General features: G+C 61.5%; 50 protein-coding genes and 1 tRNA gene (1 of these 51 only partly in view). 32 read left to right on the top strand and 19 right to left on the bottom strand.

Annotated features, from left to right (window positions below):
- Window positions 1–768, top strand: partial view of a 4-hydroxy-tetrahydrodipicolinate reductase gene (gene dapB / locus WLQ66_RS13695; RefSeq protein WP_340546894.1) — the 3' portion only. Its footprint begins 54 nt before the window's first position; 768 of the gene's 822 nt are visible here — the last part of the coding sequence; its start codon lies beyond the left edge, outside the window; the stop codon is at window positions 766–768.
- A gap of 60 nt (window positions 769–828) precedes the next feature.
- On the opposite strand, the gene WLQ66_RS13690 is transcribed toward dapB, so the two are convergent.
- A complete protein-coding gene (locus tag WLQ66_RS13690) occupies window positions 829–1,035 on the bottom strand; it encodes a DUF1674 domain-containing protein (RefSeq protein ID WP_340546893.1) in 207 nt (68 codons plus the stop codon).
- A gap of 91 nt (window positions 1,036–1,126) precedes the next feature.
- Here WLQ66_RS13690 and WLQ66_RS13685 point away from each other — a divergent pair, with 91 nt between their 5' ends.
- The 7 genes from WLQ66_RS13685 to WLQ66_RS13655 all read left to right on the top strand — a co-directional run bounded on the left by WLQ66_RS13685 (window position 1,127) and on the right by WLQ66_RS13655 (window position 10,027).
- Window positions 1,127–2,389, top strand: coding sequence for an RsmB/NOP family class I SAM-dependent RNA methyltransferase (locus WLQ66_RS13685; protein ID WP_340546892.1), 1,263 nt, complete (start codon window positions 1,127–1,129; stop codon window positions 2,387–2,389).
- A gap of 126 nt (window positions 2,390–2,515) precedes the next feature.
- Window positions 2,516–4,258 carry a heparinase II/III family protein gene (locus WLQ66_RS13680; RefSeq protein WP_340546891.1) on the top strand — a complete coding sequence of 581 codons (1,743 nt, stop codon included), beginning with the start codon at window positions 2,516–2,518 and terminating at the stop codon, window positions 4,256–4,258.
- 22 nt (window positions 4,259–4,280) lie between these two features.
- On the top strand, window positions 4,281–5,870 hold the full coding sequence (gene purH, locus WLQ66_RS13675; protein ID WP_340546890.1) for a bifunctional phosphoribosylaminoimidazolecarboxamide formyltransferase/IMP cyclohydrolase: 1,590 nt from the start codon (window positions 4,281–4,283) through the stop codon (window positions 5,868–5,870).
- A gap of 71 nt (window positions 5,871–5,941) precedes the next feature.
- Window positions 5,942–6,424 carry a signal peptidase II gene (gene lspA / locus WLQ66_RS13670; RefSeq protein WP_340546889.1) on the top strand — a complete coding sequence of 161 codons (483 nt, stop codon included), beginning with the start codon at window positions 5,942–5,944 and terminating at the stop codon, window positions 6,422–6,424.
- A 53-nt stretch (window positions 6,425–6,477) separates the two neighbouring features.
- Window positions 6,478–6,993, top strand: coding sequence for a DUF3035 domain-containing protein (locus tag WLQ66_RS13665; protein ID WP_340546888.1), 516 nt, complete (start codon window positions 6,478–6,480; stop codon window positions 6,991–6,993).
- Window positions 6,994–7,286: 293 nt separating this feature from the next.
- Window positions 7,287–8,711 (top strand): M16 family metallopeptidase, encoded by a 1,425-nt coding sequence (locus WLQ66_RS13660; protein ID WP_340546887.1) that lies wholly within the window; start codon window positions 7,287–7,289, stop codon window positions 8,709–8,711.
- Entirely contained in the window at window positions 8,708–10,027 is a 1,320-nt protein-coding gene (locus WLQ66_RS13655; protein ID WP_340546886.1) for a M16 family metallopeptidase, read from the top strand. Before WLQ66_RS13660 ends, WLQ66_RS13655 begins: the two co-directional genes overlap by 4 nt.
- 106 nt (window positions 10,028–10,133) lie before the next feature.
- Here WLQ66_RS13655 and WLQ66_RS13650 read toward each other — a convergent pair whose 3' ends face one another.
- Both WLQ66_RS13650 and deoC read right to left on the bottom strand, forming a co-directional pair.
- A complete protein-coding gene (locus WLQ66_RS13650) occupies window positions 10,134–12,470 on the bottom strand; it encodes an aldehyde dehydrogenase family protein (protein ID WP_340546885.1) in 2,337 nt (778 codons plus the stop codon).
- An 86-nt stretch (window positions 12,471–12,556) separates the two neighbouring features.
- Complete coding sequence (gene deoC, locus WLQ66_RS13645; RefSeq protein WP_340546884.1) at window positions 12,557–13,546, bottom strand: deoxyribose-phosphate aldolase; 990 nt, start codon at window positions 13,544–13,546, stop codon at window positions 12,557–12,559.
- 282 nt (window positions 13,547–13,828) lie between these two features.
- On the opposite strand from deoC, the gene WLQ66_RS13640 reads away from it, so the two are divergent.
- The 8 genes from WLQ66_RS13640 to WLQ66_RS13605 all read left to right on the top strand — a co-directional run bounded on the left by WLQ66_RS13640 (window position 13,829) and on the right by WLQ66_RS13605 (window position 22,787).
- A complete protein-coding gene (locus tag WLQ66_RS13640; protein ID WP_374015600.1) occupies window positions 13,829–14,782 on the top strand; it encodes a metal ABC transporter solute-binding protein, Zn/Mn family in 954 nt (317 codons plus the stop codon).
- Window positions 14,783–14,796: 14 nt separating this feature from the next.
- A complete protein-coding gene (locus tag WLQ66_RS13635; RefSeq protein ID WP_340546882.1) occupies window positions 14,797–15,645 on the top strand; it encodes a metal ABC transporter ATP-binding protein in 849 nt (282 codons plus the stop codon).
- Window positions 15,645–16,850 carry a metal ABC transporter permease gene (locus WLQ66_RS13630; protein WP_340546881.1) on the top strand — a complete coding sequence of 402 codons (1,206 nt, stop codon included), beginning with the start codon at window positions 15,645–15,647 and terminating at the stop codon, window positions 16,848–16,850. Before WLQ66_RS13635 ends, WLQ66_RS13630 begins: the two co-directional genes overlap by 1 nt.
- Complete coding sequence (locus WLQ66_RS13625; RefSeq protein ID WP_340546880.1) at window positions 16,847–17,776, top strand: metal ABC transporter permease; 930 nt, start codon at window positions 16,847–16,849, stop codon at window positions 17,774–17,776. Before WLQ66_RS13630 ends, WLQ66_RS13625 begins: the two co-directional genes overlap by 4 nt.
- Before the next feature lie 78 nt (window positions 17,777–17,854).
- A complete protein-coding gene (gene mutL, locus WLQ66_RS13620) occupies window positions 17,855–19,804 on the top strand; it encodes a DNA mismatch repair endonuclease MutL (protein WP_340546879.1) in 1,950 nt (649 codons plus the stop codon).
- Window positions 19,804–21,033, top strand: a complete 1,230-nt coding sequence (locus WLQ66_RS13615) for a DNA recombination protein RmuC (RefSeq protein ID WP_340546878.1) — start codon at window positions 19,804–19,806, stop codon at window positions 21,031–21,033. Before mutL ends, WLQ66_RS13615 begins: the two co-directional genes overlap by 1 nt.
- Window positions 21,033–22,334 carry an adenylate/guanylate cyclase domain-containing protein gene (locus WLQ66_RS13610; RefSeq protein ID WP_340546877.1) on the top strand — a complete coding sequence of 434 codons (1,302 nt, stop codon included), beginning with the start codon at window positions 21,033–21,035 and terminating at the stop codon, window positions 22,332–22,334. Before WLQ66_RS13615 ends, WLQ66_RS13610 begins: the two co-directional genes overlap by 1 nt.
- Before the next feature lie 129 nt (window positions 22,335–22,463).
- Window positions 22,464–22,787 (top strand): DUF3775 domain-containing protein, encoded by a 324-nt coding sequence (locus tag WLQ66_RS13605; protein ID WP_340546876.1) that lies wholly within the window; start codon window positions 22,464–22,466, stop codon window positions 22,785–22,787.
- A 159-nt stretch (window positions 22,788–22,946) separates the two neighbouring features.
- On the opposite strand, the gene WLQ66_RS13600 is transcribed toward WLQ66_RS13605, so the two are convergent.
- From WLQ66_RS13600 to WLQ66_RS13570, 7 genes are all read right to left on the bottom strand, one after another.
- Window positions 22,947–24,089: a saccharopine dehydrogenase family protein gene (locus WLQ66_RS13600; RefSeq protein WP_340546875.1), complete on the bottom strand. Its 1,143-nt coding sequence runs from the start codon at window positions 24,087–24,089 to the stop codon at window positions 22,947–22,949.
- A gap of 32 nt (window positions 24,090–24,121) precedes the next feature.
- Window positions 24,122–25,174, bottom strand: coding sequence for a saccharopine dehydrogenase (locus tag WLQ66_RS13595; RefSeq protein WP_340546874.1), 1,053 nt, complete (start codon window positions 25,172–25,174; stop codon window positions 24,122–24,124).
- Between the two features lie 10 nt (window positions 25,175–25,184).
- On the bottom strand, window positions 25,185–25,799 hold the full coding sequence (locus WLQ66_RS13590) for a glutathione S-transferase family protein (protein ID WP_340547246.1): 615 nt from the start codon (window positions 25,797–25,799) through the stop codon (window positions 25,185–25,187).
- A gap of 48 nt (window positions 25,800–25,847) precedes the next feature.
- Window positions 25,848–26,498: a histidine phosphatase family protein gene (locus WLQ66_RS13585; protein WP_340546873.1), complete on the bottom strand. Its 651-nt coding sequence runs from the start codon at window positions 26,496–26,498 to the stop codon at window positions 25,848–25,850.
- 313 nt (window positions 26,499–26,811) lie between these two features.
- The gene (locus tag WLQ66_RS13580; RefSeq protein ID WP_340546872.1) at window positions 26,812–27,039 is read right to left on the bottom strand and encodes a WGR domain-containing protein; all 228 of its coding nucleotides are present in this window, start codon (window positions 27,037–27,039) and stop codon (window positions 26,812–26,814) included.
- Window positions 27,040–27,140: 101 nt separating this feature from the next.
- Window positions 27,141–27,845: a response regulator transcription factor gene (locus tag WLQ66_RS13575; RefSeq protein WP_340546871.1), complete on the bottom strand. Its 705-nt coding sequence runs from the start codon at window positions 27,843–27,845 to the stop codon at window positions 27,141–27,143.
- Entirely contained in the window at window positions 27,842–29,743 is a 1,902-nt protein-coding gene (locus WLQ66_RS13570) for a hybrid sensor histidine kinase/response regulator (RefSeq protein ID WP_340546870.1), read from the bottom strand. The genes WLQ66_RS13575 and WLQ66_RS13570 overlap by 4 nt, the downstream gene beginning before the upstream one ends.
- Before the next feature lie 270 nt (window positions 29,744–30,013).
- Here WLQ66_RS13570 and WLQ66_RS13565 point away from each other — a divergent pair, with 270 nt between their 5' ends.
- From WLQ66_RS13565 to WLQ66_RS13555, 3 genes are all read left to right on the top strand, one after another.
- Window positions 30,014–31,957: an AMP-binding protein gene (locus WLQ66_RS13565; RefSeq protein ID WP_340547245.1), complete on the top strand. Its 1,944-nt coding sequence runs from the start codon at window positions 30,014–30,016 to the stop codon at window positions 31,955–31,957.
- A 97-nt stretch (window positions 31,958–32,054) separates the two neighbouring features.
- A complete protein-coding gene (locus WLQ66_RS13560) occupies window positions 32,055–32,864 on the top strand; it encodes an ABC transporter ATP-binding protein (RefSeq protein WP_340547244.1) in 810 nt (269 codons plus the stop codon).
- Between the two features lie 74 nt (window positions 32,865–32,938).
- A complete protein-coding gene (locus WLQ66_RS13555) occupies window positions 32,939–33,925 on the top strand; it encodes a branched-chain amino acid ABC transporter permease (RefSeq protein ID WP_340546869.1) in 987 nt (328 codons plus the stop codon).
- A 57-nt stretch (window positions 33,926–33,982) separates the two neighbouring features.
- Here the strand turns inward: WLQ66_RS13555 and WLQ66_RS13550 are convergent, their stop codons facing one another.
- Complete coding sequence (locus tag WLQ66_RS13550; RefSeq protein WP_340546868.1) at window positions 33,983–34,327, bottom strand: SHOCT domain-containing protein; 345 nt, start codon at window positions 34,325–34,327, stop codon at window positions 33,983–33,985.
- Window positions 34,328–34,429: 102 nt separating this feature from the next.
- Here WLQ66_RS13550 and WLQ66_RS13545 point away from each other — a divergent pair, with 102 nt between their 5' ends.
- From WLQ66_RS13545 to WLQ66_RS13520, 6 genes are all read left to right on the top strand, one after another.
- Window positions 34,430–34,687 (top strand): hypothetical protein, encoded by a 258-nt coding sequence (locus WLQ66_RS13545; RefSeq protein WP_340546867.1) that lies wholly within the window; start codon window positions 34,430–34,432, stop codon window positions 34,685–34,687.
- A 3-nt stretch (window positions 34,688–34,690) separates the two neighbouring features.
- Entirely contained in the window at window positions 34,691–35,767 is a 1,077-nt protein-coding gene (locus WLQ66_RS13540) for a branched-chain amino acid ABC transporter permease (protein ID WP_340546866.1), read from the top strand.
- A 90-nt stretch (window positions 35,768–35,857) separates the two neighbouring features.
- Window positions 35,858–37,141, top strand: coding sequence for an ABC transporter substrate-binding protein (locus tag WLQ66_RS13535; RefSeq protein WP_340546865.1), 1,284 nt, complete (start codon window positions 35,858–35,860; stop codon window positions 37,139–37,141).
- 157 nt (window positions 37,142–37,298) lie between these two features.
- Window positions 37,299–38,135, top strand: a complete 837-nt coding sequence (locus WLQ66_RS13530) for an ABC transporter ATP-binding protein (RefSeq protein ID WP_024098644.1) — start codon at window positions 37,299–37,301, stop codon at window positions 38,133–38,135.
- A 14-nt stretch (window positions 38,136–38,149) separates the two neighbouring features.
- Window positions 38,150–39,367 carry a phenylacetate--CoA ligase family protein gene (locus WLQ66_RS13525; RefSeq protein WP_340546864.1) on the top strand — a complete coding sequence of 406 codons (1,218 nt, stop codon included), beginning with the start codon at window positions 38,150–38,152 and terminating at the stop codon, window positions 39,365–39,367.
- 197 nt (window positions 39,368–39,564) lie between these two features.
- Window positions 39,565–41,325, top strand: a complete 1,761-nt coding sequence (locus WLQ66_RS13520; RefSeq protein ID WP_340546863.1) for an ABC transporter permease — start codon at window positions 39,565–39,567, stop codon at window positions 41,323–41,325.
- A gap of 31 nt (window positions 41,326–41,356) precedes the next feature.
- Here the strand turns inward: WLQ66_RS13520 and WLQ66_RS13515 are convergent, their stop codons facing one another.
- The gene (locus WLQ66_RS13515; RefSeq protein WP_340546862.1) at window positions 41,357–42,223 is read right to left on the bottom strand and encodes a CobW family GTP-binding protein; all 867 of its coding nucleotides are present in this window, start codon (window positions 42,221–42,223) and stop codon (window positions 41,357–41,359) included.
- A 296-nt stretch (window positions 42,224–42,519) separates the two neighbouring features.
- Here WLQ66_RS13515 and WLQ66_RS13510 point away from each other — a divergent pair, with 296 nt between their 5' ends.
- Window positions 42,520–43,062, top strand: coding sequence for a DUF2938 domain-containing protein (locus WLQ66_RS13510; protein WP_340546861.1), 543 nt, complete (start codon window positions 42,520–42,522; stop codon window positions 43,060–43,062).
- A gap of 106 nt (window positions 43,063–43,168) precedes the next feature.
- On the opposite strand, the gene WLQ66_RS13505 is transcribed toward WLQ66_RS13510, so the two are convergent.
- The 3 genes from WLQ66_RS13505 to WLQ66_RS13495 all read right to left on the bottom strand — a co-directional run bounded on the left by WLQ66_RS13505 (window position 43,169) and on the right by WLQ66_RS13495 (window position 44,702).
- A complete protein-coding gene (locus WLQ66_RS13505; RefSeq protein ID WP_340546860.1) occupies window positions 43,169–44,185 on the bottom strand; it encodes a Fe(3+) ABC transporter substrate-binding protein in 1,017 nt (338 codons plus the stop codon).
- 238 nt (window positions 44,186–44,423) lie between these two features.
- Window positions 44,424–44,549: a type B 50S ribosomal protein L36 gene (gene ykgO, locus WLQ66_RS13500; RefSeq protein WP_008562923.1), complete on the bottom strand. Its 126-nt coding sequence runs from the start codon at window positions 44,547–44,549 to the stop codon at window positions 44,424–44,426.
- A gap of 78 nt (window positions 44,550–44,627) precedes the next feature.
- Window positions 44,628–44,702, bottom strand: a tRNA-Val gene (locus WLQ66_RS13495).
- Window positions 44,703–44,862: 160 nt separating this feature from the next.
- Here WLQ66_RS13495 and WLQ66_RS13490 point away from each other — a divergent pair.
- Window positions 44,863–45,723: an N-formylglutamate amidohydrolase gene (locus tag WLQ66_RS13490; protein WP_340546859.1), complete on the top strand. Its 861-nt coding sequence runs from the start codon at window positions 44,863–44,865 to the stop codon at window positions 45,721–45,723.
- Window positions 45,724–45,737: 14 nt separating this feature from the next.
- On the opposite strand, the gene WLQ66_RS13485 is transcribed toward WLQ66_RS13490, so the two are convergent.
- A complete protein-coding gene (locus WLQ66_RS13485; RefSeq protein ID WP_374015599.1) occupies window positions 45,738–47,018 on the bottom strand; it encodes a DNA polymerase IV in 1,281 nt (426 codons plus the stop codon).
- A gap of 194 nt (window positions 47,019–47,212) precedes the next feature.
- Here WLQ66_RS13485 and WLQ66_RS13480 point away from each other — a divergent pair, with 194 nt between their 5' ends.
- Window positions 47,213–47,635 carry an NUDIX hydrolase gene (locus WLQ66_RS13480; RefSeq protein WP_340546857.1) on the top strand — a complete coding sequence of 141 codons (423 nt, stop codon included), beginning with the start codon at window positions 47,213–47,215 and terminating at the stop codon, window positions 47,633–47,635.
- 506 nt (window positions 47,636–48,141) lie between these two features.
- Here WLQ66_RS13480 and pyrF read toward each other — a convergent pair.
- On the bottom strand, window positions 48,142–48,873 hold the full coding sequence (pyrF, locus tag WLQ66_RS13475; RefSeq protein ID WP_340546856.1) for an orotidine-5'-phosphate decarboxylase: 732 nt from the start codon (window positions 48,871–48,873) through the stop codon (window positions 48,142–48,144).
- 323 nt (window positions 48,874–49,196) lie between these two features.
- On the opposite strand from pyrF, the gene clpB reads away from it, so the two are divergent.
- Window positions 49,197–51,815 (top strand): ATP-dependent chaperone ClpB, encoded by a 2,619-nt coding sequence (clpB, locus tag WLQ66_RS13470; protein ID WP_340546855.1) that lies wholly within the window; start codon window positions 49,197–49,199, stop codon window positions 51,813–51,815.
- A gap of 78 nt (window positions 51,816–51,893) precedes the next feature.
- On the opposite strand, the gene WLQ66_RS13465 is transcribed toward clpB, so the two are convergent.
- Window positions 51,894–52,451 (bottom strand): hypothetical protein, encoded by a 558-nt coding sequence (locus WLQ66_RS13465; protein WP_340546854.1) that lies wholly within the window; start codon window positions 52,449–52,451, stop codon window positions 51,894–51,896.
- 87 nt (window positions 52,452–52,538) lie between these two features.
- Window positions 52,539–53,045, bottom strand: coding sequence for a DUF302 domain-containing protein (locus tag WLQ66_RS13460; protein WP_374015414.1), 507 nt, complete (start codon window positions 53,043–53,045; stop codon window positions 52,539–52,541).
- 115 nt (window positions 53,046–53,160) lie between these two features.
- On the opposite strand from WLQ66_RS13460, the gene WLQ66_RS13455 reads away from it, so the two are divergent.
- From WLQ66_RS13455 to msrQ, 3 genes are all read left to right on the top strand, one after another.
- Window positions 53,161–54,654 carry an FMN-binding glutamate synthase family protein gene (locus WLQ66_RS13455; RefSeq protein WP_340546853.1) on the top strand — a complete coding sequence of 498 codons (1,494 nt, stop codon included), beginning with the start codon at window positions 53,161–53,163 and terminating at the stop codon, window positions 54,652–54,654.
- A gap of 70 nt (window positions 54,655–54,724) precedes the next feature.
- Window positions 54,725–55,645 carry a protein-methionine-sulfoxide reductase catalytic subunit MsrP gene (msrP, locus tag WLQ66_RS13450; protein WP_340546852.1) on the top strand — a complete coding sequence of 307 codons (921 nt, stop codon included), beginning with the start codon at window positions 54,725–54,727 and terminating at the stop codon, window positions 55,643–55,645.
- On the top strand, window positions 55,646–56,242 hold the full coding sequence (gene msrQ, locus WLQ66_RS13445) for a protein-methionine-sulfoxide reductase heme-binding subunit MsrQ (RefSeq protein ID WP_340546851.1): 597 nt from the start codon (window positions 55,646–55,648) through the stop codon (window positions 56,240–56,242).
- Window positions 56,243–56,493 lie beyond the last annotated feature (251 nt).

Below are 56,493 nucleotides of genomic sequence, written 5' to 3'. Positions count from 1 at the left end.
CGGATGGGCCAGATGCTGATCCGCACCATCATGGAGCACCCTGGCGCGCGTCTCGTTGGCGCGGTTGAGCGTGAGGGGCATGACTGGATCGGCCAGGACGTGGGCCTTGCCATGGGCGGGGCCGAGATCGGCGTCACGGTGACGGATGATGCGCTCGCAGCTTTTGCCAGGGCGCAGGCGGTGATTGATTTCACCAGCCCCGAGGCGACGATTGCCTTTGCCGAACTGGCGGCGCAGGCCCGAGCGGTCCATGTCATTGGCACCACAGGGATGAGCGATGCGCAGATTGCGCAGTTGGAACCGGCCTCGCGTCACTCGGTGCAGATGCGCGCCGGCAATATGAGCCTCGGCGTAAACCTGCTGGTACAGCTCACCAAGAAAGTCGCTGCCGCGCTCGACGAGGATTTCGATATCGAAGTGATCGAGGCCCACCATCACCATAAGGTCGACGCGCCATCGGGTACGGCCCTTATGCTGGGGGAGGCCGCCGCCGAGGGGCGCGGTGTGACGCTGGCGGATGTGACCGACAGCGGGCGCGACGGCATCACCGGCGCGCGCAAGCGCGGCGACATCGGCTTCAGCGCGATCCGGGGTGGCGATATCGTTGGCGAACACGACGTGTTGTTTGCCGGTCAGGGCGAGCGCATTGTTCTGCGCCATCTGGCAACCGATCGCGCGATCTTCGCCCGCGGCGCCATCAAAGCTGCGCTTTGGGGGCAGGACAAACAGCCGGGCCAATATGACATGCTCGACGTTCTGGGTCTCTGAGCTTCAGCGCCGTCAGGGCGGATAACCCTAGAAACAGGCCCGATCTCGGTCTGTCAGGCGTCAGAAATCGATGGCGATGCCCTTCTTTTCCCAGTCGCCGTAGCGCGCGGGATCGGGGCCGTCCCGACCGCCAAGTTCAACCGGGCGCTTGGCGGCTTCGGCCTCAGCAGCCTTGCGCCGCTCCGCAGCCTCGGCCAGCGCGCGCTGCGCGGCGGGGGGCAGCGGCTGGGCTGCTACTTGGGTCTTGGATTTATTAGCGTCACTCATGCCGGCTTCCCTTGTTGTCGTTCTATGATATACGCCCGCGTCCGGCGTCGACAACCCATCGCGCCGCTGCCCCTATTGTCAGGAGACCCGCATGTCCAATGCAAGCCAAGCCCGCCGCCGTGCCATTCACCTGCTGGATCAGGTGCTGGGAGAGGGCAGGCTGTTGTCGGAATGCTACGCAGCGGGTGCGCTGGATAAACTGCCGGCAGAGGAACGCGCGCGCAGCCAGCGCCTGGCAACAGATACGTTGCGCAATCTCGAGCGTGCCGACCGCATCCTGCAGAAACACTTGAAAAAATCGACACCACTCACCGTGCACAACGCGCTGCGCATCGGCACGGTTGAGTTATGCCAGGGCGGCGCGGCGCATGGGGTGGTGAATGATATGGTGGGGATCATTTCTGGCCATCGTCGCCACGGAAAACTGAAGGGGCTGGTCAACGCGGTCTTGCGCAAGGTGGCAGAGCAGGGGTCGGCTGAATGGGCCAAGCTGCGGGTGCCACGCCTGCCGAAATGGCTGCGCAGCCCGCTGTCGCAGGCCTGGGGTGCTCCCGCGATGCTTGCGATCGAGGCTGCGCATCTGGCGGGCGCGCCGCTGGATCTGACCGCCAAACCGGGCGCCGACCTGTCTGCGCTGGACGCCACGAGGCTGCCGACAGGATCCTATCGCATCCACGGGTCCGTGCAGGTTTCTGGTCTGCCAGGGTTCGAGGCAGGCGACTGGTGGGTTCAGGATGCCGCCGCAGCGTTGCCGGTGCAGCTGCTGGCCGCCCAGCCCGGCGAATCGGTGCTTGATCTCTGCGCGGCGCCGGGTGGCAAGACCATGCAGATAGCCGCGGCTGGCGCCACGGTGACCGCCGTCGACCAATCCGCAGGCCGCATGGCACGGCTTTCGGAAAATCTCGCCCGGACCGGGCTGACCGCTACGGTGGTTGTCGGCGATGCCTTGGAGCAGACCGGTGCATATGATGCGGTACTGCTGGATGCACCTTGTTCGGCCACCGGTACGATCCGCCGCCATCCAGATCTGCCCCATGCCAAGGACGGCAGCAGCTTTGGTGCGCTGATTGAGTTGCAGGCACAGATGCTTGCCCATGCCTGGAGCCTCGTGAAACCCGGTGGACGGTTGATCTATTGCACCTGTTCGCTCCTGCCGGATGAGGGCGAATGCCAGGTAGAGGATGCCTTGGAAATGTTTCCCGACATGTCGGTTGGCACTCGACTGCAACAGCTGGACGGGATCGCCGCTGACTGGATCACCGAAGAAGGCGGCTTGCGCCTGCGCCCGGATTACTGGCCCGAGTTGGGCGGCATGGATGGGTTTTACATGGCGGAGCTGCGCAAGGCCGACTGAGACCGGCAACCCCTTGCCGATACTGCCCTGAGGTATCTGCCGCATTATCGGTGACTTGCCCGGTAACCGCCGCTATGCTCGGCGCAAAACGCCCCGGAAAATTTCTCTGGCGTGAGGCAAGAGAGCATGTCCCGATACGATAGAATGGCGCGGCGCGGCACCCGCCTTTTGAACCGCTATTATGCAAGGCGCGCCCGTCGGCAGCCCGGTGCCACGGCCTTTGTGTCGCAGCCTGAGCCGCGCACCATTGGCAGTTTTGCCCGTGGGCGTCAGCTGGTGGCGGGCAATCTTCTGTTTGCAGGCTATCTCGTCGAATCGCCCACGACCGGTCTTTGGGATGTTGTGGCACCTGACCTCGCCTTTGATGCGGAACGCCACGGGTTTGCCTGGCTGGATGATCTGGCCGCTGTCGGTGATTTTCGCGCCCGCGAAAAAGCGCAGCTCTGGGTCTGGGGCTGGATCGAGGCTCACGGCAATGGCACCGGACCGGGCTGGTCGCCGGATCTGACCGGCCGCCGCGTGATCCGCTGGATCAATCATGCACTGTTTCTGCTAGCTGCGCGTGATGCAAAACAATCCGAGGCATTCTTTGGCGCTCTGTCCCGCCAGACGTGGTTCCTGTCGCGGCGCTGGCAGGGGGCCTCACCCGGATTGCCACGTTTTGAAGCGTTGACCGGGCTGATCTATGCCGGTCTGGCACTCAAGGGGCACGAAGATCAGGTCGATCCGGCCCTGAAAGCCCTCGCCGAGGAATGCGCCAGCCAGATCGACGATCAGGGCGGGCTGCCGACCCGTAACCCGGAGGAACTGCTGGAAGTCTTCACCCTGCTCACCTGGGCTGCCGCGGCGCTGCAGGATGTCGGACGCGGGGTTCCACCAGCACAGGTCGCAGCAATTGAACGGATTGCACCGACCCTGCGTACTTTGCGCCACGCCGATGGCGGACTGGCGCGCTTTCACGGCGGCGGGCGCGGGCTTGAGGGACGGCTCGATCATGCGCTGGCAGCGAGCCATGTCACCAAGCGCCATGCCGACGGGCTTGCAATGGGCTATGCCCGGCTCTCCGGGCGGCGCACCTCTGTCATCATTGACGCCTCTGTGCCGCCCAAGGGGCGCGCCTCATGGAACGGTCATGCCTCCACGCTGGCATTCGAACTGACCTCAGGCCGCCGCCCGCTGATCGTGAACTGCGGCTCTGGCGAAACCTTTGGCGTAGAATGGCGCCGTGCCGGGCGCGCCACGCCGTCGCATTCGACGCTGTGCATCGAGGGCCACTCAAGCGCCCGTCTCTCCGCTCCGGAACGGGGGAGTGGACATGAGCTGATGACAGAAGTCCCGGATAACGTGCCGCTCGATGTATCGGATCTGGAAGATGGCTATCGGTTCCAGGGTGGGCACAACGGATATGAGCGTCATTTCGGCCTGACCCACGCGCGCACATTGGAGCTCGCCATGGATGGCCGTGGCCTTGCGGGCGAGGACATGTTGCTGGCGCTGGACACGACGAACAAACGACGCTTTGACAAGGCGATGGATGCCCATTCCCTGAGCGGCATCGGCTTTGAGATCCGCCTGCATCTTCACCCCGACGTGGACGCAGCCCTTGACTTGGGGGGCGCAGCAGTATCCATGGCGCTCAAGAGCGGGGAGATCTGGGTGTTCCGTCATGATGGGACCTGCGAATTGAAGCTGGAGCCCAGCGTGTACCTGGAAAAGACCCGCTTGAAGCCGCGTGCGGCAAAACAGATCGTTCTCTCCGGGCGGGCAATGAATTATGCCACGCGCATCCGGTGGACGCTCAGTAAGGCGCAGGAGACTGCCGTTGCCGTGCGAGACCTGAACCGGGACGACCCCGCGTTAACCGACTGAGCCTGAAAAGGACCGCCCTGCCATGACCGACCTTCACCCCGTACGCCGTGCGCTGCTTTCCGTATCCGACAAGACCGGGTTGATCGACCTGGGTAAGGCCCTGGCGGCACGTGGCGTTGAGCTGCTCTCAACCGGCGGGACGGCCAAGGCGCTGCGCGAGGCAGGCCTGACCGTGAAAGACGTGTCCGAGATCACCGGTTTTCCTGAGATGATGGATGGTCGGGTGAAGACGCTGCACCCGATGGTGCATGGCGGTCTGCTGGCGCTGCGGGACAACGACACGCATGTGGCTGCGATGGAGGAACATGGCATCGGTGCCATCGACCTTCTGGTGGTGAACCTCTATCCATTTGAGGAAACCGTGGCCAAGGGCGGCGACTACGACAGCTGCATCGAGAACATCGACATCGGCGGTCCGGCAATGATCCGCGCCGCCTCCAAGAACCACCTGTTCGTGAATGTTGTGGTGGATGTCGAAGATTACGAGCCACTGCTGGCAGAGCTGGACAAAAACGACGGCAAGACCTCCTATGGCTTCCGTCAGTGGCTTGCACAGAACGCCTATGCTCGCACAGCCGCATATGATGCGGCGGTGTCGAACTGGATGGCAGGCGCGCTGAAGCTTGAGGCACCCCGCCGCCGCGCCGTTGCAGGGCAATTGGCCCAGACCCTGCGCTATGGTGAGAACCCTCATCAGCAGGCGGCGTTTTACCTGGATGGCTCCGCCCGCGCAGGTGTCGCCACCGCACAGCAGGTGCAGGGCAAGGAACTGTCCTACAACAACATCAATGACACCGATGCCGCCTTTGAGCTGGTCAGCGAGTTTGCCCCCGCTGATGGCCCCGCCGTGGCTATCATCAAACACGCCAACCCCTGTGGAGTGGCCCGTGGCGCAACACTGAAAGAGGCCTATCAGAAAGCCTTCGACTGTGACCGGACCTCGGCCTTTGGCGGTATTGTCGCGCTGAACCAGCCGCTGGACGGCGAAACCGCTCTAGAGATCGTCCAGATCTTCACCGAAGTCGTCATCGCCCCCGGTGCCTCGGAAGAGGCAAAGGCGATTTTCGCCGCCAAGAAAAACCTGCGTCTGCTGCTGACCGATGGTCTGCCCAACCCGCAGGATACAGGTCTGACCACCCGTCAGGTCTCCGGCGGTATGCTGGTGCAGGACAAGGACGTCGGCCACCGCGCCATGGACGACCTGAAGGTGGTCACTGAAAAGGCCCCGACTGAAGAACAGATGCAGGATCTGCTCTTTGCCTGGAAGGTAGCGAAACATGTGAAATCCAACGCCATCGTCTATGTCAAATCTGGCCAGACTGTTGGTGTTGGTGCAGGTCAGATGAGCCGTCTGGACAGTGCCACCATCGCAGGCGTCAAGGCGCAGCGCATGGCTGACGCGCTGGAATTGCCCGAAAGCCTCGCCAAAGGATCAGCGGTGGCGTCTGATGCGTTCTTCCCCTTTGCCGACGGCCTGCTGGAAGCGGCAGCGAATGGCGCGACCTGCGTTATCCAGCCCGGTGGTTCCATGCGAGATGACGAGGTGATCAAGGCCGCCAATGACGCCGGTCTGGCGATGGTCTTCACCGGCATGCGCCATTTCCGCCACTAGACACGGTTGACGCCGATCGGACCAGTTTGGTCCGGTCGGCCATCCGAAACCCCGTCAAGAGGAGCCGCGCTATGCGAGCCAAAGTGATGATCTGGGCAGCGGTATTGGCGTTGCTTGCGGATCAGATCAGTAAATATCTGGTGGTTCGGGTCATGGATGTCGCCAATCGCGGCGGCATTGACGTGCTGCCGCCGCTGCTGCGGTTCCGCTATGGTGAAAATACGGGCATCAACTTCGGCCTGTTCGGCGGTGGCACTGACACCACACGCTGGATCCTGATCGGGCTGTCTCTGGTGATCTGCCTGGTGCTAGTGATCTGGATCTCGCGCCTGCCTGCCAATGCCCGCGTCATGCAACTGTCCGCCGGGCTGGTCATCGGCGGCGCGCTGGGCAATGTCGTCGACCGGCTGCTCTATGGCTATGTGCTCGATTTCCTCAATATGTCCTGCTGCGGCATCGACAATCCCTTTGTCTTCAATGTGGCGGACATCTTTATCTTTGCGGGAGCGGCCGGCTTGATCCTATTTGACGGGCGGCAGAAAAACCCTGCGTGACCTCGCTGGGTAAATACGATAAAAGCGGCTCAAACAGGCAGGAGTAACGGGTCATGCGGATCCCTTTTGGTGTGATTGTTCTGATGGGCGCGCTGGCCGTATCTGCCTGCGGGCAAAAAGGGCTGCGTGATCTGCGCCCCTCCGGAACCGGCCCGGATGAATTTATGGTCCTGCCTGCCAAACCGCTGGAAGAACCGACCAGCTACAAGACGCTGCCGCAGCCGACGCCGGGCGCGGCCAACCTTACCGACCGCAACCCCAAGGGCGAAGCCGTCGCCGTGCTCGGCGGAAATGCCGCAGCGCTGGTTCCCAGTGATGGTGTCCCCGCCAGCGATGGCGCCTTGGTCACTGCCGCCAGCCGCTATGGCGTCGATCCCGACGTCCGTGCGGATCTCGCCGCGCGCGATGCAAAGAAGCGCAAGCGTGAAAACCGCACGGCACGGTTCAAGCTGTTCCCTGTTGACCGCTACCAGGACGCCTACAAACGCGAGGCGATTGCGCCGGATGTGGTCAGCGAACGATTCCGCCGTGCCGGATTCGAGACCCCGTCGGCCCCGCCGGCAGAGTAACGCCGAGTCTGCAGTTTTCGGGATTATGTGGCGATCACAAAAACGCCATTTCCCTTGCACATGCCCCCCTAGAGCGTAGTTTGATGCCAGCGATGTTGGTCCGTTTTATGGATCAATGCCAATGATATGTCGTCGGATCGGACCTGCTGCTTTGCACGCCCCCACACGGACAGGGTGGCGTATAGCATTGCCCATCGCGGGCAGGTGGCCCTGTCTGACCGGCTGCATTTGTCTATTTTGACGCTACCGGTCTACCCATTGCCGCTGGCGTACCGCAAAAAAGGAGATCACCAATGATCCCCCCTATGAAACCCGTGATCCGCCGGATCATCAGGGCCAGCGCGCTTGTTGCAGCCCTCGTGGCCATGGATTTGGCGACTCTGAGGTCCGGCAACTTTGTTCAGACAGCGCAGGCACAGGGCGCCGATGCGCCGAACGATGCAAGCGACATGGTCACAAGCTTTGTGCTGGACAATGGCATGCAGGTGGTCGTGATCGAAGATCATCGCGCGCCCGTTGTTCAGCATATGGTCTGGTACCGCGCCGGTTCCGCCGACGAACCTGTGGGCCAATCCGGCGTGGCGCATTTCCTCGAACACCTGCTGTTCAAGGCCACCGATACGATGGAGGCCGGAGAGCTGTCAGCCACGGTTGCGGCCAATGGCGGGCGGGACAATGCTTTCACCAGCTATGATTATACCGCCTATTTCCAGCGTGTCGCAGCGGATCGCCTGGGGCTGATGATGCAGATGGAAAGCGACCGCATGGTCAATATCCGCCTGACCGAACAGGATATCGAAACCGAACGCGAAGTCATTCTGGAGGAACGCAATCAGCGCACCGACAGCGAGCCGCGCGCGTTGTTTCGTGAGCAGTTGAATGCGGCGCAGTATCTCAACCATCGCTACGGGCAGCCGATCATTGGCTGGCGCCATGAGATGGAAGAGCTGGACATGGCAGATGCGCTGTCCTTTTACGGGACATACTACGCCCCCAATAATGCGATTCTGGTGGTCTCCGGTGATGTCGATCCCGCAGAGGTGCGTCGCCTTGCCGAGGAGAGCTATGGCAAGATCCCGGCCAACCCGGAGCTGCCCGAACGGCTCCGCAGCAAGGAGCCTCAGCAGACCGCTGCCCGGCGTATTATCTTCAAGGATCCGCGCGTGGCGCAGCCCTTTGTCCAGCGCTCCTATCTGGCGCCTGAACGTGACAGTGGTGCGCAGGAACGCGCAGCGGCGCTGTATCTTCTGGCCGAACTATTGGGCGGCGGCAGCACGTCGTATCTGACCAATGCGCTACAGTTCGACCAGCAGGTGGCAGTCTATACCGGGGTTTTCTATTCCGATGTCTCGCTGGACGACACCACCTTCGACTTTCTGATCGTGCCGGGCGCGGACATCAGCCTTGAGGATGCCGAGGCCGCGCTTGATGCGACCTTTGCCCGGTTCCTCGAAGAGGGCGTCGATGAGGCACAGCTGGAGCGGATCAAACTGCAACTGCGTGCCGCCGAAGTTTATGCCCGCGACAATGTCGACGGGATCGCAAACCGCTATGGTCGGGCGCTGGCCTCGGGACTGACGGTTGAGGATGTGCAGGCCTGGCCCCGCATCCTGCAATCCATCACGGCGGATGAAATCATCGCAGTTGCCCGCGAAGTGCTGCGACCGGAGGTCTCGGTGACCGGCTGGATGATGCGAGATGAAGAGGTAAGCCAATGAAGGCGATAAAGCTCATCACGGCGGCAATGGCCGTCTGTTTCCTCGCCCTGCCTGTCTGGGCAGAGGTGAAAATCAAGGAGGTCACCTCTCCCGGTGGCATCACCGCGTGGCTGGTCGAGGACCACAGCATCCCCTTTACCGCGCTGGAACTGCGGTTTCGCGGTGGCACATCGCTCGACAAACCGGGAAAGCGTGGCGCGACCTATCTGATGGCCGGCCTGTTGGAAGAGGGCGCCGGACCCTTGCCTGCCCAGGACTACGCCCGCGCGCTGGAAAGCCTGGCGGCGGGGTTCTCCTATGATGCAGACAAGGATACCGTGTCCATTTCGGCGCAATTCCTGAGCGAGAACCGCAATCGGGCGATTGATCTGCTGCGTCAGACCATCCACGAGCCGCGCTTTGATCAGGATGCACTGGACCGGGTGCGTGCGCAGGTCCTCGCCGGACTGCGTTCCGATGCGAAAGATCCCAATGACATTGCCGGGCGGGTGTTCTCGCAGATGGCTTTTGGCGATCATCCCTACGGCACCGAAGGAAACGGGACCATCGAGAGCGTGACCGCCCTCACCCGACAGGACATGTTTGATGCGCATGAAGCGGTCTTTGCCCGCGACCGGCTCTACGTCGGGGCGGTGGGGGATATCACCGAGGCGGAATTGGGAGCGCTTCTCGATACTTTGCTGGCGGATCTGCCAGCGGAAGGCGCGCCAATTCCAGGACCGGCAGATGTCACCATCGAAGGGGGCGTGACCGTTGTTGACTACGACACGCCACAATCGGTGGCGCTGTTCGGTCATATCGGCATCAAACGCGACGACCCGCGGTATTTTGCGGCCTATCTGCTGAACCAGATCCTCGGTGGGGGATCTTTTGACAGCCGCCTGATGTCGGAGGTGCGCGAGAAACGCGGCCTCACCTACGGTGTCTACAGCTACCTGGTTCCGCGTGATCTTGGTGCTGTCTACATGGGCTCCGTCGCCTCGGCCAATGGCAAGATCGCCGAGACGGTTGAGGTGATCCAGACCGAATGGGCGAAGCTGGCAGCCGAGGGTGTAACGGAGAAGGAACTGGCGGATGCAAAGACCTATCTGACCGGGGCCTACCCACTGCGCTTTGATGGCAATAGCCGGATCGCGTCCATTCTGGCGGGGATGCAGATGGATGACCTGCCCATTGATTACGTCGCCACCCGCAATGACAAGGTGAATGCAGTGACATTGGACGAGATCAACAAGGTGGCAGCGGAGATCCTGCTGCCGGATCAGCTGCATTTCATCGTGGTGGGTCGTCCTGAAGGTCTGCAATCCACCAACTGAGCTGGGCTGGCGGTATATCAAACGGAAAAAAGGGCGCTACCATTTCTGGTAGCGCCCTTTTTGCAGGATATGACGGGTGCAGCCCCTTTGGGCTGCACCCATCGGCTTATTCGCCGTAGGGGATCCAGATGTTCTTTACCTCGGTTGCGGCTTCGAGGAAGCGGCGGCTGTGGTCCGACGCCCAGTCCAGCGCCATGCCATTGTTGACCCATGTACGCTTGAGATTACCGGCGGAGGCAGCCTCGATCGCGGCGGAGAGGTCAGAGGAGGAGAAGCTCCAGACCGCATCTACATTGAGATGGGCGGCCAGCGGTTCGGCCAGTTCGGCGTGACGGCCGGTCAAGATATTGACGACGCCACCGGGCAGATCGGATGTGTCCAGCACCTGATAGAAGTCGGTCGCCGCCAGCGGGTAGGCCTCGGATGCGGCCAGGACCACGCGGTTGCCCATGGCAATGGCGGGTGCCAGCACCGAGATCAGGCCCAGCAAGGGGGCCTCATCCGCGCAGAGTGCGCCGATCACCCCAACAGGTTCCTTCATCGCCAGGGCCACACCGCGGATTGGCACACCATGGGCCTGCCCGTCGTATTTGTCGGCCCAGGCAGCGGCGGTGAACAGGCGCTGGATCGAGGTTTCGACCTCCTGCGCGCCTTGGGACTTGCCGGTCATCCGGTCGATCCGATCGGCAAATTCGCCAGCCCGCGCAGATAGGTTTTCGCCGATGTAGTAAAGGATCTGCGCGCGCAGATGGCCCGTCGTCTTGGCCCAGCCATTGGCCCCGGCTGCGGCTTCCACGGCGTTGCGAACGTCCTTGCGGTTGCCGAGGCCAACGTGGCCCAGCAGCGCGCCGGATTTGCCATGGATGGCTTTGGAATAGCCGCCATCCGGGCGCGCCTGCTTGCCACCGATATAGAGTTTTGCGGTGCGGTCCACGGCATCAACCGGTGCACCTTCACCGTCAAAACCCTTGATCTGGTCAAGAGCTTTGACCTTGCCCTTTGGCTTGGTGTAGGCGCCAAGCCCTTCCCAGCCGCCTTCACGGCCAAAGCCGCTTTCACGGGTGCCGCCAAATCCTGCGGCCGCATCAAAGAGATTGGTTGCATTGACCCAGACCACGCCGGCAACCAGTTTGGGGGCGATGTCCAGCGCGAGATTGACGTTTTCAGTCCAGAGCGTCGCCGCCAGACCGTAGCGGGTGTTATTCGCCAGTTCTACAGCCTCGGATGGGGTGCGGAAGGTGGTCGATACCAGAACCGGACCAAAGATCTCCTCCTGCATCAGCGTGTCGGAGGGCGCCAGACCTTCGATGAGGGTGGGCGGGTAGAAACACCCGCGCTCCGGCACATCGATCTGCGCCTGATACATGCGGCCGGCCGAATTGGCGGCAACCATCTCGCTGATGGTGGTCAGCTGCACCGGGTCGACAATGGCGCCGATGTCGATGCTCTTGTCCAGCGGATTGCCGATGCGCAACTTGTCCATCCGTGCGCGTAGTTTCCTGTGGAAACGGTCGGCGACGCCTTCCTGAACAAGAAGTCGCGAGCCGGCGCAGCAGACCTGTCCCTGATTGAACCAGATTGCATCAACGAGACCTTCAATGGCGGAGTCGATATCGGCGTCGTCAAAGACGATGTAGGGAGATTTGCCGCCCAGCTCCAGCGTCAGTGCCTTGCCGCTGCCTGCGGTGGCTTCGCGAATGCGGCGGCCGACGGCGGTGGACCCGGTAAAGGCGATCTTGTCGACTTCGGCCCCGACGATCATCTCCCCCACGGCGCCATCGCCTGTCACGATGTTCACAACACCCTTGGGCAGGCCCGCCTGACGGCAGATATCAGCAAACAGCAGGGCGGTAAGCGAGGTGTATTCCGCAGGTTTCAGCACCACAGTATTGCCCATGGCCAGGGCCGGCGCGACCTTCCACGCCAGCATCAGCAGCGGAAAGTTCCAAGGGATGATCTGCCCACAGACACCCAGCGCCTCACGGTCGGGAAGTTCGCTTTCCATCAGCTGGGCCATGCCTGCGTGATAGTAGAAATGGCGCTGCGCCAGCGGCACATCAATGTCGCGGCTTTCGCGGATTGGCTTGCCGTTATCCAGCGTTTCCAGAACCGCAAACAGGCGCGCGTGTTTTTGCATCAGCCGCGCGATGGCATAGAGATAGCGTGCGCGGCCGGCGCCGCCTAGGGCCGCCCATTTGCCCTGCGCCTTGCGCGCCGCGGCAACAGCGCTGTCGACATCCGACTGGCTGGCCTGGGTCAATGTGGCCAGAACCTCGCCGGTTGCCGGGTTCTTGCTGTCGAACCCGTCGCCGGGTGCGGTGAAGTCGCCGTCGATGAAATGGCCGAACCGGGCGCCCTGATCCACCAGCCAGGCCAGCGCCTCAGCTGCACTTTCGGGGGCGGGGCCATAGGTCATGGTGTCGAAAATCTCTTTGATAGTCATGTGTCGAGCCTTGTGTCTGTCGCTGCTTGCCCGGATCCGGAAGCGGGCCGGAGGCCTTTCAGGCATCCGGGGGTGGCATCTGAAGGTTAGGCCAGCGCGTGGCGGTAGCCGGCGGAATAGGCGCCGGTGACATGGTGTTCGAGCTGCCGTTCGATATCGCCCAGCAGGCTGGACGCGCCAAAGCGGAACAGATCCGGCTGCAGCCAGCGGTCGCCCAGCTCGTCCTTGATTAGCGAAAGATATACCAGCGCATCCTTGGCCTTTGAGATCCCACCAGCGGGTTTGTAGCCAACGCGGTAGCCGGTGCGCTCGTGATAGTCGCGGATGGCGCGGATCATGACCAGGCTGACCGGCAGCGTGGCGTTGACGCTTTCCTTGCCGGTCGAGGTCTTGATGAAATCAGCACCCGCCATCATGCAGATCAGCGAGGCACGCGCAACGTTACGCAATGTGCCCAGCTCTCCGGTGGCGAGGATGGCCTTTACATGGGCGTCGCCACAGGCCTCGCGGAAGGCTTTCATCTCATCATAGAGAGCCTGCCAATTGCCGGACAGCACGTGACGACGGGAGATCACGATATCAATCTCCTTGGCCCCGGCCTTCACACTTTCTTCGATCTCGGCGAGGCGCAGGTGAAACGGCGACAGGCCGCCGGGGAAACCCGTAGACACGGCGGCCACCGGAATACCCGTGCCCTCCAGCGCGTCGACAGCGGTTTCGATCATGTCGTGGTAGACGCAGACCGCGCCGGTGGTGATCGGCTCCATGCCGAGCGCGGTCATCAGGTCGCTGCGCACAGGCTGGCGCGCCTTGGCGCAAAGCCGTTGCACACGCCCCACGGTGTCGTCACCGGAGAGTGTGGTCAGGTCAATCAGCGTGATCGCCTTCAGCAGCCAGGCCGCCTGATAGTCTTTCTTGACGCTGCGCCGACCTGGCAGCGTGGCACAGCGACGCTCGATGGCGGAGGTGTTTGCCTCAACCCCAAGCGCCCAGTCCAGATCCAGCTCCATGCCGGGGTTACGCGGTTCGCCCACCTGCGGCAGCTGCGCGGTGTGCTCTGCAATTTGGCTTTCCATGCCGGGAATCCTCATTCGAGTTCGGTGCGAAAATCGCACGACCACCCAAGCTTGGCAAGCAAGGGCAGGGTTGTCTGGGGTAAAATTTTGACTGTTTGGACAAAAAATTATCTATTTTTGCGAACCGTTCTCATTTCTTCTTGCGAATAAGTCGCATTTTCATTGACAGGACATCGCTGAGCGCTCTTATTGATGTCAGATGACAATTAGAGGATCAGCTCCATGCGTTCGACGCTCAGCACATCAATGAAGATCGCCCACAAGCTGGTGCTGGCTGCTGTGATGGCCTTTGTCGGGCTCGTTGCCACGACGTTCGGCAGCTCAGACGGCTCTGCTGCGCGGGCGGATGCCCCGCTGAAAGTGGTGGCAACAACCGGCATGATCGCCGATGCCGCCCGCCAGGTTGGCGGTGATGCAGTCGAGGTGCGCGCCCTGATGGGACCCGGGGTAGACCCGCACGCCTATCGGCAGACACGGTCCGATATCGTGGCGATGACCCGTGCAGATCTGGTGCTGTGGCACGGTCTCTATCTTGAGGCACAGATGGAAGAGTTCTTCCACGATCTGGCGCGCAAACGGACGGTGGTTGCCGTCGCCGACCATCTGGACAAGGACAAGCTGCGCGGCCATGACGCCTATGCAGATAAATATGACCCCCATGTCTGGATGACCCCGGCCCTGTGGAAGGACATGGTCGCAGAGGTTCAGGCGGCGCTGAGTGATGCGCGTCCGGATCAGGCCGATCTTTTTGCCGCCAATGCAGCGGCGCATCTGGCAGAGCTGGATCAGCTCATCGCCTACGGCAACGACATCCTGGCCCAGGTGCCGGTCGAAAATCGGGTGCTGGTCACGGCGCATGATGCCTTTGGGTATTTTGGCCGTGACTTCGGGTTTGAGGTGCTGGGCATTCAAGGCATCTCCACCCAATCCGAAGCCGGCCTCAATCGCATTGGCGCGCTGGTCGATATGCTGGTGGCGCGTCAGATCTCTGCCGTCTTTGTCGAAAGCTCGGTTTCGGATCGTTCGATGCGTGCCCTGATCGAAGGGGCAGCGGCGCAAGGTCATGAGGTTCGTATCGGCGGAGAGCTGTTCTCCGACGCGATGGGCGCCGATGGCAGCTATGAGGGCACCTATGTCGGGATGCTGGATCATAATATGACCACTATCGCGGCTGCTCTTGGCGCCAAGGTGCCACCTAAGGGCATGTCCGGCCGCCTGTCCGGTGCCGGATTTTGAAGGGAACCGATGAGATGAGCGTGGAACTGGCTCGCGACAATGGCGCGCCCGCTGCCGCTGAGGGAATCACCCACAGCCTTGACAGGTCGCCGCTGGCCATCAGGGGGCTGACCGTAACCTACGGCGAGAAGCCAGCCGTTTTCTCTGTCGATATGACAGTGGAGCCGGGACGGATGACGGCCATCATCGGCCCGAATGGAGCTGGTAAATCGACCTTGCTGAAGGCCGCGCTTGGCATCGTGCCGCCGATTTCAGGGCGGGTGCAGGTCTTTGGCAAGCCGCTGGACAGCCAACGGGCCCGCATTGCCTATGTCCCGCAACGGGCCAGCGTCGACTGGGATTTCCCGACACGGGTGATTGACGTTGTAATGATGGGGCTCTACCGCGAGCTGGGCCTGCTGGGCCGCATCACCGGACGCCATCGCACCGAGGCGCAGGCCTGCCTGGACCGTGTCGGGATGGGCGATTTCGCCACCCGCCAGATTGGCCAGCTGTCCGGGGGTCAGCAGCAACGGGTCTTTCTGGCGCGGGCGCTGGCTCAGGGAGCAGATCTTTATCTGCTGGACGAACCCTTTGCCGGTGTCGATGCCGCGACCGAGAAGGCCATTATCGCGGTGCTGAAACAGCTGCGCGCAGATGGCAGGACAGTGGTTGTGGTGCATCACGATCTTGCCACCGTCGGCGAGTATTTCGACAATGTCTTCCTGATCAACACACGCAAAGTCGCAGAGGGTCCGGTTGCACAGGCCTTTACCGCCGAAACCCTGCAAAGCGCCTATGGCGGGCGGTTGGCCACTGCGCAGGTTGACCAGCTGGCCGTGGCACCCGGATCTATTCTCCCACAGAGCGGCGGGCCATTCTGATGCTTTGGGACGCCCTGCTGCTGCAAATGGGCTATAATGCGACGCTGGTCGCAATTGGCGCCACATTGCTTGGCATCGCCGCCGGCATCACCGGAACCTTCCTTTTCCTGCGCAAACGGGCGCTGGTCAGCGATGCCATCAGCCATGCCACCTTGCCCGGTGTCGGGCTTGCCTTTCTGGTAATGGTCGCGCTTGGCGGCGATGGTCGCAATCTGGCCGGTCTGCTCCTTGGGTCGGCACTCTCGGCGATGGCCGGGCTGTGGTGCCTCAACTGGCTGACCCGCCGTACCCGTCTGGCCGAGGACGCCGCGATTGGCGCCGTGCTCTCCGTGTTCTTCGGGTTCGGCATCGTGATCCTGACGGTAATCCAGACGCTGGGGGTGGGCCGTCAGGCCGGGCTGGAGGGGTTCCTGCTTGGCTCTACGGCAGGCATGTTGTGGAACGATGCGCTGGTGATTGCGGGAGGTGGCGCGGCCACGCTGCTGTTGATCCTGCTGCTGCGGCGTCCGATGACCCTGGTGGCCTTTGACCCTGAGTACGCCGCGTCACAGGGTGTCTCCGTCTCCCGTATCGACATGATGATGATGGGGCTGGTGATGGCTGTCACCGTTGTCGGGCTGAAAATCGTCGGCCTGATCCTGATCGTGGCGCTGCTGATCATCCCGGCCGTCACCGCCCGGTTCTGGACCGAGCGGTCCGATCTGGTGGTGCTGCTGGCTGGCGGTGCCGGCGGGCTGTCAGCCTATCTTGGTGCGGCGGTATCTGCATCGGCGCCGAACCTGCCCACCGGGCCTATCATCGTCCTGATGAGCTTTGGCCTCTTTGCGCTGTCGCTTCTGCTGGCTCCCAATCGCGGGGTGCTGGCGGCTGTGCTGCGCCATCGGCGGTTTCAGCGCCGGGTCCATCTGCGCCAGGGGCTGCTGGCATTGGCGCAGGATCAGGTGATCTATGAGCCGCTGACCCTGCGATTGCTGCGCCAGCGTGGCCTCTTACGCGCCGATGGGGTGCCCACGGAACAGGGCCGCGCCCGCGCCGCCAAGGCGCTGCGAGACGAACATCGCTGGGCGCTGGTGCGCAGCGACCAGACACATGAGGCGGCAGCGGCGCTATATGATGGGCTGCGCGAGATAGAGACGGTTCTGACTGCCGACCAGATTTCCGACATTGACCGCCGCATGGGCGGCCCCCGTGAGGTTCTGCCATGAGCGGCGCTGAATTTGTCCCGTTGTCCCTGACACCTCTGCTGATCGGTGTCTTTGCCGCCGTCGCCTGTGCGCTGCCGGGGAATTTCCTGCTGCTGCGTCGGCAGGCGCTGATTGGCGATGCCATCAGCCATGTTGTTCTACCGGGTATCGTTGTTGCTTTCCTCCTGACCGGGGTGATCGCAGCGGGTCCGATGATGCTGGGGGCCGCTGGAGCCGCCATCGTTGCCGTGGTTGTGATCGAACTGATCCGCCGCCTTGGCCGGATCGAGCCGGGGGCCGCCATGGGCGTGGTCTTCACCACCATGTTCGCAGGCGGGGTCTTGCTGCTGGAGCAGACCGATACATCGGCGGTTCATCTGGATGTGGAACACGCGCTCTACGGCAATCTCGAAAGCCTGATCTGGCTTGATGCCACCGGCTGGGAATCGCTGCTGGATCCGGTGGCGCTCAGCTATTTGCCGACCGAGCTGTTGCGCATGGGGCTGACCTTGATCGGGGTCACCGTCTTTATCGCTCTGTTCTGGCGCCCTCTTAAGATTGCGACCTTTGATGAGGGGTTTGCCCGCACGCTGGGTATCCGCACCGATCTGTTGGGGCTGGGGTTGGTGATCACTGCTGCAATCGCCGCCGTTGCGGCCTTTGATGCGGTGGGGTCGATCATCGTGATCGCGATGTTCATCTGCCCGCCGGCCGCAGCGCGGATGATGTCGAACCAGCTGGAGGGTCAGCTGGGCTGGAGCGTCGGGTTTGCCGTGGTTTCAGCGGTTGTCGGCTATGTCCTGGCGGGCTATGGCCCGCTCTGGCTTGGCGCTGCGGACGCCGTAAGCGCCGCCGGGATGATCGCAACGGTTTCGGGTCTGTTGCTGGCGATTGCGGCACGGTTCGGCCCGTGCCGTCACCGGGCCGGGGCGCCAGCAGGGGTCTGATCAACAGGCCGCTGACTGCGCCCGACAGGACGGATTGCGGCTGGAAGAATCGCGCGGCGGCATGCTAAATATTGCGGCATGGCATATGCAGACCCCCAAATCAGCGACAGTTCACAACCGATCATCCGGCAGCTTGATGACAGTGCCATCAACCGCATCGCTGCGGGAGAAGTGGTCGAACGCCCTGCTTCGGCGGTCAAGGAACTGGTGGAAAACGCCATTGATGCGGGGGCCTCTCGGATCACCATCGACATCGCGGATGGTGGCAAGACGCTGATCCGGGTGACCGATGATGGCTGCGGCATGGCACCCGCAGATCTGCCGCTGGCGCTGTCGAGACATGCCACCTCCAAGATCGACGGCTCTGACCTGCTGAACATCCATACCTTCGGCTTTCGCGGTGAGGCGCTGCCATCGCTCGGCGCTGTCGGACGGTTGAGCATTACCAGCCGCGCCAAGGGACACGAGGCCGCGAGGATTCGCGTCGCCGGTGGCCAGATGGAGCCGGTGAAACCTGCCGCCCTGCGCGCAGGCACCGTGGTTGAGCTGCGGGATCTGTTCTACGCCACGCCCGCCCGGCTGAAGTTCATGCGCAGCGACCGCGCCGAGACGCAGGCCATTGGCGACGTCATCAAGCGGCTGGCGATGGCGGAACCATCGGTTGGCTTTACCTTGCGTGATGTCTCCGGCGGCGGTGAGGGGCGGGTGACCTTTCGCGCGGACCCGCTGTCGGGTGATCTTTTCGATGCGCTGCACGGGCGGCTCACGACGGTTCTGGGGCGCGAATTTGCGGAAAACGCGCTCAAGATTGATGCCACCCGAGAGGGGGTCCGGCTTTTTGGCTATGCGGCCTTGCCGACCTATTCGCGGGGCGCCGCGGTGGCGCAGTTCCTCTTTGTGAACACCCGACCGGTTAAGGACAAGATGCTGACCGGTGCCCTCAGGGCGGCTTATTTCGATTTTCTCAGCCGCGACCGCCACCCGGCAGCGGCGCTGTTTCTGGACTGCGATCCGGCGCTGGTTGATGTGAACGTCCACCCCGCGAAGTCCGAGGTCCGGTTTCGCGATCCCGGTGTGGCGCGGGGTCTGATCGTCTCAGCGCTGCGCCATGCGCTGGCGGAGGCCGGTCATCGGGCCTCGTCCACGGTTGCGGGCGCGACCCTGGGGGCGATGCGCCCAGAAGCCACCTCGTCAGATCCGGCCGGCGCTGGCGGCCCGCGGATCTACCAGATGGATCGGCCGTCAATGGGCGCGCGCAGCCTTTCTTATGCAGCCCAGCAACCAGAGAGCTTCGCGCCTGCTCCCGCTCATCCGGCGCAATCGGTATCGCCCGGCTTTGCTGAGCTGGCCAGCGCCTATAGCGGCCGTGTGACAGAGGCGCCCAAAGGTGCGATGGCCCCGGGTCAGCCCTCGGACAGACCCGAAACCTCCGCGCCCGGGGCCGAGCATCTGCCGCTTGGTGCCGCACGCGGGCAGGTGCATGAGAACTACATCATTGCCCAGACTGCCGACGGTATGGTGATCGTCGATCAGCACGCCGCCCATGAACGGCTGGTCTACGAGAAGCTGAAACGCCAGATGGCCGAGACCGGCGTCGCTGCGCAGGCCCTGCTGATCCCCGAGATCGTCGAGCTTAGCGAGGGGGATTGTGCCCGTATCCTGGCGGTGGCCGATGATCTGGGCCGCTTTGGTCTGGGCATCGAAGCCTTCGGTGGCGGCGCCATCGCTGTGCGTGAAACCCCGGCCATACTCGGCACTGTCAATGCCGCAGCGATGGTGCGCGATATCCTTGATGAGCTGGATGATCAGGGCGAAAGCCAGCTGGTTCAGGCCAAGATTGAAGCCATCCTCAGCCGGGTTGCCTGCCATGGGTCCATCCGCTCGGGCCGCTGGATGCGCGGCGAGGAAATGAACGCCCTGCTGCGCGAAATGGAAGCAACGCCGCATTCCGGTCAGTGCAACCACGGGCGTCCGACCTATGTCGAGCTGAAACTGGCCGATATCGAACGTCTGTTCGGGCGGAGCTGATGGAGTCGGTCCTGCTCTTTCTGGAGCGCGCGGAGCCGCAGATGCTGGTGCTTCTGGGGATTGGTGGTCTGATGATGGTGGGTCTCGTCATGCTGCTGCGCAGCCATGCACGCGCTGCCGCGAGCATGGCCCCGATCGCACAGCAGATGGCTCATCTGGGACAAAGCGTTCAGCAGTTGCGCGGCGGGCTACAGCATGTCTCCGACGCGCAGGCCAATGCGCAGATGCAGATGATCCAGACCGTTGAGACCCGGCTCGGCGCTGTGCAGCAGCAGGTCAACGACCGTCTCTCCGACAACGCGCTGCGGCAGGCCCGCGCGCTGGCCGAGATGCAGGAGCGCTTGCAGGAGAGCCTGCACGGGTCGACCAAACGCACCGTCACCTCGCTCACTCAATTGCAGGAGCGGCTGGCGGTGATTGACAAGGCGCAGGACAATATCACGAAGCTGTCGGGTGATGTCCTGGGGCTTCAGGACATCCTGGCAAACAAGCAGACGCGCGGCGCTTTTGGTGAAATCCAGCTGAATGATATCGTCTCCAAGGCGCTGCCCTCTGACAGCTATGCCTTTCAGCACACGCTGAGCAACGGCAAGCGCGCCGATTGCCTGATCCATCTGCCCAATCCCCCCGGTCCGATCGTGATCGACAGCAAATTTCCGCTGGAACCCTATGAGGCGCTGCGCAACGCCGAGACCCCGGAGCAGCGCGCCAGCGCCGCGCGCCAGCTGAAGGCGGCATTGCGGGGCCACATCCGGGCGATTTCAGAGAAATACATACTGGAGGGCGAAACGGCGGATGGCGCGCTGATGTTCCTGCCCTCCGAGGCTGTTTATGCCGAACTCCATGCCAATTTTTCCGACATTGTGCGTGAGGGCTTCTCCGCCAAGGTCTGGATCGTTTCGCCAACCACCTGCATGGCCACGCTGAACACGATGCGCGCCATTCTCAAGGATGCGCGGATGCGCGAACAGGCCGGCGCGATCCGCAGCGAGCTGGGGCTTCTGCATAAGGATGTCGAACGTCTGGGCGACCGGGTGGGTAATCTGGACCGCCATTTCGGCATGGCGGCAAAGGATATCGCGGAGATCAAGATCAGCGCTGACAAGGCCGGACGCCGGGCGCAGCGGCTGGACAACTTCGACTTTGAAGAAATTGCCCCGACATCAGCTGGCATCGGTCAGCCCCCCGATCCGGTGAATGTCGTTCCGCTGGGGCGTTCCGATAGCTGATGCAACAGACCACCATCGCTCCCCTGCTGAACACGGCCTCAATCGCGGCAGAGCGGCTGGTGTCGGTTCTGCGGATCGCGGTGACGCTGGGCCTGTTTGCCGTATTCGTGGTGACGATGTCGGGGGTGGACTTCAGCTCTCTGGCGCCCTTCCTGCATCGTCAGCTGCTGTTTGCGCTATTGACGATGTTTGCCTATCTGACCCTCGGTATCGTTACCTTTGCTGCGACGACATTCGGGTGGTTCCGGCCCTGGATGTCCTGGATCAGCGTGACGGCGGACTGTGCCTTTCTGCTCTTCAATGTCTGGTTCAGCCTTGAGAACAGCAACTACCCCGGAGGCGTGGCGCTGCTGCTGCCGCCGGCCTGGCTGGTTCCGCTGGTGCTGGCCTACGGTGTCATGCGGATGGACCCGCGCCTGCAGCTGTATACGACGGTTCTGCTGACCGGTGGGCTGGGGATCCTGATTTTCTGGCCGGTGACCCGGCTGGATGTGGGGCAGATGGGCAGTCTGTACAGCGTGCTGGACAGCCCGGCAAACGTGATGAAGCTGACAATGATCCTGCTGGCCGGATTGGTCATGGTTGTGGCGGCTGCGCGGATGCGGCGATTGTTTTACCGGGAGCTGACGGCGGCCGAGGCGCGCGCCAACCTGACCCGCTATCTGCCGGCGCAGGTGGCCGATCAGCTCGCGGATGGCGGGCTTTCGGCGCTGCAACAGGGCCAGCGCCAGCCGATGGCCGTGATGTTTGTCGATATCCGCGGCTTTACCCGCTGGTCGGAATCACGTGATCCGCAGGAGGTCGGAGATTTCATCACCGCATTCCGCAATGAGGTGGAATTCAGCGCCACCCGGCATGGCGGAATGATCGACAAATATATGGGCGATGCGGCAATGCTGCTGTTTGATGATGCGCCTGTGGCGCGCGGCGGCGCAAATGGCGCCGCCCGGGCTCTGGCCTGTGCGGCGACGCTGAGCGAGGCCATTCACCGCTGGTCGGACCGGCGCGTCGCTGCGGGCGAGCCGCCGGTGGACATTGGCATCGGCGTTCACGCAGGTGAGGTGTTTTCTGGTGTTGTCGGCAATGCGGCGCGGCTGGAATATTCGGTCTTTGGAGATGCGGTCAACACCGCCTCCCGCCTCGAGCAGCACAGCAAGACCGTTCCGCAGACCATCATTGCCTCAGCTGTTACGTTTGAGATCGCAGGTATCGCCCCCGCGCGCCAGCGTTGGGTTGCCCTGCCGCCGGTGACGTTGCGCGGGCGCAGCAGGCTGATCGAGATCTACGCCAAAGACAGCTGATCCGTCGCGCGCCGGCCTCCCCGGGGGCGCGGTCTGGCGGCTTCTGCGGTTCTTGCCCCAGATCAAGGACAGCCACGCGGCAATGGGGTCTGATCCTCATGAACAGCGCGGACAATGGAGGACGAGCCCATGCTGGAGATCAGTGCCCGAAAGGTGGCGCAAGTGGCCATGATGGCGCGCGAGCTATCGCGCGCCGAGGGGGAGCTCAGGGCGTTTATCGACCGCATGGGCGAGGATGAGCAGGCCGAGCTGGTTGCGATCATGTGGATTGGCCGAGGCAGTTTCGACGCCGACGATCTGGAGGAGGCCATCGCAACCGCTCAGCAGGAGGCGACCACGCCGACTGCGGATTACCTGATCGGGACACCACATCTGGCGGATAATCTGGAATCCGGCTTGGACGCGCTGGGGATAGATGTTCAGAGCGTCGAAGAGGATGTCATCGGGCGCTGAGCGTTCCGCTGACAGGTTGCGATGGCAGATCGGTATGGCAGGGGGCGCCGAGGTGTAGCGCCCGCATGGCCTGTCGCGCCGGGGCTCTGCCCCGGACCCCGGGATATTTGGGGCCAGAAGATGGCTATCTTCCGCGCAGTCGGTAGCCGGGGCGTGGGTTCAAGACGTGCTGTCGACCACCTCGAGATGCTGGGCCAGCGCACCGATCTTACCCATCCACTGATCCACCAGATCGGCGTCGCTGGGCGCGGCGCTGACGCCGGGAGCGATTTTGCCGTTGATGGCAGCCTCGATGGCGAAGGACACCGGGTAGGAGACCAGCCGCGCCATCGCCGTGCCGCGTTCGTCACCCCAGGCATCCATCACATAGGTCTTGTGCCAGACTTCGGCACCGTCTTTTTCGGCTTTCAGCCCGACGCAAAGCACCACGCGGTCTGGCTCACCGTCGTCATAGGCATTCTCTGCCCAGAATTGATCCGACATTTCCTTGAGCCGGGCATCGCCTTCGGGGCCCGATAGTGTCTCGACCTCCTTGAAGACATCCGCCCAGGCATCGGCCCAGCCGTTGAGGCGCAGGGTGCCGCGAACGAATTCTTTTACCTTCCAGTCCGCGCCGAATTCATACTGCGCCATGAAAGGGAGCGAGTCGCGGTTCGGATAGACTTCGAAGCTTTCGGATGCGGGCAGCGGTGCCTCGTAGGAGGAGATCGCATCCCAGGGGCGGGCGACGTCCAGCGCCTTGAAATCGCGGATCGACTTCGACGGGGAGCGCAGCGCCTTCAGCACGCCGAGCGGCGACCAGCTGAATTTGTAGCGGAATGGGTTCGGTGTCTTGGGGATGCCGCCGCAGTAGGAGATAAAGCTGATCTCATTGTCCGCATCGAAGGCCTTGGAGGCCTTATAGTCGGCAACCAGCGCATGGGCCATCAGGTGGTCGATGCCAGGGTCGAGGCCAACCTCGTTGATCAGGCAGACACCGGCGTCCTTTGCCCGCTGGTCCAGCGCGCGCATCTCCGGGGCGATGTAAGAGGACGACACGAAATGGGCGCCATGCTCAATCGCCAGCTCAGCCAGCGGCACATGCCAGTCACCGGGCAGCATCGAGACGATCACATCCTTGGGGCTGAGCATCTGGCCCAGATTGGCAAGGCTGAAGGCATGGATATTGGTTGTCAGATCGCCGATTGCCTCGCGCGCCTTATCGGGAGTGCGGTTCCAGACCGCGACGTCATGGCCCGCCTCAAGCAGGCGGCGCAGGCCAGGGATTGCGGACAGGCCGGTGCCACACCAATGGATTGTCATTGTCAGTCTCCGTTGTTTGGTTCCGGCGATGGTCAGCCCGGAAGATGGTCCTTGAAGGTGGTTTCCGCCCGGCCCCAGACGCCACTGGCAAGATCGGTAAGGGTCAGCAGGGAGGGCAGCAGCTGGGCTGCATAGTCTTCGGAGCTTTCGACCGGCAGCATCGAAGGCAGGTTATCAATCGCCATGACGTCCAGTACGGGATCCTGGGCGACCCGCAGGGCAGGGGCCTCCCATGTGGTGGCGCGGTCATAGACCGGAACCGGGTTGTAGTCGCTATCGGGATCGCAGGCGACATCGCCGATGGCGGTCAGCCGACGATCAGCGGTCAGCGCCTCTTGCGGGACGAAGACCGGCGTGCCGGGGCGTGCGAAGATGCAGTTGAGAAAGAGATCATGGGCCAGAATTTCGGGGAAAGGGCCGCCGCTGGCGGTTTCTGCCATATCCCATTTGGTGACCGCGACACCCATCGCCTCGCAGAGATCGGCGGCCCCGGTGCCGACCCGGCCTAGGGCGCCAATGACGATGGCCGAGGGGCGGTCGGTTTTCAGACCATCCAGCTCTGCGCTCAGCTCGGCAAGCAGCGCATCCTTGCCCTCGTAGACGCCAACCGGGCCGCAGAGCTCACCGCGCTGCTGCGCGGCCCAGGTTTTCAGCGTGACGGCCGCACCGGCATAGCCGGCCCAATAGCCGAAGGCCGCAACCCGGCGGCCACTTTCATCGACCAGATATTCCAGATCGTAGAGCGTGCCGCCGCCGGCCTGGAACCGTTCAAGAAGCGCTTTGCCGGAGTGCTGCCCCTTGTAGGCATGTCCGAACATGATGTGGCGGTGCGGCAGCGGAGTGCCATCTTCGGGCAGTTCTTTCAGGCCGAAGATGATGGCGTCGCGGGGGGCGTCGGGCCAGCTGTTCTCTGCCGCGATCTCGCAGCCGGCGTCAATGTAGCCCTGCAACGGGATGGCGCGGACCGTGCTTTCCTCGACCGTGACCTTCAGCCCGGCGTCGATGAGCGCTCTGGCACCTTCGGGCGTCAGGCCAACCCGTTCTTCATTTGGGCGCTGTTCGGCCCGTACCCATAGATGTGTCATGTCTTGTCCTTTACAGCATGCCCTTGGCGGTCACCGCGTGCACCGAGTCACGCTGTTCCATAGCCGCCATGAAGGTCTGAATTTTTGGGTAGTTGGCGAGGGTCACGCCGTCGCCCTCCAGCCAGGTGCAGATCACATAGAGATAGCAATCCGCCAGGCTAATGGTGTCGCCCAGCACGTAAGGGCCGCGCAGTCCGAACTGGCTGATATAGTCGCAGGAGGCGGCCATGGTCTGTGGCACCTTGGCCTGCATGTCCTTGAAGCTGGAAGTCTTGCTGGCCCAGCGGCTTCCGCGCAGTTTATGGGCGTGGTTCACATGCATGGTGGAGGCGAGATAGAACATCACCTCACGCATGCGGGCCAGCAGGACCGCCTCGCGGGGGCGCAGAGCGGCATCGGGGGCCATATCGGCCACATATTCCAGCAAGGCGCCGGTTTCCGTCAGGATGCCGCCATCCACCACCAGCGCCGGGACACGGCCCTTGGGGTTGATCTGGGCATAGGCGGTGCCAAGCTGTTCCTTGGCTGCGAAGTCAATACGGATCGGCTCGTAGTCCAGTCCGGACTCTTCCAGCGCGATGGCGACGGCCACCGAAATCGTCCTGGGTGCATAATAGAGCTGCATCATCCTGTCCCTCCCTCAGATAGTGCGGTCCCCGGTCGGATGTCGGGCCTACAGATGGGTCTGTGCGTAATGCCGATCCGGGGCTTCCAGATGGGGCACCGCGTTGAACAGCACCGGGCTCAGCTGACCGCCGATCGCGTGCAGCCGGTGCATCGAACTGTTCATGATCGCGAGCGCCATGCGCGCCATTCCGGTGGTATCCAGCCCCATCGCCTGCCGCATGGCCATCGCGATCAGCCCGCCGGATGTAACCACCAGGGCCGGCCCGTCGCCTGCGGAGATTTCGGCCAAGGCGGAGCGGGTGCGGGTTTCAAAGTCTCGCCAGCTTTCTGGCGGGTTGGTGATCTCATCCGCAGCCCAGGCGGAGAAAACCTTGGGCATGTGCTCGATGAACCCTTCCCGTTCGGTCGGGATCTTCAGCCCGTGCTGGGCCTGCATCGCCTCGGCCAGATTGAAGTATTCCATTTCGTTCAGTCGCGGATCCTGCACCACGTTTTCAAGCCCCATGGCAGTCGCGGTTTGCAGATGGCGGGTCAGCGTGCCGCAATAGACGCGGGTGTAATGCGCGCGCGTCTCGCTCAGATGCGCGCCAAGCCAGCGTGCCTGCTGATGGCCCAGATCGCTCAACCGGTCATAGCTCGCTTCGTCGCGGGCGCTGGTGTTGGCCTGTCCGTGGCGGATCAGCGTGATATGCGTCATGGCGTGTTCCTTTGCGTCCGGGCAAGTCTTAAGCAAGCTTTCCAACGGTGGAAAGGGCCAGTTGTCGATTTCGGATCCAATCCAGTCGGGCGGCACGGCGACAGGTAAATTAGGTCCGGTTCGGACCAAATGTTTCGCGTGCGAAACAAACGAACAAAAGCTTAACGAAGAACCACGCAAAAGACCTTGTTTTACGGTTGTTGCGCAATGGGCGCGCGGGGAATTGGGCCGCCGTAAACCGGCGCGCTGTACGGTGGGTGAAAGGGGATCTTGAGCTGATGGGCGATGGCGGTATGTGGAGGCTTATCGCCGATCAGGCGCGGTCATAGCCCCGTTTCAGCATCCGTTTGCGGTGCTGATCCGCCGCGATCGAGGCTTCGCGCAGGTTGCCGTAGATATTGATGGCGCTCTGCCCGCTGCCGCCGGCCACCCCCCATTCCCTGAGAACGGAGACTTCAGCGAAGAGGTTCATCGCAAGTTCGATCCGATAGAAGCGCGGGACCCGCGCCGGGTGTTGGCGATAGAGCAGACAGGTAGCCATACCCGAATCATATCGCCGTCGATTCGCTGCGTCCAGTCCGAGCTTTGGCCAGAGTACTCCCAGAGCTTTGGCGGCTGGATTTCGAGCCGACGGCGGCGTGATCAGAGCCAGCTGACATCGCCGAGGAAGATATAGCCGGCGCCGTAGATCGTCTTGATCAGGCGCGGGTTCTTAGGGTCTTCGCGCAGCTTGGTGCGCAATCGCGAGATGCGCACATCCATGGCCCGATCAAAGCTTTCGCCAGCACCACCGCCTAGGCTTTCTTGCATCTGGGCGCGGGAAATCAGCCGTTTCGGGCTTTCCAGGAACAGCCGCAGCACCTCGCCCTCGGCATGTGAAAACGGGGTCTCTGCGCCGCTGTCATCTTCAAGGATGTAGCGATCGAAATGCGCGGTCCAGCCGGAAAACGAGGCGCTGTTTCCCGTGGTTGCCGCAGTGCGGGGGCCCCCGCGCAGCCGGGCGCGGATGCGCGCCACCACCTCGGCCGGGTCAAAGGGTTTGGTGATGTAATCATCTGCCCCGAGCTCCAGCCCGGTAACACGGTCCTGTACCTGTGCGCGTCCAGAAATGATGATCACGGCCGCCCCCTGTTCCAGCGCGAGGCGATGCACCAGCGCCAGCCCATCGGTATCGGGCAGCGAGAGATCGACAAGGCAGACATCGGGAGTCACCCGGTTGAGAGAGGCCTCAAATTCGCGGGCGCGGGCAAAGCTCTGGGTGCGAAATCCGGCTTCCTCCAGCGTGTCGGTCAGGATGCGGCGAATCTCCGGCTCGTCGTCAAGAATGGTGATTAGGGGTCGGCTCATGCGGCGGGTTCCGATTTGATCAGCGCTGAAAGCTGATGAGTGGTAAAGGGTTTCTGCAACACCGGGCAACGTTTCAGCGCCATGCGGAACAGAGGATCGCTGGTCGGCAGGGACGTCATCAGAATGCAGGGCAGGCGAGAGCCCTGCAAGCGGTCGACCAGGTCGATCCCGGTGGCGCTGCCCTGCAACTTGATATCTGACAGGACCAGAGAGATGCCATCGATATCGGCGGTAAGCGCGCAGGCTTCGTCCACGCTTGTGGCCTCAACCACGGCATAGCCAAGATCAATCAGCATATCGCGGAAGTTGGCGCGCAGCTCCTCGCTGTCCTCCACCAGCAGCGCCAGCCCGCCGGCGGCATCCGGTGCCAGCCGATAGGGAATGCGCAGGGTCACGCTGGCACCGGAAACGGTATTGCCGATCCGCATGTCCCCACCGGTGGATTTGGCCATATCGTAGACCATCGGCAGGCCCAGACCTGATCCTTCGCCGCCCTTGGTAGTGAAGAAAGGGTTCAATGCCTTCTCCAGCGCGGTTTTGGAAAAGCCCGGTCCGGTGTCGGTAACGCTGAGTTCAAGCCAGGTTTGCCCGACGACATGGGCGCTGACAGTGATCTGACCCTGACTGCCGCAGGCGTCACGTGCGTTCAGAATAAGGTTCAAAAGGGCATCCTGCAGTTTGCCCGGATCCAGCAGCAGCCGCACATCCGGCGTGTGATCCACGATGCTGAGGCCCATGCCCTGCGGCAGCGAAGGCGTCGCCAGCACCTTCAGCTCTTGCAAAAGGCCGTGCAGATCGGTGGCGCGTGGACGCAGGCTGCGGTGTCCGGTCATCTCGGCAATACGGTTGAGGAGGCGCCCGCCACGGCGGGCAGCGGAGAGCGTGGCCTGAACCAGATCGGCCGCCTCCGGGGTCAGATCGGATTTCGCCAGTTTGCCCTGCATCCCGAGGATGATGGTCAGGAGGTTCGAGAAATCATGCGCCAGCCCGCTGGTCATCTGAGCGGCCATTTCGCGGCGGCGGGCCTGTTGCAGGGCGACACGGGTCTGGGTTTCCTCGGTCACATCCATCGACAGGATGAACACGCCGCCGGTGTCATCGGGGGTGAAGGCCACCCGGATCCGGCGGCTGTCATGGCTTTCAGTGAACTCGAACACCGGGCTTTCGCCCTGGTAGGCCGCCATCAGATGCGGTGCAATCTTGTCATAGGCGGCCGCGCCGAGCGCCTCTGCGATATGCGTGCCGAGGATTTCGGACGGACGGCTGGGAAACACCGAACTGAGGCGCCGGTTGGTATAGGTATAATAGCCCTCGGCGTCGACATGGGCGATATGGGCGGGCATCATCTCGGTCGTCAGGCGGGTGCGCGCTTCCATCTCCGTGAGCTGACGCTTCGCCTCTTCCAGTGCGGTGATCGTCGCGGCCAGTTTGCGGTTGGTGGCTGACAGCTCTTCGGTATGGGCGATCAGCTGATCGGACATTTCCTCGGACCGGGCCCGCAACAGCTGTTCAATTCGCTTGGTCCGGGTGATGTCGGTGTAGACCGTGACCCAGCCCCCCTGAGGCAGAGGTGCCCCTTCGATAGAGATCACCTGACCGTTGGCGCGTTCGCGTTCCAGATAATGGGGCACGAAATCCAGCGCCTGATCAACGCGCTGTTGCACGAACCCCTCGATATCATCGACCGGGCCATATTCGCCGCTGGTGGCAATATGTCGGATCGTCTCGTCAAAGCGTGCACCCGGGGTGATCAGCGCATCGGGCAGGTCGAACATCTCCTGAAAACGCTGATTGCACACAACAAGGCGCAGCTCGCTGTCATAGATCGACATCGCCTGGGCAATCAGGTTGAGCCCGGCGGTGGTCATTGTTGCGCGGTGTTTCTCGGATCGGTTCATGCTGTCTCCCCGCCGCATGGCTAGCATCCCGACGGGCCTGCGCAAAGAGCTTAGCCTGCGACAGGGGGCCCCGGTGGGACGATCTGCGTTCGCTGGGCGAACGGCTGTTACAATTCGTAAGATTTGGGAAAACTTCAGGAAAAAGTTGACGCAATAGCATGAGGCCGTCCCTAATCGGGATCAGAATCGCGGTTAGCGATCAGTCCGGCCGCATGGGTCGGAAAGGGGAGGAGAAAGAACGTGGCTCAGACGCAGTCGGGTGCCGCAGGGATGATGTCCCTGCCGGCGCTGCTTGAACGCAATGCGGCGCAGTTTGGCGATCGCCAAGCCTATCGGGAAAAGGAATTCGGCATTTGGCAATGCTGGACCTGGTCCGAGACCCAGAAGGAAATCGAGGCGCTGGCGCTTGGGTTGATCAATCTGGGCGTCAACGAAGGCGACTTTATCGCCATCATCGGGCGCAACCGTCCGTATCTCTACTGGGCGATGGTTGCGGCACAATCCGTGGGCGCGGTGCCGGTGCCGCTCTATCAGGACGCGGTGGCGGAAGAGATGGCCTATGTACTGGGCCACTGCGGTGCGCGGTTTGTGATCGCGGGTGATCAGGAACAGGTCGATAAGGTCATCGAGGTTCAGGAAGAGCTGAGCAATCTGGAGCAGATCATCTATCTGGATCCGCGTGGTATGCGCAAATATGATCACCATGCGCTGCATCAATATTCCCACGTTCAGGATCAGGGCCGCGCGGCACGCGACGAATGGGCCCCCGATCTGGAAGCCCGCAAGGCCAAGCTGACCTACGACAGCACCTGCGTCATGCTCTACACCTCCGGCACCACGGGCAAGCCGAAGGGTGTCGTCCTGTCCAACCGCAACGTGATCGAAAGCGCCAAGAACTCGGCGGAGTTCGACCGGCTGACGGCGGGAGAGAACATCCTGTCCTATCTTCCGATGGCATGGGTCGGGGATTTCATTTTCTCGATCGGGCAGGCCTATTGGTGCGGCTTCTGCGTGAACTGTCCCGAAAGCGCCGAAACGATGATGACCGACCTTCGCGAGATCGGTCCGACCTATTTCTTTGCGCCGCCACGTGTCTTTGAAGGCCAGCTGACCAGCGTGATGATCCGTATGGAAGACGCGAGCACGCTGAAGCGCAAGATGTTCCACCACTTCCTGGCACATGCAAAAAAGGTGGGCGGCGACATTCTCGACGGGCGTCCGGTAGGCCTGATGGACCGGCTGAAGTACAAGCTGGGCGATCTGCTTGTCTACGGTCCGTTGAAGGATACGCTGGGCTATGGCCGTATTCGCGTCGGCTACACTGCGGGTGAGGCAATCGGGCCGGAAATCTTTGATTTCTACCGCAGTCTGGGCATCAACCTCAAACAGCTCTACGGCCAGACAGAGGCGACCGTATTCATCACCGTGCAGCCTGATGGCGAGGTGCGCGCAGATACGGTGGGGGTTCCGGCCCCGGATGTGGAGATCAGGATCGCCGAGAATGGCGAGATTTTCTATCGATCGCCGGGCACCTTTGTTGAATATTACAACAACCCGGAATCCACGGCCTCGACCAAGGATGCCGAGGGTTGGGTGGCCACTGGTGATGCGGGTTTCTTTGAAGAGGGCAGCGGCCATCTGCGCATTATCGACCGTGCCAAGGATGTCGGAAAAATGGCGGATGGCGCGATGTTTGCGCCCAAATACGTCGAGAACAAGCTGAAGTTCTATCCGGATATTCTGGAGGTCGTGCTGTTCGGCAATGGCAGGGACCGCTGTGTTGCCTTCATCAATATCGATCTGACGGCAGTCGGCAACTGGGCAGAACGGAACAATATCGCCTATGCGTCCTATCAGGAGCTGGCGGGGCATCCGAAAGTTCTGCAATCCATCAAAGAGCATGTTGAAAAGGTCAATGAGTCCGTGGCTCAGGACCGGATGCTGTCCGGCTGCCAGGTGCATCGCTTTGTTGTGCTGCACAAGGAACTGGACGCAGATGACGGCGAAATGACCCGGACGCGGAAGGTCCGCCGTGTGGTGGTCGAAGACAAATATGCCGACATCATCGCGGCTCTTTACGATGGCTCGTCACAGATTTCGACACGCACCGAGGTGACTTACGAAGATGGCCGCAAGGGCGCGATCAGTGCCACGCTGGATATCATTGATGCCAAGGTCGTACCGGTGGCCCCACAAGCGGTGGCTGCCCAATGAAACGGATTATGACAGGCGCTGCGTCGATGCGGTCGGCGGCGGCGCGGAGCCACAGCACATCAACCAACAAGGCGAAAGGCGTGGTGTCGTGAAGGATATGGAAGACGGCTATATCACCGAGGACGGGCGCAAGATCGGCGGCGTGGTGATGGAGATGAAGAACATCACCCTGCGCTTTGGCGGCGTGGTGGCGATCAAGGATATCTCGTTTGATATTCGTGAAGGCGAGATCCGGGCCATCATCGGCCCCAACGGTGCGGGCAAATCCTCGATGCTGAACGTGATCTCGGGCTTTTACGTCCCACAGGAGGGTGAAGTTCTGTTTCGCGGCAAACCCCGCCCGCAGATGCGCCCCTACGAGGTGGCACGTCAGGGCATCGCCCGGACATTCCAGAATATCGCGCTGTTTGACGGGATGAGCGTGCTGGACAACGTGATGACCGGGCGGCTCAACTTCATGAAGACCAATCTGCTTCAGCAGGCGATCTGGCGTGGCAAGGCGGAGGCCGAGGAGACCGAAAACCGGGCGGCGGTTGAGCGGATCATCGACTTTCTTGAGATCCAGCACATCCGCAAAACGCCTGTGGCACGGCTGCCTTATGGTCTGAAAAAGCGGGTTGAGCTGGCGCGGGCGCTGGCGGCGGAGCCAAAGCTGCTGCTGCTGGATGAACCTATGGCGGGGATGAACGTCGAGGAAAAAGAGGACATGTCCCGCTTTATCCTGGATGTGAACGACGAGTTTGGCACCACCATCGCGCTGATCGAACACGACATGGGCGTGGTTATGGATCTGTCCGACCGGGTTGTCGTGATGGATTACGGCAAGAAGATCGGCGACGGCACGCCCGAGGAAGTGCGCAACAATCAGGATGTGATCGACGCCTATCTGGGGGTCAGCCATGACTGATGAGCGATTGGGTGGAAAAATTTTCGAAAATTTTTGGCAAGTTTCTTTGAGGAAACTTGCAGGAGGAGAGCGGGATGCCTGAACAACTCGTCTTTGCGATGGAGGTCACGCTGAATGGCCTGATGGCTGGAGTGCTCTATGCGCTGGTCGCGCTGGGGTTTGTCCTGATCTACAAGGCCTCGGGGATCTTCAACTACGCCCAGGGCGTGATGGCATTGTTTGCCGCGATGACGCTGGTTGGGATCATGGACGGGCAGGTTCCGTTCTCCCATGTGATCAACGCGATCTTTGGCGGGCATGTCACCCATTTTGGCTGGACCGTGCCGTCCTTTGTGGCGATCGTCATGACGGTTGGGGTGATGGTTCTCCTGGCCTGGATGGTCCAGCAATTCGTGATGCGCCATCTGGTTGGCCAGGAACCGATCATCCTCTTTATGGCCACCATTGGACTTGCCTATTTCCTCGAAGGGGTGGCGGATCTGATGTGGGGCTCGGAGATCAAGACGCTGGACGTCGGTCTGCCGCAGGGCATCAACCTGTGGATCGACGAGACCACCTATCAGATCTTTGATTATGGTTTCTTCGTCGACAATCTCGACATTGTTGCGACCATCATCGCGGCACTGCTGGTGGCGGGGCTGGTGGCCTTTGCGCAATATACCAAACAGGGGCGCGCCATGCGGGCGGTGGCCGACGACCATCAGGCGGCGCTGTCGGTTGGCATATCGCTGAACTTTATCTGGGTACTGGTTTGGTCTGTCGCGGGGTTTGTCGCGCTGGTCGCCGGGATCATGTGGGGCACGAAGTCCGGCGTGCAGTTCTCGCTGTCGCTCATCGCTCTGAAGGCCCTGCCGGTATTGATGCTGGGCGGTTTCACCTCGATCCCCGGCGCAATTGTTGGCGGGCTGATCATTGGCGTAGGCGAAAAACTGTTCGAATTCATGGTCGGCCCGATGGTCGGGGGCGCGACGGAAAACTGGTTTGCCTATGTTCTGGCGCTGCTGTTCCTGGTGTTCCGCCCGCAAGGTCTGTTCGGGGAGAAGATCATTGAACGGGTCTGATGCGCCTTGGCATGGTGTGCGGCCCCGATCTTTCGGGACCGCGTCGCCGTGGCTCCGTCAGCCTTCCAGACGCCGGAAGGCCGCGATGACGATGGCTGCAAACACGGTGACAACCAGCGTGAAGGCTATCGTCAGATCGCCGATCAGCTGTCCGACAAGCACCGTCATGGCCGCCGCCGCGCAGAGCGCAAGCAGCAGCATGCCCCAGGCACCCGGCGCAACATCGCCTGAAGGTCGCGCTGCGGTCCGGGCCACTGGTTGGCGGCTGGCCTGCGGCAGCACCGTTGCCTCCTCGACCGTGTTCAACAGCCGGGTCTTGGCCTTTGTGAACTCCTCGGGAGATATCTCTCCCCTGTCCCGCGCAGCCTCTAGCTGCCGGATTTCCTGCAAGATTGCACTCATCGTTCCCACTCACTTTTCCCACGATGAAGGTGGCAGAAAGATTTGGACGAAATGTGGCGAAAGCCAGAAATCCGAAGAAATGGTTAACGCCGGAGGCGGCCGATGACGAAGCTGATCGCCATCATCAATGTCATTGCCTGGGCCGGGTTCTGGGCCTTTGGATATCTGGCGCTGACCGCCGAAGGGTTTTCCGAAGCACAGATGGTCACAGCATCGCTGTTGGCGGCGGCGGGGCTGATTACCGGGGTTCTTGCCTATCTGCGACTGGCCCGTGCTGCCGAGTTAAGCGGTTACGCCAGCAAGACAAATCAACTCGACGCGGGTCTTAGAAACCGCGCGCAGCAAGAAGGGAGCATCTGAGTCATGTTCTATCGTGAAGCCGGAGATTTCAAAACCTCCTACCAAGATGACAGCCAGACCTTCCCGATCAAATTCGACCGGATCCGTTATTATGTGGTGCTGGCACTGGCGTTTCTGGTGGTTCCTTTTGTGATAAATGACTATTGGGCCAACGCCATTCTGCTGCCGTTTCTGATCTATTCGATCGCGGCGATTGGCCTCAATATCCTGGTGGGATATTGTGGTCAGGTGTCGCTGGGCACCGGTGGTTTCATGGCGGTGGGGGCCTATGCCTGCTACAAGCTGATGACCGCCTTTCCAGAGGTGAGCATGTTCATTCATGTGCTGCTGGCGGGCGGGATCACTTCGCTGGTCTGCATCGCCTTTGGCCTGCCGTCGCTGCGCATCAAGGGGTTCTATCTGGCGGTGGCGACACTGGCGGCGCAGTTCTTTCTGGTGTGGCTCTTCAACCGGGTGCCTTGGTTCTACAACTACTCGGCCTCCGGCCAGATCAGCGCGCCTGAGCGGGATGTGTTCGGCATCCTCATCACCGGCCCCAATGCTCCGGCCTGGGCCACCTATATGTTCAGCCTGATTTTCCTGGCGTTTTGCGCACTGGTGGCCCGCAACCTGACCCGTGGCACGATTGGGCGCAGCTGGATGGCGATCCGTGACATGGACATCGCCGCCGAGATCATCGGGGTGAACCCGCTGAAGGCCAAGCTGTCGGCCTTTGGTGTGTCGGGCTTCTTTATCGGTGTCTCCGGCGCGCTGTTCTTTTCCGTCTATCTTGGTGCGGTTGAAGTCGGCGAGGCCTTTGGCATCAACAAGTCGTTCCTGGTGTTGTTCATGGTGATCATCGGCGGTCTGGGGTCGATTTTCGGCTCCTTTGCCGGGGCGGCGTTCCTGGTGCTGCTGCCGGTGGTTCTGAAGGTTGTCGGCGTTGATGTGCTGGGCTGGCCCACCGATATCGTCGCCCATATTCAGCTGGTGATTGTTGGTGCGTTGATCGTGATCTTCCTGATCGCGGAGCCGCATGGCATCGCGCAGCTGTGGCGCGTCGCCAAGGAAAAACTGAGACTCTGGCCGTTCCCGCACTAAGCGGGGCCGGCCAAGCAAGACCGCGGGGCAATAACAAGATCAACCCCCGCTGTGACCCACATCGGACAATTCAAGGGAGGATGAGACCCGATGAAAATGAAACTGACGACTCTGGCGCTGGGCGCCATGATGGCTGCTGGCCCTGCGATGGCAGACCTGGTGTTCCCGTCGCTGAGCTATCGCACCGGCCCTTATGCCGCCGGTGGCATCCCCTTTGCCGACGGCTATGCGGATTACTTCACCCTGGTCAACGAGCGTGACGGCGGCATCAATGGTGTGAAGGCCAAGGTCATCGAATGCGAGACCGGCTATAACACGGAAAAAGGTGTGGAATGCTATGAGGCGACCAAAGGCGAAGGCGCGCTGGTCTATCAGCCGCTGTCCACCGGCATCACCTATCAGCTGATCCCGAAAGTGACGGCGGACGGCATCCCGCTGCACACCATGGGCTATGGCCGGACATCGGCAGCCAATGGCGAAGTGTTCAGCAATGTCTTCAACTATCCTGCCAACTACTGGGATGGTGCGTCAGGGATCATCAACTATCTGCTTGAGGAAAACGGCGGTGATCTGAACGGCAAGAAAATCTCGCTGCTGTTCCATAACTCCGCCTACGGCAAAGAGCCGATCCGCACGCTGGAGGAGCTGTCCAAGAAGCACGGCTTCACCCTGTCGACCCTGCCGGTGGATCACCCCGGTCAGGAACAGAAGTCCCAGTGGCTGCAAATTCGCCGTGATCGCCCGGATTTCGTGATCATGTGGGGCTGGGGTGTCATGAACCAGGTTGCCATTCAGGAGGCCGCCAACATTCGCTATCCGATGGAGAATTTCATCGGTGTCTGGTGGTCCGGCGCCGAGCATGACGTGATGGCTGCGGGCGACAAGGCCAATGGATACAAGGCCGTGACTTTCCACGGTGTTGGTCGTGACTTCCCGGTGTTCGATGACATCCAGACGCATGTCGTTGACAAGGGGCTTGCGGCTGGTGCCGGCGATCAGATCGGTAACGTGCTCTATAACCGCGGCATGTATGCGGCGATGTTGGCCGTTGAAGCGGCCAAGACCGCACAGGAGATCCACGGCACCAATGACATCACTCCGGCGATGATGCGTGACGGCATGGAAGCTCTGGAGATGCCCGAGGCACGGATGTCGGCGCTGGGTATGCCGTATTTCGGCCCGTCCTTTAACGTCTCCTGCGAGAACCACGGTGGCCCCGGCCTGGTTGGTATGACCCAGTGGGATGCCTCGAGCAAAACCTGGAACCTGATCAGTGACTTTGCCCCGAGCGATCGCGACGTGATCCAGCCTCTCATCGAGGAAGATTCCATGGCTTATGCCAAGGAAAACAACATTGAGGTGGGCTGCAAGTAACGCAGTTTGGTCTGCCCCCGGTTTTCGGTCGGGGGCGGACCTGGCGAACCGCGTCGCTGCTGGCGCGCATATCATCCGGTGCGGCGCGCAAGGGCCGCACCCACAGACAGACCCGGAACAGGGCGACCGGGTCAGGACCGCGTGAGGACAACAACAGATGCTGGATACAGCCAAAACCACCGATGTTCAGGCAGAGACCCTGCTTGAGGTCAACAACATCGAAGTGATCTACAACCACGTGATCCTCGTTTTGAAGGGCGTCAGCCTGAAGGTGCCCAAGGGCGGGATCACCGCGCTATTGGGTGGCAATGGCGCGGGCAAGACGACAACACTCAAGGCGGTGTCAAACCTGCTGCATTCGGAGCGGGGCGAGGTCACCAAAGGGTCGATCAGCTACCGCGGCGAGCGGATTCAGGACCGCGATCCTGCCGAACTGGTCAAGAAAGGCGTCATTCAGGTGATGGAGGGCCGTCACTGTTTTGAGCATCTGACCGTTGAGGAAAACCTGCTGACCGGCGCCTATACGCGCAGCGATGGCAATGCGAACATCCAGCGCGATCTTGAAATGGTCTACAGCTATTTCCCGCGCCTGAAGGAACGCCGCCGCAGTCAGGCCGGCTATACCTCCGGCGGGGAGCAGCAGATGGTGGCCATGGGGCGCGCCCTGATGAGCCGCCCTGAGACGATCCTGCTGGACGAGCCGTCCATGGGGCTGGCACCTCAGCTGGTGGAGCAGATCTTTGAAATCGTAAAGTCGATCAATGAAAACGAAGGGGTGACCTTCCTTCTGGCTGAGCAGAACACCAATGTGGCGCTGCGGTATTCGCACTATGGTTACATCCTGGAGTCTGGCCGTGTGGTCATGGATGGCCCGGCGGCTGAGCTGCGCGAGAACCCGGATGTGAAGGAATTCTACCTCGGGATGTCCGACGAAGGACGCAAGAGTTTCCGGGATGTGCGGTCATACCGCCGCCGGAAGCGGTGGTTGAGCTGAGGTGGGGTGCTGACATGACATATTTTGACAGCCTTGAGACCCGCAGTGCAGACGCCCGTGCCGCTGATTTGGCGGAACAGCTGCCGCAACAGATTGCCCGTGCTATGGCCGCGCCGGGTTATGGCGAAAGCCTGCGTTCTGTAAATGCGGCGACAATCACCAGCCCGGAGGATCTGGCGGCCCTGCCGGTGCTGCGCAAATCGGACCTGAGCAAGGCGCAGGCCGCGCATCCGCCCTTTGGCGGGTTCACCGTGAAACCGGCCAGCGGGTTTGCCCATATCTTCCAGTCGCCCGGCCCGATTTACGAACCGGGTGGTGTGGATCATGACTGGTGGCGCATGGGACGGTTCCTGCATGCGGCCGGGATCGGTGTTGGCGATGTGGTGCAGAATTGTTTCGGCTACCATCTGACACCTGCCGGGATGATCTTTGAGAACGGCGCGCGTGCGGTGGGTGCAGCTGTATTGCCTGCGGGCACCGGTCAGACGGAATTGCAGGTCACTGCGGCGCGTGACGTCGGGGCGACGGCCTATGCCGGGACGCCGGACTATCTGAAGGTGATCCTCGATAAGGCCGATGCCATGGGCGTCAAGCTGGGCTTTACCAAAGCGGCAGTGGGCGGTGGTGCGCTGTTCCCCTCCCTGCGTCAGGAATATGCCGATCGCGGGATTTCCTGTCTGCAGTCATATGCGACGGCGGATCTGGGCAATATCGCCTATGAAAGCGCGGCGATGGAGGGGATGATCGTCGATGAGCAGGTTATCGTCGAAATCGTCACCCCCGGCACCGGCACCCCTGTGGCCGCCGGAGACGTCGGCGAGGTTGTCGTCACCACGCTCAATCCCGACTATCCGCTCATTCGGTTTGCGACTGGCGATCTGAGTGCGGTTCTGCCCGGCGAATCTCCCTGTGGACGCACCAATATGCGGATCAAGGGCTGGATGGGCCGTGCGGACCAGACCACGAAGATCAAGGGCATGTTTGTACGCCCGGAACAGGTCGCCGCGCTGGTCGACAAACATGCCGAGATCGTCAAGGCACGCGTTATCGCCAGCCGAGATGGCGAGATGGATGCGATGACCGTTCAGATCGAGGCACAGGATGGGGACGAAACCGCCTTCTCGCGCTCGGTCGTGGAGGTGCTGAAGCTGAAAGGGCGCGTGGAAGTGGTCGCGCCCGGCGCCCTGCCCAAGGACGGTTTGGTGATCGAGGACCAGCGCAGCTACGACTGATCCCCTTTCCTGTGGGGACACCACCCGATCAGGGTATCTGCTGGCGCAACCGGGCTCCTCCCACCGGTTGCGCCAGTTTTTGTGACAGCAACAGCGATAGAGAGAGGCGCGGCGAATGGCTGCGCTTTGGCTTTGTCGCTGGTATTTCCGACGAAAATGATCGAAATAGAGGGCTGCACTGAGGTAGTCCCGTATCTATGCCAAAGATCACACCCATCTCCCCCACCTCCACAGAGGCCAAGCGCTCCGCCAGGGCGCCGATTTTCGATGGCGCAGCAACGGCCGGCGCCGTCCCGTCCGCGGATGCGCCTAACCGGACACGTGGGCGGCGGAAGAAACCGGGGGGGGCGCTGTTTGCGACGGTGGGCTGGGTTGTGGCTCTGTCCTGTCTGTTGCCAATGCTGGCGGTTGCGCTGGCCGCTCTGACCGGTGGCACCGATACGATCCGGCATCTTATGGAAACTGTCTTGCCGGGTTATGCCGGTACCACTTTGGTTCTGGTCTTTCTGGTGGCGCTGGGAACCGGGCTGGTTGGGGTAGGAGCGGCCTGGCTGGTCACTATGACCCGGTTTCCGGGCGTGCGCGTGATGGAGGTGGTTCTGATCCTGCCATTGGCCTTCCCGGCCTATGTGCTGGCCTATGCCTATACCTTTGTTCTGGATCATCCTGGCATCGTGCAGACCACCTTGCGGCAGATGACAGGCTGGGGACCACGCGACTATTGGTTCCCGGAGATCCGCTCTGTGGGAGGGGCGGCGGTGATGTTGGTGCTGGTGCTTTACCCCTATGTCTACCTGCTGGCTCGGGCGGCTTTTCTGCAACAAAGCGCGGGTGCGTTTCTGGCGGCGCGCGCACTTGGCAATACCTCGCTACAGGCCTTCTGGCGGGTCAGCCTGCCCATGGCGCGCCCCGCGATTGCGTCCGGTGTTCTGCTGGCGGTGATGGAAACCATCGCTGATTTCGGCACGGTGAGCTATTTTGGCGTGCAGACCTTTGCGACAGGGATTTATACCAGCTGGTTTTCGCTGGCCGACCGGGCGGGTGCGGCGCAGCTGGCGCTCTGTCTTCTGGGATTTGCGCTGACGCTGGCGGTAGCGGAGCGCGCAACGCGAGGTCGTGCGCGCTATCATCATGCGGGCAAGCATCAGGCCAAGATGCCGCCGGTGGAGCTGCATGGGGCGAAGGCGGCTCTGGCCTTTGGGCTGTGCGTCCTGCCTGTCCTTCTCGGGTTCCTGCTGCCAGTGGTGATCCTGGCGCAGATGGGGCTTGAGTCGGAGCAGAACCTGCTGAGCAAACGGTATCTGGGCTTCCTGCAGAATTCAGTGACGCTGGCGACGACGGCGGCTGTCCTTACCGTGATGGCGGCGGTCTGCCTCGGCTTCTACCAACGGCTGCGTCCGGGTCGGCCGTCTGCTCTTGCCGGTTACGTCTCAAGGCTCGGCTATGCGGTGCCGGGCGGGGTGATCGCGGTTGGGCTGATGGTGCCGTTTGCAGCCTTTGATAACGCGTTGGATGCCTGGATGCGGGCGAATTTCGAGATCAGGACCGGACTGCTGATTACCGGGTCGATCTGGCTGCTGGTGGCGGCCTATATGGTGCGCTTTCTGGCGGCGGCATTGGGTGCCTATGAGGGAGGGCAGGCCACCGTTCATGCCAATATGGATGCGGCTGCCCGCTCGCTGGGGCAAAGCCCGCTGGGTATGTTGCGCCGGGTTCACCTGCCTATCCTGACGCCCAGCCTGATGACGGCTTTGCTGATTGTCTTTGTCGATGTGATGAAAGAGCTGCCAGCGACGCTGATTATGCGTCCTTTCAACTATGACACACTGGCAGTGCAGGCCTACCGGCTGGCCTCGGATGAGCGGCTGGAGGGCGCGGCAGTGCCATCGCTGGTCATCATGCTGGTCGGGCTGTTGCCGGTGATTCTGATTTGCAGGCAAGTGGGCCGACGCAGCTAGGCTATCAATGCTGGCGGCGTGGCGCCGGCCTTTAGCTCTGCCACCAAGCCTCGATTTCCTCACGGGAAATCCGGGCCGCCGGGCCAAGGGCAACCAGAACGGTTTCCTCGGCATCGCAGCGCTTGGCCGAGACCTGCCGACCAACCACATGCAGCTCATAGCCGCCGCCATTGGTGAGGATAAATCCCTTCATCCGATAGATCCCGCTTGGCCGGTTTGCCAGCTTGTCACCCAGGCGGCACCGATCCATCGGCTCGGCGCTGCGGTGGTGCCAGGTCGCATAGGCGTGGTGGGCGGATTTTGCAGTTGCCCTGCCAACCGGCAGCGGGACCACGTCAAACAGCAAGTCGGCAATCGGGGCGTCTTCGAGAATCGTCGGCGTGCGGGCGCCCAGCTCGTCCAGCCGAGTCATAACAGCGTCAGAAGGGGCGTCGCATTTGCTGATCAGCACCAGGTCCGCGGCACGGATCTGCTGACTGGTCTGCTCGCGCAGCAGATCGTCGTTCAGAAGATCGCAGAGGTTTTCGCCATCGGCGACGGTGATGATGCCGCCATAGGACAGCTGGCTCTCGTTCACCACGGTGTTGGCAATGGCGACCGGATCGGAGAGGCCGCTGGCCTCGATCACGATATGATCCGGGCGGCTGCCCTCGGCCAGAATACGATGCAGCGCGGCGGTCAGATCTTCGCCCAGGGTGCAGCAGACACAGCCGTTGCTCAATGCGATGGTCTGTGAGGTTCCGTCCTGCAACAGGCTTTCATCAATGTTGATGCGCCCAAAATCATTGACCAGAACGGTCAGGCGCAACCCATGATCATCGCTCAGCAGACGGTTGATCAACGTGGTTTTTCCAGCGCCGAGATAGCCGCTGATGATGGTGACCGGAATACGTGTCATTGGTATTCACCCGATGGAGTATTGTGGTCACGCATGGCTAGTTTCTCGCTCTGCATCTGTGAATTCGACCCGAAGCTATAGGTGGTCTTTTCCAGCCCGTCCACCCACGGCGCGACGTGAGGTAAAGGGCCTTGGATAGCGGTCATTCGGCGGTTTTCGCGTTCGTATCGGCTTTGCTGGGGGGGTACCTCAGACAATGCAATTGGCGGCCGGCGGTCCTCAGCACCTAAAATCACTGTGACCCGAGGGTGGATGTCCCCTGCGGGAACCAAAATCACACAAGAGGGATGGATGCCGTGTTGAACCGCAATGACTTGATAATCCGCATTGTTCTGCTGGGGGTGGGGGCAACCGCCTTCATGGATCTGTGGGCCGTCGTCGCCGATGCGCTATTTGGCGTGCCGCAAAGTAATTTTGCCGTGGTGGGGCGCTGGCTGGGGTACATGCCGGATGGGATCTTCACCCATGAAAGCATCGGCAAGGTCCCGCCGGTGGCGAAAGAGGCCGCAATCGGCTGGACTGCGCATTATGTTGTGGGCGTGATTTTTGCGGCGCTGTTTGTCGCGCTAGGCGGGCAGCGCCAGCTGCTGAAGCCGGGGCCGGTTGCGCCGATTCTTTTTGGTCTGGTGACGGTGGTTGCGCCATTCTTCATCTTGCAGCCTGCCTTGGGGGCCGGAATCATGGCTTCGAACAAACCGAATCCGGACATTGCGCGGCTGAAGAGCCTGATGTCGCATTTCTCGTTCGGGTTGGGTCTCTATGTCGTCGCCTATGGCCTGTCGCGCCTCGCGCCGAAGGGTCAGCATGGATCAAGTGACCAGATTTCACCGGCAGAATAGACAGACGACTGCCGCGTTGGAAAACAAGAAAGGCGCAGGAGCGTCTCCTGCGCCTTTCCCGTTATTCGGCTGTGGTGGCTGCTCGGCCTTGCAGCGACCGGGGCAGTTACTCCCAACCCACCTGGTTGAAGATCTTCTGTGCGGTGGGGATGTTCTGCGCTACGTCCGACAGCTGCACGTCATCGGGTTTGAAGTGGCCGAGTGCCGCAATGCTGGGCGCAAGCGCAACACCCGGAACCGCCGGGTACTCATCATTGCCTGCGGAGAAATACTGCTGCGCCTGATCGGAGGCGAGGTATTCGAGGAACTTGATCGCGTTCTCCTTGTTCGGTGCGTTCACTGCAACACCGCCACCGGACAGGTTCATGTGGGCGCCTTCTGCGTCCTGCGCAGGGAAGACCCAGCCGATCATGTCACGTTCGGCGGACAGACCTTTCACGTCTTTGCGGATGGAACGGGCGAAGTAGTAGCTGTTGCCAACGGCGATTTCGCACTCGCCGGAGACGATGCCGCGCAGCTGATCGGTGTCGCCGCCCTGGGGCGCGCGGGCCATGTTGGCAACGACGCCTTTTGCCCAGTCGGTTGCGGCTTCTTCACCGTGATGCGTGACGATGGAGGCCAGCAGAGTCTGGTTGTAGGTATTGGTCGAAGAGCGGATGCAGATCTGACCTTTGTAGGCGGGATCCGCGAGGTCGAGATATGTCTTCGGCGGGTTGGCGACATCTGCCTTGTCAAAGAAGATGATGCGCGCACGCTGGGAGAAGCCGAACCACTGGTTGTCCGCATCCTGCAGATAGCCGGGAACGCGGGCTTCCAGGATGTCGCTGTCGATGGCCTGAAGGAGGCCTTCGTTCTTGGCACGTGCCAGACGCGATGTATCAACTGTCAGCAGGATATCGGCGGGGGAGTTCGCGCCCTCGGCGCTCATCCGGGCGATCAACTCGTCAGCCTTGCCTTCGATCCGGTTGATCGTGATGCCGGTGGCCTCTTCGAAGTCGGAATAGAGCCGTTCGTCGGTATCGTAGTGGCGCGAGGAGTAGAGGTTCAGCTCACCCTCGGCAGCAGCAGATGTTGCGACGGCGGCGACCAAAGCGCCTGCAAGAATGGTGGTCGATTTCAGCATGGTACTTCCCATCTATTCAAAACACTCGGGGGGATCTTGGCCACTGGCGTCGAACCCGACTGATTTGCTCAGATAAAGAGTTTCACCAAAAATGCAAAGCAAAACTGACAAAAACGATCAGAAAAAGAGATGGGGGGTTACAACCCTCTTGAGGTCACTGGCAAGAGAGGCCTGAAAACACAAAAAAACCGCATCCGAAGATGCGGTTTTCTCAAATCAGCTATGCTGCGTCTGGCGATCAGCCCTGGCGTGCTTTAAAGCGGCGCTGGGTCTTGTTGATCACATAGACACGGCCCTTGCGACGCACAACGCGGCAATCACGGTGCCGGTTCTTGAGCGAGCGGAGCGAGTTCTTGACCTTCATGGCCTATCTCCTGTTCTGCGGCGCGAACCAGCGCCTGGGTTGCGGGGCTCCGATCGTAGGACCAGAGCAATGAATTCATGGTGGGCGATACAAGGTTCGAACTTGTGACCCCTTCGATGTCAACGAAGTGCTCTACCACTGAGCTAATCGCCCATGAATACCCACGCTTTCGGCCGGCCCCAAATTGAAAGGGGCGCGGATGACCGCGCCGGTGAGGGGGTCTATAAAATGAGTCGGAGAGGGGTGCAAGAGCTTTTGACCGCAGAAATTTCCGGTCTATGCTGTTTATTGTATTTGAGCCGCCGGAGCCTGCATGTCTGACACAGTATATTTGGTGGAAATGCCACAGGAATTGCGGTCTGGGGTGGTTTTTGCCTCGCCGCATAGCGGATCGGATTACAGCGCGGCTTTTCTGGCGCAGACGATTCTCGATCCTTTGCAGCTGCGCAGTTCAGAAGACGCCTTCGTGGATGAGCTGTTTGCCGCCGCGCCGCGATTCGGGATGCCCCTGCTGACCGCGCGGGCGCCACGGGCCTATGTCGATCTCAATCGATCAACCGAAGAGCTGGATCCGGCGCTGATCGAAGGCGTCATCAAACGGGGGCAGAACCCGCGCGTGGCCTCTGGCCTGGGGGTGGTGCCGCGCGTGGTGGCCCATGGGCGGGCGATCTATCATGGCAAGCTGAGCCGGGCTGAAGCAAGTCACCGGATTGCCACCTATTGGCGCCCCTACCACGCGGCTTTGCAGCAGCTACTGGACCAGGCCCGCATCGGCTTTGGCCAGGCCGTGCTGATTGACTGTCATTCGATGCCGCACGAAGCGATTTCGGCCGCAGGACGGCGGGGGGCTGGGCTGCCGGATGTTGTGCTTGGCGATCGTTTCGGCGCGGCGGCCTCGGCCGAGATCATGGACCGGGTCGAAGCGGCGTTTGTTGGCGCAGGTTTGCGGGTCGCGCGAAACACGCCTTTTGCCGGGGCTTATATCACACAGACCTACGGGCGCCCGTCACGGGCGCAGCACGCGGTGCAGGTCGAGATTGACCGCTCACTCTATATGGATGAGGCGCGGATTGAGAAAACCTCTGATTTTGCAGCGCTGCAAAAGGTGCTGTCCGATGTGATTGCCGAGCTGTCGCAGCTGAACTGTGAACCGATGCCGCTGGCTGCGGAATAAACACAGGCGGCTGTTCAGCGCAGGGCGCGACCCTTCTGGATGGCCGATTTGCCGAAGCGTTCGCGAATTGCATCCGTGGCCCGCTCCGCCTTTGCGCGCTGCCCGGCCTGTGGATCCAGAAGGTCGCCGGTGATATCGGCCTGCGTTTCGGGCACCAGCTCGGAGATGCCGCAGCCAAGTAGCCGATAGGGGCCTTCGTCGCCGACCTGATCCAGAAGCGCCCGCGCCGTTCGGTAGATCATGTCGGCAATCTGGGTCGCATCTCGCAGAGATTGCCGCCGGGTGAGGCTGCTGTGATTGGCGCGCTTCAGCTTCAGCGTCACCACCCGCCCTGCAAGCTGTCGGGCTTTGGCGCGGTCAGAGACTTTTTCGGCCAGCCGCCACAGGTGACCGTCCAGCACCTCCAGACTTACGGTGTCCTCGTAGAAGGTGGTTTCGTTCGAGATGGATTTCACCGGCGCATTGGCCGACACCCGCCGCCGGTCCTGACCGCGCGCGAGATGCCAGAGCCGTTCCCCCATTGAGCCGAACCGCGCGTTCAGATCAGTGCGGTCCCAGCGCAGCAAATCCGAAAAACTGCGGATGCCGGCTTTGTCGAGCGACGCCTGAGCGGCTGGGCCGATACCCCATATCAGGCGCACCGGTTTGTCTTTCAGGAAATCGGCTGTCTCCTCTTTGCCAATCACCGAGAATCCGCGCGGTTTGTCGAGGTCGGAGGCGACCTTTGCCAGGAATTTGTTGTGTGACAGCCCGATTGATCCTGTCACGCCCAGCTCGTCCTTCATGCGTTTGACCAGCCGTGCCAGCATCACCGCAGGTGGCGCACCATGCAGCCGCTGGGTGCCAGACAGATCCATAAAGGCCTCATCCAGCGACAGGGGTTCCACATCAGGCGTCAGCTCATCCATCATCGCTCGGATCTGGCGGCTGACCTCGACATAGACATTCATCCGCGGCTTTATCACCACGGCGTCCGGGCAAAGCTTGAGCGCCTGAAACATCGGCATGGCCGATCGCACACCGCGAATGCGCGCCACATAGCAGGCCGTGGAGACGACACCACGCCGCCCGCCCCCGATCACCACCGGTTTGTCGGCAAGCTCGGGATTGTCGCGTTTCTCAACGCTGGCGTAGAAGGCGTCGCAGTCCATATGTGCAATCGACAGCGAGAACAGCTCCGGGTGCGCCTTGATCCGTGGGCTCTGGCAGCTTGGGCAGCGCTTTGGATTTGGTGTCTGGCCGTTTTTTGGTTTGAGGACACCATAGGACAAGCACTCCCGGCACAGCACCTGCAGGCGCCGGGGCGCATGGCTGGGCGTCTCCAGCTCAGACGGGGCCGTGTGATCGGGCGGTATGTGCAATTGGTCTGACATGGGGCGGAGGCGTTGAGGCCGAAAGGGTCGGGGAATCTGATGGTGCTGCGGGGGCGCTCAGAGTAGCCTCTGCCACAGCAATTGTCTTTAGATCATCTGACATGGTGAGAGCAGCAATGACATTCAACGGCGCCAAGCTGGCGCTTTTCATTGGCGATAGGCTGCTGGTGATCGAGCGTGATGCCTATCCGCATATTCCCTACCCCGGCCATTGGGATTTCCCAGGCGGCGGGCGCGAAGGCGAGGAAACACCGGAAACCTGCGCGCTGCGCGAAACGGAAGAAGAGGTTGGGCTGGTCGTGCAGGAGGGGGATCTGGTGTGGCGGCAAAGCTATGAGCGTCGCAATGGTGTCGTCTGGTTTTTTGTCGCGCATCTGCCGGCCGCGCGCGAGCGCGACATTCGGCTGGGCGATGAAGGTCAGAGCTGGGCGCTGGTGCGTCCTGAGTGGTACATCGGGCATGAGCTGGCGGTGCCGCATTTTGCGGAATATCTGCAAAGCTACCTGACACGCCCCGCCAAAGCTGGTGGCATAGGATAAGATATGCGGTATCACCCTTGGCGGATCGCCTGTCAGCGGCTGAATATCCGGGGCTGAAAAGAAAGAACCCCCGCTGCTGTAGCGGGGGAGGTGACGAACCTCAGGAAGAGCAAGGCCGTCAGGGGAGTGTCTCCCGTATAGGGTCGGTCATTTTGACCGCCGGGCAAAGGCTGTAAGGCAGGATTATGTAATTCTGCCTTTGATTGTGTGCTTTTGCGGGCACAGGACAAAAGGGCGCAATCTGCTGCGGTGAAACGCAAAATACTGTTGTAATACCGGAGGTTGACCCTAGGTAATCTTGGCGCAAATGTGGCAGAATTCCCGTCCGGCATGGGTCTGATGAAAAGTTTTATTTCGGCCAGATCTTTGAGTGGCGAGTGGGTCTGCCCGCCGCCTTCGGGTCAATCTGACCAGAAAACCCGTCGGGCAGATCTGTGCCGACGGGTTGCCCGTGTTGAATAAGTGTAACTGATGCCGTGTGGGACGCGCCGCAGGCGGGGGCCGGTTTACCGTGGCAGACTGGCCAGAATATCTTCGGCGGCGCTGCGCGGGGCGTCTGCTGCCCAGATCGGGCGACCGACCACAATATGATCGGCGCCGGCCTCCAGCGCACTTGCTGGGGTTGCCACCCTTTTCTGATCCCCAAGCGCCGCACCGGCAGGGCGGACGCCGGGGGTGACGATCAACTTGCCGGTGGCTTCTGGCTGGGCGCGGATCAGCGCCGCTTCCTGCGGGCTGGCGATTACGCCATCGGCCCCGGCCGCGAGAGCTAGCCCCGCGCGCTCTTGTACCAGATCGGGAATGTCGCCTGATTTTATCAGGGCTTCATCCAGATCGGAGCGGTCCAGCGAGGTCAGAATGGTGACACCAAGGATCTTGAGACTTGTGCCGGCGGCACCTTCCTTGGCTGCGCGCACCACATGGGGATCGCCATGCACGGTGAGAAAGTCGAGGTCGAACTGGGCCAGCCCCCGAACCGCGGCCTCAACCGTGGCGCTGATATCAAACAGTTTCATATCGAGGAAAATTCGTTTGCCGCGCTCCTGTTTCAGCTCATTCGCAAGCGCCAGACCACCACCGGTCAGCATCCCCAATCCGATTTTATAGAAGGAGACCGCGTCACCAAGCGTGTCGGCCAGCTGAAGCCCGGCAAGCGCACTGGGCACGTCCAGTGCAACGATCAGCCGGTCGTCGGCTTTGGCGTCAGGGGAAGAGTGGCTGGTGGAAGAAGCGGACATGAAGGTTCCTCGTCTTTTGTGCGGCGGTTCAGGCCGTGTGACGGTAGGGGTGGTCTTGGGATCGCACTGCTTTTAGTGCCGCCGCCTCGGTTGGGAAAGGGAAAAACGGGTCCGGCGGGGCGGTGGCAGGGTGCGACAAACCGATGGAGGGAGTGGCTGAATGAGCAAGCGGTTGATCTGGGTCAGGGATTTGGTGACATATTTGCCGCATAGTAGCCTTGAAGAGAGGATAAGACCTCCCACATTGGACAGGAGGCCCCGACCGGGACGTGCCGCAGAGCGGGCGTCACCAGAAAAGGGGGCGCTTATATAAGGAGAGCAAGATGGACTTGAACAAGTTCACTGAACGGGCGCGTGGTTTTGTGCAGGCGGCCCAGACGATTGCGCGACGTGAAGATCACCAGCGGCTGATGCCGGAGCACCTGTTGAAGGCGCTGATGGATGATGACCAGGGGCTGGCAAGCAATCTGATCACCCGCGCCGGTGGTAACCCGACCCAGGTGGTCCAGGCGCTGGAACTTGCGGTTTCGAAGCTGCCGAAGGTGCAGGGCAATTCTGCAGACATCTATCTGGACGGCCAGACCGCCAAGGTGCTGGATGAAGCGGCCAAGATTGCCGAGAAGGCAGGCGACAGCTTTGTCCCTGTCGAGCGGGTGCTGATGGCGCTGTGCATGGTGAAGTCCAAAGCCAAGGAAGCGCTGGCGGCTGGTCACGTGACCGCCCAGGCGCTGAATGAGGCGGTGAATGACATCCGCAAGGGGCGCAAGGCAGACAGTGCCAGTGCCGAAGATGGCTATGACGCGCTCAAGAAATATGCCCGAGATCTGACCGAAGCTGTGCGCGAGGGCAAGATTGACCCGATCATCGGCCGCGACGAGGAAATTCGCCGCGCTATGCAGGTGCTGAGCCGCCGGACCAAGAACAACCCGGTGCTGATTGGTGAGCCGGGGGTTGGTAAAACTGCGATTGCCGAAGGTATGGCGCTGCGCATCGTCAATGGCGATGTGCCGGAATCCCTGCGTGACAAACAGTTGCTCTCGCTTGATATGGGCGCATTGATTGCCGGGGCCAAATACCGGGGCGAGTTTGAGGAACGGCTCAAGGCGGTGCTGACCGAAGTGACCGACGCCGCAGGCGAAATCATTCTGTTCATCGATGAAATGCACACGCTGGTTGGCGCGGGTAAATCCGATGGCGCGATGGATGCGGCCAACCTGATCAAACCGGCGCTGGCGCGGGGCGAACTCCACTGTATCGGCGCGACCACTCTGGATGAGTACCGCAAATACGTTGAGAAAGACGCGGCGCTGGCCCGGCGGTTCCAGCCTGTCATGGTGACGGAACCCACTGTGGAAGACACTATTTCGATCCTGCGGGGCATCAAGGAGAAATACGAGCTGCACCACGGTGTCCGTATCGCGGATGCGGCGCTGGTCGCGGCGGCCACCCTGTCGCATCGCTACATCACCGACCGGTTCCTGCCGGACAAGGCGATTGACCTTGTTGATGAGGCGGCGGCGCGTCTGCGGATGCAGGTCGACAGCAAGCCAGAAGAGCTGGATGCGCTCGACCGTCAGATCCTGCAGATGCAGATCGAGGAGGAGGCGTTGAAACTCGAGGATGACGCGGCCTCCAAGGATCGGCTGGATACCCTGCAGAAAGAGCTGTCGGACCTGCAGGAGAAATCCGCAGAGATGACCGCACAGTGGCAGTCCGAGCGGGACAAGCTGGCTTCGGCCCGTGAGCTGAAGGAGCGGCTGGACCGTGCGCGAGCGGATCTGGATGCAGCCAAACGTGAAGGCAATCTCGCCCGCGCAGGGGAGCTGTCCTACGGCGTTATCCCAGGTCTGGAAAAGCAGCTGAGCGAGGCCGAAACCTCTGACCGTAACGGTTTGATGGTCGAAGAGGCCGTTCGTCCGGAGCAAATCGCCGGCGTGGTCGAGCGCTGGACCGGGATCCCGACATCCAAGATGCTCGAGGGCGAGCGCGAGAAGCTGTTGCGGATGGAGGCGGATCTGCATGGTCGTGTGATTGGTCAGGACACTGCGGTCACGGCTGTGGCCAATGCGGTGCGGCGCGCCCGAGCCGGGCTCAATGACGAGAACCGCCCGCTGGGGTCGTTCCTGTTCCTTGGTCCGACCGGTGTCGGCAAGACCGAGTTGACAAAGGCGGTGGCGGAGTTTCTGTTCGATGATGACAGCGCCATGGTGCGCGTGGATATGTCCGAGTTCATGGAGAAACATTCGGTAGCCCGCCTGATCGGCGCGCCTCCGGGATATGTCGGCTATGATGAGGGGGGCGTTCTGACCGAGGCCGTCCGGCGCAAACCCTATCAGGTTGTTCTGTTTGACGAGGTGGAGAAGGCCCACCCGGATGTCTTTAACGTGCTGTTGCAGGTGCTGGACGATGGGATGCTGACCGATGGACAGGGGCGGACCGTCGATTTCAAACAGACTCTGATTATCCTGACCTCCAACCTCGGTGCGCAGGCGCTCAGCCAGCTACCGGATGGGGCGGATGCCGCCGATGCCAAGCGGGATGTGATGGACGCGGTGCGTGCGCATTTCCGTCCTGAATTCCTGAACCGTCTGGATGAGACGATCATTTTCGATCGCCTGGGACGCAAGGACATGGATGGCATCGTCACGCTACAGCTGGCGCGGCTTGAAAAGCGGCTTGTGGGTCGCAAGATCGTGCTTGAGCTGGATGAGGGTGCAAAGACGTGGCTGGCGGATGAAGGATATGATCCGGTGTTCGGCGCCCGCCCGTTGAAACGGGTGATCCAGCGGGTCTTACAGAACCCATTGGCGGAGATGCTTCTGGCCGGAGATATCCGCGATGGCGACACGGTGCCTGTAAGTGCCGGTGTCGAAGGTCTGATCATCGGCGATCGCATCGGCTCCACCGATCGGCCGCGCCCCGATGATGCGGTAGTGCACTAAGCTGACATGAAGAAGGAGGGCCCGCCGATCCGGCGGGCCTCTCTATATACAGGTCTGCTCATTGCTATGCGCCACCGTTCAATTTCTGGCCATCACGGCCGTGGCTCCTCTGCGCCGCAGGACGGTCAGGCGGGGTTCCCAGTCATACCGGGGATCCTTGGCCGTTGCGGACCAATACAACCTGCCGCCATAGCGCCATGGGTCCAGCACGATGCCGCCGTAGATATCCGCTCCCTTCGGGGCGATCACGGCGCTGCTGTGTTCAATCCGAAAGCTGTTTCTTGGCTCTGCGATGGCCCGCAGAACCGTGAGGCTTTGAAACCCTTCGCTTTGCAGCCGGGCCTGCATGTCCTCGGCGTAATGATAACAAAGGCCGCGTTGTTTGACGCCGGTATTGACGAGGGTGTTGTGCAGGATCGGTGAGGTTGTCACCTGATACTCCTGCGCAAGCGCGGTAGCGTGGCGATAGGCAATCAGCGCGGCTCTGGCCGCTTCTTCCGGATCGACTTGCGGGCCAAGTGCTTCAATCGCGTGGCGAAGCTGGCCGACCTCATCCGATTGGGTGTCCGTGCCCGGTGCGCAGGCAGCGATCATCGTGCCTGCGAGCAGCAGAAGCGAAACAAGGATGGACTTCATGCAGGATCTGTCCGCTGTCAATTTCCGTGGTGATCAGACTATCAAAGCCAGCGCCAGGAGGCAGCGGAAAAACTCAAACGATGGGTCTTACTCCTCGATTGCCTCCAGGACGATGTCATTCAGCAACGACTGGATCAGCTGCATGTCGCCATCAGGGAAAGCGCGAAAGCCGATTGTCGTGATCTCGCTGCCGGGCTGCTGTGCGACGAAGATATTGTAGGGGCAGAAGGTGATATTCATCGGATTGGCTTCCATCACCTTGCGCGACAGGCTGGCGGAGCAGAAAGAATAGACCTCGGCCTTTTGGAACAGAACGACGTCAGAGCCGACATCCTCGCGCGTCCGCTCCAGCATCTCTCCCACATGGCTGATATGATCGACTACAAACCCACGATTGGTGATCGCGCTTTCCAGCCCAAAGGTGACATCATCGAAGGCGAGATCGGTCTGATAGCTGACCATATCCGCCGTTATTGTCGGCTCGGCCGTGACCGGGAGGGATAACGCGATGAATGCCCCGTAACCCAGCGACAGAAAGCTGGCGAAGCGGCGTCCCGTGCGAAATGCAGCGGTTATTACGGTGGATTTTGTCATGGTCCTCTCCCAATGTGATCAAAGGTGACTTGCCCGCCCGGTGGAATACACCAATTTGGTCTCGGGCGAACGGGCCGATGGGCAGCGCGTTCCATTATCATATAGGAGTTTTTGCATGGGTTTCGCGGCAAATGCCATAGAATTCCTCGCATATGCCTTTGTCTTTGCTTTGGGGGCGCTGGCATTGGTGGCTGCGGGGCTGTTCGTGGTTGATCGGGTGCAGACCGAGGACGCGGTGCGCCGCAATTATCCGGTGATCGGTAGGTTTCGCGGCCTGTTCAGCACCTTGGGAGAGTTTTTCCGCCAGTATTTCTTTGCCATGGACCGCGAGGAGATGCCCTTCAACCGCGCGCAGCGCGAATGGGTGGGACGTGCCGCAGAAGGAAAGGGGAATACCGTTGCCTTCGGCTCGACCCGCAATCTGAACGTGCCGGGGACGCCAATCTTCGTGAATGCGGCATTTCCGGCCTTGGATGAGGGCAAGGCCTGTTGCGAGCCGCGCCTGATCGGGCCAACCGCCCGCCAGCCCTATATGGCACCCTCGTTCTTCAATATCTCCGGCATGAGTTATGGGGCGCTCTCTGCGCCGGCCGTCCGTGCCCTCAGCCATGGGGCAAAAGAGGCCGGTGTCTGGATGAACACCGGCGAGGGTGGTCTGAGTCCCTATCACCTGGAGGGGGGCTGCGATGTGGTGTTCCAGATTGGTACTGCCAAATACGGCGTGCGCGATGAGAACGGCGGGCTGAGCGACGAACAATTGCGCAAGGTTGCCGCCCATGATGCGGTGCGGATGTTTGAGCTGAAGCTGGCGCAGGGGGCAAAACCCGGCAAGGGTGGGATCCTTCCCGCGGCCAAGGTCACCCGGCAGATTGCCGAGATACGCGGCATCCCGGAAGGCGAGGACAGCATCTCCCCCAATCGGCATCCGGAGATTGCCAATTACGATCAGCTGCTGGATATGATCGCGCATCTTCGGGAGGTCACAGGCAAGCCGGTGGGGATAAAGCTGGTGGTCGGTGCTGAGACGGCCCTGCGCGAGCTGTTTCTGAATATTGCCGCCCGCAGGGACGACAGCGCGCCGGATTTCATCACCGTGGACGGTGGCGAGGGCGGAACCGGAGCCGCGCCTATGCCTTTGATTGATCTGGTTGGGATGTCTGTCCGGGAGGCACTGCCGCTGGCGTGCAATCTGCGCGATGAATACGGGCTGAAGGACCGCATTCGCCTCATCGCCTCTGGCAAGCTGGTCAATCCGGGCGATGTTGCCTGGGCGCTGGCGGCAGGCGCCGATTTTGTGACCTCGGCGCGGGGCTTCATGTTCTCGCTGGGGTGTATTCAGGCGCTGAAGTGTAACCGCAACAGCTGTCCGACAGGTATCACAACCCATGACAAGCGCCTGCAAAAGGGGTTGGTGGTCGAGGAAAAATCCACCCGCGTCGCACGCTATGCCAAGGAGATCATCCATGAGGTTGAAACCATCGCGCATTCCGTCGGCGTGACCGAACCGCGTCAGCTGCGCCGCCGACATGTCAGGATCATGCAGGAAGATGGGCGCAGTCGGCCGATGAATGAGCTTATGCCAGGTTACAGTGCCATCGCGGAGACGTGAGAGGATATGTTTTGGACTGTGCCGCCCGCTGGCTTAGATCCTGCAGATACCCATACTAAGGAGACGCTGCATGGCCCACCGCTGGAAGAACGATCTGAGTGACGACGACGTCACGCCTTATTCGGCTTTTCTGAACCGACGCCAGATCATGGCCGGTCTGGGCGGCGCTGCGGGGCTTGGTCTGGCGGGGTTGGCTGGCGGCACCGCACAGGCCGCAACGGAGGCGGAGCTGGAACCCAACAGCTGGGAAGACGTGACCAGCTATTGCAACTTCTATGAGTTCGGCACCGGCAAGGGGGATCCGGCTGCCTATGCCGGTCAGATGACCACCCAGCCCTGGAGCGTCGAAATCGATGGCCTGGTCGAGCGCCCGGGCAGCTACTCCATGGAGCAGATCATGGAGGCTATGACGCTTGAGGACCGGATCTATCGCTTCCGCTGTGTCGAGGCCTGGTCGATGGTGGTGCCCTGGCAGGGGTTTGAACTGGCGGATCTGCTCAATCTGGCCGGGGTGCAGGAGGGCGCGAAATACGTCGCCTTCGAAACCCTCTACCGGCCGTCGGAAATGCCCGGCACAGCCTATAAGGTGCTGGACTGGCCCTACCGGGAGGGCCTGCGCCTTGATGAGGCGCAGCACCCGTTGACGATCATGGCCACTGGCATCTTTGGCAAATCGCTACCCAATCAGAACGGGGCCCCGCTGCGACTGGTGGTGCCATGGAAATACGGGTTCAAGTCGATCAAATCGATTGTCCGTATGACTCTCACCGATCAAGAGCCGCAGACCAGCTGGAACATGGCAAATGCGGGCGAGTACGGCTTCTATAGCAATGTGAACCCCAATGTGGACCATCCCCGCTGGAGCCAGGCCACCGAGCGCCGCATTGGCGGGGGGCTCTTTGCTCGCCGCGAGCCGACCCTGATGTTCAACGGCTATGAAAAAGAGGTGGCCGCGCTCTACGAGGGTATGGATCTGGCAAAGAACTTCTGAATGCAGCGCATCAACGATACAATTCGGGTCGTGCCCATCTGGCTGATCTATCTGCTGGGTGTGCTGCCCGCAGGTCTGCTGTTCTATCAGGGGCTCTCCGGCGCGCTTGGCCCTGAGCCGATCAAGGCGCTTGAGCATGAATACGGCAAACTGGCGCTTCAGCTGCTCGTCGTCACCCTCGCTGTGACACCGCTGCGTCGGCTGCTCGGGCTGAACCTGATGCGGTTTCGCCGGGCCATCGGTCTTTTGTGTTTCTTCTATGTCAGCTGTCACCTGCTGGTCTGGCTTCTGTTGGATGTGCAGCTGCTCGGTCAGATTCTTGCCGATATTGTTAAGCGCCCATATATCACCATCGGCATGGCGGCCTTTGTTCTGATGCTGCCGCTCGCTCTGACCTCCAATAACGCTTCGGTCCGGCGTTTGAGAGGTAAATGGCGCAGCCTTCACCGGCTGACCTACCCGGCCGCTCTGTTCGGGGCCCTGCACTATGTGATGCTGGTGAAAGGCTTCCAGCTGGAACCGCTGATCTACATGGGGCTGATCCTTCTCCTGCTGGCACTCCGCCTGCCGGCGGTCCAGCGGTTGAGGCCCGCCTGAGTCGCGGTGCGAGGCGTATCTCCATCGCAGAAGGCTCCTGCCCGTGCGTATGGCGAGTCGAAACATCGCAGCGAATAGCCCTCTCGACTCGCCCGGACATGAGCGCAGACCACAGCGACTCGGAGTTGAAACCGGTTGCAGCTTTGTTCCTGCTGGGAAAATGGCCCGATCCTGCCAGGGAAATGTGGTATCCTCGATAGAGAAGTTTTCGTAAGTATTTGAAAATAATGGGCTTTTGAGAAATTCGTCAA

It is taken from the genome of Phaeobacter sp. A36a-5a, from assembly GCF_037911135.1.
In the GTDB taxonomy this organism is placed as follows: domain Bacteria; phylum Pseudomonadota; class Alphaproteobacteria; order Rhodobacterales; family Rhodobacteraceae; genus Phaeobacter; species Phaeobacter bryozoorum.
The sequence above is the reverse complement of the archived record's forward strand: the minus strand, read 5'-3'. Positions and strand labels throughout refer to the sequence as shown.

Bases quoted from the DNA above. Each gene is read 5' to 3' on its own strand.
- WLQ66_RS13490 (WP_340546859.1), top strand. From the start codon at position 44,863: ATGTCTGACACAGTATATTTGGTGGAAATGCCACAGGAATTGCGGTCT.
- WLQ66_RS13640 (WP_374015600.1), top strand. From the start codon at position 13,829: ATGGCCTTTGTCGGGCTCGTTGCCACGACGTTCGGCAGCTCAGACGGC.
- WLQ66_RS13525 (WP_340546864.1), top strand. From the start codon at position 38,150: ATGACATATTTTGACAGCCTTGAGACCCGCAGTGCAGACGCCCGTGCC.
- mutL (WP_340546879.1), top strand. From the start codon at position 17,855: ATGGCATATGCAGACCCCCAAATCAGCGACAGTTCACAACCGATCATC.
- WLQ66_RS13635 (WP_340546882.1), top strand. From the start codon at position 14,797: ATGAGCGTGGAACTGGCTCGCGACAATGGCGCGCCCGCTGCCGCTGAG.
- WLQ66_RS13540 (WP_340546866.1), top strand. From the start codon at position 34,691: ATGTTCTATCGTGAAGCCGGAGATTTCAAAACCTCCTACCAAGATGAC.
- WLQ66_RS13650 (WP_340546885.1), bottom strand. From the start codon at position 12,470: ATGACTATCAAAGAGATTTTCGACACCATGACCTATGGCCCCGCCCCC.
- WLQ66_RS13600 (WP_340546875.1), bottom strand. From the start codon at position 24,089: ATGACAATCCATTGGTGTGGCACCGGCCTGTCCGCAATCCCTGGCCTG.
- msrQ (WP_340546851.1), top strand. From the start codon at position 55,646: ATGCAGCGCATCAACGATACAATTCGGGTCGTGCCCATCTGGCTGATC.
- WLQ66_RS13685 (WP_340546892.1), top strand. From the start codon at position 1,127: ATGTCCAATGCAAGCCAAGCCCGCCGCCGTGCCATTCACCTGCTGGAT.
- WLQ66_RS13575 (WP_340546871.1), bottom strand. From the start codon at position 27,845: ATGAGCCGACCCCTAATCACCATTCTTGACGACGAGCCGGAGATTCGC.
- WLQ66_RS13570 (WP_340546870.1), bottom strand. From the start codon at position 29,743: ATGAACCGATCCGAGAAACACCGCGCAACAATGACCACCGCCGGGCTC.
- WLQ66_RS13625 (WP_340546880.1), top strand. From the start codon at position 16,847: ATGAGCGGCGCTGAATTTGTCCCGTTGTCCCTGACACCTCTGCTGATC.
- WLQ66_RS13555 (WP_340546869.1), top strand. From the start codon at position 32,939: ATGCCTGAACAACTCGTCTTTGCGATGGAGGTCACGCTGAATGGCCTG.
- WLQ66_RS13515 (WP_340546862.1), bottom strand. From the start codon at position 42,223: ATGACACGTATTCCGGTCACCATCATCAGCGGCTATCTCGGCGCTGGA.
- WLQ66_RS13465 (WP_340546854.1), bottom strand. From the start codon at position 52,451: ATGAAGTCCATCCTTGTTTCGCTTCTGCTGCTCGCAGGCACGATGATC.
- WLQ66_RS13630 (WP_340546881.1), top strand. From the start codon at position 15,645: ATGCTTTGGGACGCCCTGCTGCTGCAAATGGGCTATAATGCGACGCTG.
- WLQ66_RS13560 (WP_340547244.1), top strand. From the start codon at position 32,055: ATGGAAGACGGCTATATCACCGAGGACGGGCGCAAGATCGGCGGCGTG.
- deoC (WP_340546884.1), bottom strand. From the start codon at position 13,546: ATGGAAAGCCAAATTGCAGAGCACACCGCGCAGCTGCCGCAGGTGGGC.
- WLQ66_RS13615 (WP_340546878.1), top strand. From the start codon at position 19,804: ATGGAGTCGGTCCTGCTCTTTCTGGAGCGCGCGGAGCCGCAGATGCTG.
- WLQ66_RS13610 (WP_340546877.1), top strand. From the start codon at position 21,033: ATGCAACAGACCACCATCGCTCCCCTGCTGAACACGGCCTCAATCGCG.
- clpB (WP_340546855.1), top strand. From the start codon at position 49,197: ATGGACTTGAACAAGTTCACTGAACGGGCGCGTGGTTTTGTGCAGGCG.
- WLQ66_RS13690 (WP_340546893.1), bottom strand. From the start codon at position 1,035: ATGAGTGACGCTAATAAATCCAAGACCCAAGTAGCAGCCCAGCCGCTG.
- WLQ66_RS13605 (WP_340546876.1), top strand. From the start codon at position 22,464: ATGCTGGAGATCAGTGCCCGAAAGGTGGCGCAAGTGGCCATGATGGCG.
- ykgO (WP_008562923.1), bottom strand. From the start codon at position 44,549: ATGAAGGTCAAGAACTCGCTCCGCTCGCTCAAGAACCGGCACCGTGAT.
- WLQ66_RS13585 (WP_340546873.1), bottom strand. From the start codon at position 26,498: ATGACGCATATCACGCTGATCCGCCACGGACAGGCCAACACCAGCGCC.
- WLQ66_RS13520 (WP_340546863.1), top strand. From the start codon at position 39,565: ATGCCAAAGATCACACCCATCTCCCCCACCTCCACAGAGGCCAAGCGC.
- WLQ66_RS13545 (WP_340546867.1), top strand. From the start codon at position 34,430: ATGACGAAGCTGATCGCCATCATCAATGTCATTGCCTGGGCCGGGTTC.
- msrP (WP_340546852.1), top strand. From the start codon at position 54,725: ATGGCCCACCGCTGGAAGAACGATCTGAGTGACGACGACGTCACGCCT.
- lspA (WP_340546889.1), top strand. From the start codon at position 5,942: ATGCGAGCCAAAGTGATGATCTGGGCAGCGGTATTGGCGTTGCTTGCG.
- WLQ66_RS13580 (WP_340546872.1), bottom strand. From the start codon at position 27,039: ATGGCTACCTGTCTGCTCTATCGCCAACACCCGGCGCGGGTCCCGCGC.
- WLQ66_RS13535 (WP_340546865.1), top strand. From the start codon at position 35,858: ATGAAAATGAAACTGACGACTCTGGCGCTGGGCGCCATGATGGCTGCT.
- WLQ66_RS13595 (WP_340546874.1), bottom strand. From the start codon at position 25,174: ATGACACATCTATGGGTACGGGCCGAACAGCGCCCAAATGAAGAACGG.
- WLQ66_RS13660 (WP_340546887.1), top strand. From the start codon at position 7,287: ATGATCCCCCCTATGAAACCCGTGATCCGCCGGATCATCAGGGCCAGC.
- WLQ66_RS13565 (WP_340547245.1), top strand. From the start codon at position 30,014: ATGATGTCCCTGCCGGCGCTGCTTGAACGCAATGCGGCGCAGTTTGGC.
- WLQ66_RS13665 (WP_340546888.1), top strand. From the start codon at position 6,478: ATGCGGATCCCTTTTGGTGTGATTGTTCTGATGGGCGCGCTGGCCGTA.
- WLQ66_RS13455 (WP_340546853.1), top strand. From the start codon at position 53,161: ATGGGTTTCGCGGCAAATGCCATAGAATTCCTCGCATATGCCTTTGTC.
- WLQ66_RS13480 (WP_340546857.1), top strand. From the start codon at position 47,213: ATGACATTCAACGGCGCCAAGCTGGCGCTTTTCATTGGCGATAGGCTG.
- purH (WP_340546890.1), top strand. From the start codon at position 4,281: ATGACCGACCTTCACCCCGTACGCCGTGCGCTGCTTTCCGTATCCGAC.
- WLQ66_RS13655 (WP_340546886.1), top strand. From the start codon at position 8,708: ATGAAGGCGATAAAGCTCATCACGGCGGCAATGGCCGTCTGTTTCCTC.
- WLQ66_RS13550 (WP_340546868.1), bottom strand. From the start codon at position 34,327: ATGAGTGCAATCTTGCAGGAAATCCGGCAGCTAGAGGCTGCGCGGGAC.
- WLQ66_RS13460 (WP_374015414.1), bottom strand. From the start codon at position 53,045: ATGACAAAATCCACCGTAATAACCGCTGCATTTCGCACGGGACGCCGC.
- WLQ66_RS13590 (WP_340547246.1), bottom strand. From the start codon at position 25,799: ATGCAGCTCTATTATGCACCCAGGACGATTTCGGTGGCCGTCGCCATC.
- pyrF (WP_340546856.1), bottom strand. From the start codon at position 48,873: ATGTCCGCTTCTTCCACCAGCCACTCTTCCCCTGACGCCAAAGCCGAC.
- WLQ66_RS13680 (WP_340546891.1), top strand. From the start codon at position 2,516: ATGTCCCGATACGATAGAATGGCGCGGCGCGGCACCCGCCTTTTGAAC.
- WLQ66_RS13505 (WP_340546860.1), bottom strand. From the start codon at position 44,185: ATGCTGAAATCGACCACCATTCTTGCAGGCGCTTTGGTCGCCGCCGTC.
- WLQ66_RS13530 (WP_024098644.1), top strand. From the start codon at position 37,299: ATGCTGGATACAGCCAAAACCACCGATGTTCAGGCAGAGACCCTGCTT.